The organism is Pseudomonas sp. P39-UII1 (assembly GCF_039672635.1).
GTDB lineage: Bacteria > Pseudomonadota > Gammaproteobacteria > Pseudomonadales > Pseudomonadaceae > Aquipseudomonas.
On the sequence record NZ_JBDFPP010000013.1, the window covers coordinates 1 to 57,671 of the forward strand.

47 protein-coding genes and 1 pseudogene (1 of these 48 running past the window's edge) are annotated in these 57,671 nt (G+C 63.8%); 34 read left to right on the plus strand and 14 right to left on the minus strand.

What is annotated here, in order from left to right; genetic code table 11:
* A pseudogene (locus ABEH27_RS17090) lies at nt 1-213 on the plus strand (hypothetical protein); the annotation flags it as partial.
* A gap of 712 nt (nt 214-925) precedes the next feature.
* Here the strand turns inward: ABEH27_RS17090 and ABEH27_RS17095 are convergent.
* Both ABEH27_RS17095 and ABEH27_RS17100 read right to left on the minus strand, forming a co-directional pair.
* Nucleotides 926-2,419: a CoA-acylating methylmalonate-semialdehyde dehydrogenase gene (locus tag ABEH27_RS17095; RefSeq protein ID WP_346614704.1), complete on the minus strand. Its 1,494-nt coding sequence runs from the start codon at nt 2,417-2,419 to the stop codon at nt 926-928.
* Nucleotides 2,420-2,491: 72 nt separating this feature from the next.
* Nucleotides 2,492-3,838 carry an aspartate aminotransferase family protein gene (locus tag ABEH27_RS17100; protein ID WP_346614705.1) on the minus strand — a complete coding sequence of 449 codons (1,347 nt, stop codon included), beginning with the start codon at nt 3,836-3,838 and terminating at the stop codon, nt 2,492-2,494.
* A 118-nt stretch (nt 3,839-3,956) separates the two neighbouring features.
* Here ABEH27_RS17100 and ABEH27_RS17105 point away from each other — a divergent pair, with 118 nt between their 5' ends.
* The 5 genes from ABEH27_RS17105 (at nt 3,957) to ABEH27_RS17125 (ending at nt 8,329) form a co-directional block, all read left to right on the plus strand.
* Complete coding sequence (locus tag ABEH27_RS17105) at nt 3,957-4,874, plus strand: LysR family transcriptional regulator (protein WP_346614706.1); 918 nt, start codon at nt 3,957-3,959, stop codon at nt 4,872-4,874.
* A 90-nt stretch (nt 4,875-4,964) separates the two neighbouring features.
* Nucleotides 4,965-5,627 carry a TetR/AcrR family transcriptional regulator gene (locus tag ABEH27_RS17110; RefSeq protein WP_346614707.1) on the plus strand — a complete coding sequence of 221 codons (663 nt, stop codon included), beginning with the start codon at nt 4,965-4,967 and terminating at the stop codon, nt 5,625-5,627.
* 9 nt (nt 5,628-5,636) lie between these two features.
* Nucleotides 5,637-6,221, plus strand: coding sequence for a YigZ family protein (locus ABEH27_RS17115; protein ID WP_346614708.1), 585 nt, complete (start codon nt 5,637-5,639; stop codon nt 6,219-6,221).
* Between the two features lie 367 nt (nt 6,222-6,588).
* Nucleotides 6,589-7,275 (plus strand): SDR family oxidoreductase, encoded by a 687-nt coding sequence (locus ABEH27_RS17120; protein ID WP_346614709.1) that lies wholly within the window; start codon nt 6,589-6,591, stop codon nt 7,273-7,275.
* A 106-nt stretch (nt 7,276-7,381) separates the two neighbouring features.
* Entirely contained in the window at nt 7,382-8,329 is a 948-nt protein-coding gene (locus ABEH27_RS17125; protein ID WP_346614710.1) for an adenosine deaminase, read from the plus strand.
* An 18-nt stretch (nt 8,330-8,347) separates the two neighbouring features.
* Here ABEH27_RS17125 and ABEH27_RS17130 read toward each other — a convergent pair whose 3' ends face one another.
* Nucleotides 8,348-9,055 carry a helix-turn-helix transcriptional regulator gene (locus ABEH27_RS17130; protein WP_346614711.1) on the minus strand — a complete coding sequence of 236 codons (708 nt, stop codon included), beginning with the start codon at nt 9,053-9,055 and terminating at the stop codon, nt 8,348-8,350.
* Between the two features lie 494 nt (nt 9,056-9,549).
* Here ABEH27_RS17130 and ABEH27_RS17135 point away from each other — a divergent pair, with 494 nt between their 5' ends.
* Complete coding sequence (locus ABEH27_RS17135) at nt 9,550-9,747, plus strand: hypothetical protein (RefSeq protein ID WP_346614712.1); 198 nt, start codon at nt 9,550-9,552, stop codon at nt 9,745-9,747.
* Here the strand turns inward: ABEH27_RS17135 and ABEH27_RS17140 are convergent.
* On the minus strand, nt 9,698-10,879 hold the full coding sequence (locus ABEH27_RS17140; RefSeq protein WP_346614713.1) for a multidrug effflux MFS transporter: 1,182 nt from the start codon (nt 10,877-10,879) through the stop codon (nt 9,698-9,700). The two genes, ABEH27_RS17135 and ABEH27_RS17140, sit on opposite strands and share 50 nt — an antisense overlap.
* A gap of 108 nt (nt 10,880-10,987) precedes the next feature.
* Nucleotides 10,988-11,185 carry a cation transporter gene (locus tag ABEH27_RS17145; protein ID WP_346614714.1) on the minus strand — a complete coding sequence of 66 codons (198 nt, stop codon included), beginning with the start codon at nt 11,183-11,185 and terminating at the stop codon, nt 10,988-10,990.
* Between the two features lie 145 nt (nt 11,186-11,330).
* Here ABEH27_RS17145 and ABEH27_RS17150 point away from each other — a divergent pair, with 145 nt between their 5' ends.
* From ABEH27_RS17150 to ABEH27_RS17165, 4 genes are all read left to right on the plus strand, one after another.
* Nucleotides 11,331-11,717 (plus strand): hypothetical protein, encoded by a 387-nt coding sequence (locus ABEH27_RS17150; RefSeq protein ID WP_346614715.1) that lies wholly within the window; start codon nt 11,331-11,333, stop codon nt 11,715-11,717.
* 52 nt (nt 11,718-11,769) lie between these two features.
* Nucleotides 11,770-14,169, plus strand: a complete 2,400-nt coding sequence (locus ABEH27_RS17155) for a heavy metal translocating P-type ATPase (protein ID WP_346614716.1) — start codon at nt 11,770-11,772, stop codon at nt 14,167-14,169.
* Nucleotides 14,166-14,570 (plus strand): Cu(I)-responsive transcriptional regulator, encoded by a 405-nt coding sequence (cueR, locus tag ABEH27_RS17160; protein WP_346614718.1) that lies wholly within the window; start codon nt 14,166-14,168, stop codon nt 14,568-14,570. The genes ABEH27_RS17155 and cueR overlap by 4 nt, the downstream gene beginning before the upstream one ends.
* Before the next feature lie 177 nt (nt 14,571-14,747).
* A complete protein-coding gene (locus ABEH27_RS17165; RefSeq protein ID WP_346614719.1) occupies nt 14,748-16,694 on the plus strand; it encodes a methyl-accepting chemotaxis protein in 1,947 nt (648 codons plus the stop codon).
* A 122-nt stretch (nt 16,695-16,816) separates the two neighbouring features.
* On the opposite strand, the gene ABEH27_RS17170 is transcribed toward ABEH27_RS17165, so the two are convergent.
* Nucleotides 16,817-17,596: a helix-turn-helix transcriptional regulator gene (locus ABEH27_RS17170; protein WP_346614720.1), complete on the minus strand. Its 780-nt coding sequence runs from the start codon at nt 17,594-17,596 to the stop codon at nt 16,817-16,819.
* 55 nt (nt 17,597-17,651) lie between these two features.
* Nucleotides 17,652-18,929 carry an acetyl-CoA C-acetyltransferase gene (locus tag ABEH27_RS17175; RefSeq protein WP_346614721.1) on the minus strand — a complete coding sequence of 426 codons (1,278 nt, stop codon included), beginning with the start codon at nt 18,927-18,929 and terminating at the stop codon, nt 17,652-17,654.
* Between the two features lie 118 nt (nt 18,930-19,047).
* Between ABEH27_RS17175 and ABEH27_RS17180 the strand changes: the two genes are divergently transcribed.
* From ABEH27_RS17180 to ABEH27_RS17215, 8 genes are all read left to right on the plus strand, one after another.
* Nucleotides 19,048-20,400, plus strand: a complete 1,353-nt coding sequence (locus tag ABEH27_RS17180) for a 3-oxoacyl-ACP reductase (protein ID WP_346614722.1) — start codon at nt 19,048-19,050, stop codon at nt 20,398-20,400.
* Between the two features lie 2 nt (nt 20,401-20,402).
* The gene (locus ABEH27_RS17185) at nt 20,403-21,254 is read left to right on the plus strand and encodes a MaoC/PaaZ C-terminal domain-containing protein (protein WP_346614723.1); all 852 of its coding nucleotides are present in this window, start codon (nt 20,403-20,405) and stop codon (nt 21,252-21,254) included.
* Nucleotides 21,255-21,337: 83 nt separating this feature from the next.
* The gene (locus ABEH27_RS17190; RefSeq protein WP_346614724.1) at nt 21,338-21,643 is read left to right on the plus strand and encodes a MazG-like family protein; all 306 of its coding nucleotides are present in this window, start codon (nt 21,338-21,340) and stop codon (nt 21,641-21,643) included.
* The gene (locus ABEH27_RS17195) at nt 21,640-22,389 is read left to right on the plus strand and encodes a methyltransferase domain-containing protein (protein WP_346614725.1); all 750 of its coding nucleotides are present in this window, start codon (nt 21,640-21,642) and stop codon (nt 22,387-22,389) included. The genes ABEH27_RS17190 and ABEH27_RS17195 overlap by 4 nt, the downstream gene beginning before the upstream one ends.
* Nucleotides 22,390-22,410: 21 nt before the next feature.
* Nucleotides 22,411-23,046, plus strand: coding sequence for a DUF4136 domain-containing protein (locus tag ABEH27_RS17200; protein ID WP_346614726.1), 636 nt, complete (start codon nt 22,411-22,413; stop codon nt 23,044-23,046).
* A 19-nt stretch (nt 23,047-23,065) separates the two neighbouring features.
* Nucleotides 23,066-23,635, plus strand: coding sequence for a DUF4136 domain-containing protein (locus tag ABEH27_RS17205; RefSeq protein WP_346614727.1), 570 nt, complete (start codon nt 23,066-23,068; stop codon nt 23,633-23,635).
* A gap of 97 nt (nt 23,636-23,732) precedes the next feature.
* Nucleotides 23,733-24,203, plus strand: coding sequence for a prepilin peptidase (locus tag ABEH27_RS17210; protein ID WP_346614728.1), 471 nt, complete (start codon nt 23,733-23,735; stop codon nt 24,201-24,203).
* Nucleotides 24,204-24,322: 119 nt separating this feature from the next.
* Nucleotides 24,323-25,099, plus strand: coding sequence for a response regulator transcription factor (locus ABEH27_RS17215; RefSeq protein WP_346614729.1), 777 nt, complete (start codon nt 24,323-24,325; stop codon nt 25,097-25,099).
* A 61-nt stretch (nt 25,100-25,160) separates the two neighbouring features.
* On the opposite strand, the gene ABEH27_RS17220 is transcribed toward ABEH27_RS17215, so the two are convergent.
* Entirely contained in the window at nt 25,161-26,822 is a 1,662-nt protein-coding gene (locus tag ABEH27_RS17220) for a POTRA domain-containing protein (protein WP_346614730.1), read from the minus strand.
* A gap of 92 nt (nt 26,823-26,914) precedes the next feature.
* The gene (gene pbpC, locus ABEH27_RS17225; protein ID WP_346614731.1) at nt 26,915-29,269 is read right to left on the minus strand and encodes a peptidoglycan glycosyltransferase PbpC; all 2,355 of its coding nucleotides are present in this window, start codon (nt 29,267-29,269) and stop codon (nt 26,915-26,917) included.
* Nucleotides 29,270-29,346: 77 nt separating this feature from the next.
* On the opposite strand from pbpC, the gene ABEH27_RS17230 reads away from it, so the two are divergent.
* Nucleotides 29,347-29,640, plus strand: coding sequence for a hypothetical protein (locus ABEH27_RS17230; RefSeq protein WP_054913171.1), 294 nt, complete (start codon nt 29,347-29,349; stop codon nt 29,638-29,640).
* Between the two features lie 74 nt (nt 29,641-29,714).
* On the opposite strand, the gene ABEH27_RS17235 is transcribed toward ABEH27_RS17230, so the two are convergent.
* Nucleotides 29,715-34,616 carry an alpha-2-macroglobulin gene (locus tag ABEH27_RS17235; RefSeq protein ID WP_346614732.1) on the minus strand — a complete coding sequence of 1,634 codons (4,902 nt, stop codon included), beginning with the start codon at nt 34,614-34,616 and terminating at the stop codon, nt 29,715-29,717.
* A 211-nt stretch (nt 34,617-34,827) separates the two neighbouring features.
* Here ABEH27_RS17235 and ABEH27_RS17240 point away from each other — a divergent pair, with 211 nt between their 5' ends.
* Nucleotides 34,828-36,165, plus strand: a complete 1,338-nt coding sequence (locus ABEH27_RS17240) for an MATE family efflux transporter (protein ID WP_346614733.1) — start codon at nt 34,828-34,830, stop codon at nt 36,163-36,165.
* 76 nt (nt 36,166-36,241) lie between these two features.
* Here ABEH27_RS17240 and speA read toward each other — a convergent pair whose 3' ends face one another.
* From speA to ABEH27_RS17260, 4 genes are all read right to left on the minus strand, one after another.
* The gene (speA, locus tag ABEH27_RS17245) at nt 36,242-38,155 is read right to left on the minus strand and encodes an arginine decarboxylase (RefSeq protein ID WP_346614734.1); all 1,914 of its coding nucleotides are present in this window, start codon (nt 38,153-38,155) and stop codon (nt 36,242-36,244) included.
* Nucleotides 38,156-38,306: 151 nt separating this feature from the next.
* Nucleotides 38,307-38,678: a translation initiation factor Sui1 gene (locus ABEH27_RS17250; RefSeq protein ID WP_346614735.1), complete on the minus strand. Its 372-nt coding sequence runs from the start codon at nt 38,676-38,678 to the stop codon at nt 38,307-38,309.
* Nucleotides 38,679-38,908: 230 nt separating this feature from the next.
* Entirely contained in the window at nt 38,909-39,442 is a 534-nt protein-coding gene (locus ABEH27_RS17255) for an NUDIX hydrolase (RefSeq protein ID WP_346614736.1), read from the minus strand.
* Between the two features lie 2 nt (nt 39,443-39,444).
* Nucleotides 39,445-40,512: a DUF2333 family protein gene (locus ABEH27_RS17260; protein ID WP_346614737.1), complete on the minus strand. Its 1,068-nt coding sequence runs from the start codon at nt 40,510-40,512 to the stop codon at nt 39,445-39,447.
* Between the two features lie 248 nt (nt 40,513-40,760).
* On the opposite strand from ABEH27_RS17260, the gene ABEH27_RS17265 reads away from it, so the two are divergent.
* From ABEH27_RS17265 to ABEH27_RS17325, 13 genes are all read left to right on the plus strand, one after another.
* Nucleotides 40,761-42,140 carry a diguanylate cyclase gene (locus tag ABEH27_RS17265; RefSeq protein ID WP_346614738.1) on the plus strand — a complete coding sequence of 460 codons (1,380 nt, stop codon included), beginning with the start codon at nt 40,761-40,763 and terminating at the stop codon, nt 42,138-42,140.
* A gap of 105 nt (nt 42,141-42,245) precedes the next feature.
* Nucleotides 42,246-44,207 carry a methyl-accepting chemotaxis protein gene (locus tag ABEH27_RS17270; RefSeq protein WP_346614739.1) on the plus strand — a complete coding sequence of 654 codons (1,962 nt, stop codon included), beginning with the start codon at nt 42,246-42,248 and terminating at the stop codon, nt 44,205-44,207.
* A 104-nt stretch (nt 44,208-44,311) separates the two neighbouring features.
* A complete protein-coding gene (locus tag ABEH27_RS17275) occupies nt 44,312-46,093 on the plus strand; it encodes a protein-disulfide reductase DsbD (RefSeq protein WP_346614740.1) in 1,782 nt (593 codons plus the stop codon).
* Nucleotides 46,094-46,271: 178 nt separating this feature from the next.
* Nucleotides 46,272-46,724, plus strand: coding sequence for a type II 3-dehydroquinate dehydratase (gene aroQ, locus ABEH27_RS17280; protein ID WP_346614741.1), 453 nt, complete (start codon nt 46,272-46,274; stop codon nt 46,722-46,724).
* Nucleotides 46,725-46,825: 101 nt separating this feature from the next.
* On the plus strand, nt 46,826-47,290 hold the full coding sequence (gene accB, locus ABEH27_RS17285) for an acetyl-CoA carboxylase biotin carboxyl carrier protein (RefSeq protein ID WP_346614742.1): 465 nt from the start codon (nt 46,826-46,828) through the stop codon (nt 47,288-47,290).
* 17 nt (nt 47,291-47,307) lie between these two features.
* Complete coding sequence (accC, locus tag ABEH27_RS17290) at nt 47,308-48,663, plus strand: acetyl-CoA carboxylase biotin carboxylase subunit (RefSeq protein ID WP_346614743.1); 1,356 nt, start codon at nt 47,308-47,310, stop codon at nt 48,661-48,663.
* Between the two features lie 303 nt (nt 48,664-48,966).
* Nucleotides 48,967-49,845: a 50S ribosomal protein L11 methyltransferase gene (prmA, locus tag ABEH27_RS17295; RefSeq protein ID WP_346614744.1), complete on the plus strand. Its 879-nt coding sequence runs from the start codon at nt 48,967-48,969 to the stop codon at nt 49,843-49,845.
* A 43-nt stretch (nt 49,846-49,888) separates the two neighbouring features.
* Nucleotides 49,889-51,217, plus strand: a complete 1,329-nt coding sequence (locus tag ABEH27_RS17300) for a DUF3426 domain-containing protein (protein WP_346614745.1) — start codon at nt 49,889-49,891, stop codon at nt 51,215-51,217.
* Nucleotides 51,218-51,393: 176 nt separating this feature from the next.
* Nucleotides 51,394-52,407, plus strand: coding sequence for a tRNA dihydrouridine synthase DusB (dusB, locus tag ABEH27_RS17305; protein ID WP_346614746.1), 1,014 nt, complete (start codon nt 51,394-51,396; stop codon nt 52,405-52,407).
* Complete coding sequence (gene fis, locus ABEH27_RS17310; protein WP_011535876.1) at nt 52,404-52,724, plus strand: DNA-binding transcriptional regulator Fis; 321 nt, start codon at nt 52,404-52,406, stop codon at nt 52,722-52,724. The genes dusB and fis overlap by 4 nt, the downstream gene beginning before the upstream one ends.
* Before the next feature lie 81 nt (nt 52,725-52,805).
* A complete protein-coding gene (purH, locus tag ABEH27_RS17315; protein ID WP_346614747.1) occupies nt 52,806-54,413 on the plus strand; it encodes a bifunctional phosphoribosylaminoimidazolecarboxamide formyltransferase/IMP cyclohydrolase in 1,608 nt (535 codons plus the stop codon).
* 81 nt (nt 54,414-54,494) lie between these two features.
* The gene (gene purD, locus ABEH27_RS17320) at nt 54,495-55,790 is read left to right on the plus strand and encodes a phosphoribosylamine--glycine ligase (protein WP_346614748.1); all 1,296 of its coding nucleotides are present in this window, start codon (nt 54,495-54,497) and stop codon (nt 55,788-55,790) included.
* A 135-nt stretch (nt 55,791-55,925) separates the two neighbouring features.
* On the plus strand, nt 55,926-57,671 hold the 5' portion of the coding sequence (locus ABEH27_RS17325; RefSeq protein ID WP_346614749.1) for a response regulator. Its footprint extends 1,026 nt past the window's final position; only the first 1,746 of its 2,772 coding nucleotides appear in the window; the start codon lies at nt 55,926-55,928; the stop codon falls past the right edge of the window.

A 57,671-nucleotide genomic window follows, 5' to 3' on the forward strand; every position in this document is an offset into this window, starting at 1 on the left:
GACTATGTGATTTCTCGCATGGTCACTTGTGATGCTGATAATCTTGTTGACTATCAGTCCGTACTCACAAGCACCCACACGAATTGCTTGATTCAATTTGTTAAAGAGCGTTTGGTTAAGAGCTTTTTCGTCTCAACCGAGGCGCGCATTCTACGCTTTCCTCAGGGCCTGTCAAGCGTTTATTTTGAAGTTCTTACCGAGAAACTCGTTTAGCTTCAAACACTTAACTCACTGCGATCTCTCGTAGCGGGAGGTGAATCATACAGCGTTTAGAAGCGCTGTCAACCACCATTTCAACCGCTTGCGATCATTCGATCGTAGCACCACCAGCACCACCTGGATTAAGCAACCCGTTGAATTTCAAGGAGTTTCTCGTTCCGATGTCGCTGGAAGTGGGGCGCATTATAAGGGGATCTGGAAATGGGTCAAGGGTTAATTTCAGTTATTTGAAATAGTCCAGGTGAAGGCCGTATCAAGGCCACCAAGTGCTCGGCAAAACACGTTCAGCGCCTAGGAGATCGAGCGCCGCCCGCGCGGCGCATCGCGGGCAAGCCCGCTCCTACATTTGTTGCAACGTGCCATGGCCTGATAGGCCATAGTTGTCAGCCTTGTTGGCACGGCGCGATATTGCGGCTGGCGCTAGCGCCGCCCCGCCTGTCTTTAGCCATGCGCCAAGGGCGAACAACCATGGCCTGCCTGGAACGGCACGTTGCAACAAATGTAGGAGCGGCTTCAGCCGCGATGCGCCGTGCGGGCGGCGCTCGATCTCAAGGGCGCTGAAGATTCCAAGGCAAGCGCTTCGCGATGCGCCGCGCGGGCGGCGCTCGATCTCAATGGCGCCGAAGCCCCCAAGCCGAGCACCTGTCATTCACACCACAAAAACAAAACGGGGAGGCCTTTCGGCCTCCCCGTTTCTCCTCATGCCTTAAAGGCTAGGGAACGCAAATTGCGACGCCTCATGGCTGGCCCGCTGCGGCCAACGCTGGGTGATCGCCTTGCGGCGGGTATAGAAGCGCACCCCGTCCGGGCCATAGGCATGCAGGTCGCCAAACAGCGAGCGCTTCCAACCGCCAAAGCTGTGGTACGCCACCGGCACCGGCAGCGGTACGTTGACGCCGACCATGCCCACTTCGATCTCGTCGCAGAACAGGCGCGCGGCTTCGCCATCGCGGGTGAAGATGCAGGTGCCGTTGCCGTACTCGTGATCATTGATCAACTGCATGGCCTGCTCCAGGCTGTTCACCCGCACCACGCACAGCACAGGGCCGAAAATCTCTTCTTTATAGATGCGCATCTCAGGGGTCACCTTGTCGAACAGGGTGCCACCCACGAAATAGCCATCTTCATTGCCTGCCACACGGAAACCACGGCCATCCACCACCAGCTTGGCGCCAGCAGCAACGCCGTCGTCGATGTAGCCGACCACCTTGTCACGGGCAGCGGCAGTTACCAACGGGCCCATGTCCAGGCCACAAGAGGTACCGGCGCCAATTTTCAGCGCTTTGATCTGCGGTTCCAGCTTGGCAATCAGCGCATCGGCTACCTGGTCACCTACGCACACCGCCACGGAAATGGCCATGCAACGCTCGCCGCACGAACCGTACGCGGCCCCCATCAGCGCACTGACGGCGTTGTCCAGGTCGGCATCGGGCATCAGCACTGCATGGTTCTTGGCGCCGCCCAGGGCCTGGACACGCTTGCCGCGCTTGGTGCCTTCGGCATAGATGTACTCGGCGATCGGGGTCGAACCTACGAAACTCAGTGCCTTCACTTCCGGTGCCTCGATCAGCGCGTCCACGGCTTCCTTGTCGCCATGCACCACGTTGAGGATGCCCTTTGGCAGGCCAGCCTCCAGCAGCAGCTGAGCAATGTACAAAGTCGAGCTCGGGTCGCGCTCGGACGGTTTCAGGATAAAAGCGTTACCGCAGGCAATGGCCAGCGGGTACATCCACAGCGGGACCATGGCCGGGAAGTTGAACGGGGTGATGCCAGCGACCACGCCCAGTGGCTGGAAGTCGGACCAGGCGTCGATGTTCGGGCCGACGTTGCGGCTGTACTCACCCTTCAGCACTTCAGGCGCTGCGCAGGCGAACTCGACGTTCTCGATGCCGCGCTTCAGTTCACCCGCAGCGTCTTCGATGGTTTTGCCATGCTCTTCGCTGATCATTTGCGAAATGCGTGCTTCGTTCTGCTCCAGCAACTGCTTGAAGCGGAACATCACCTGGGCGCGTTTGGCCGGTGGGGTGTTGCGCCAGGCCGGGAAGGCAGCCTTGGCCGAATCGATCGCTTCCTGCACGGTTGCACGGCTGGCCAGCTCTACCTTGCGTACCGCCTGGCCAGTGGACGGGTTGAAGACATCGGCGGTGCGCTCACCTTTGGTAACCAGTTCGCCGTGAATCAGGTGCTGAACAATGCTCATGCAAAACTCCAGATAAAGAGGTTGAGGCTGGCGCGTAATCGGCTCACGCGCCTTACGTCAAATTCGGAACGGTCAGTCGACCTTGTTCAGCGCTTCACCGACCGCATCGAACAGGCGGTCGAGTTCCTGCGGCTGGGTATTGAAGGTTGGGCCGAACTGCAGGGTGTCACCACCAAAGCGGACATAGAAGCCGGCTTGCCACAGTTTCATTGCAGCTTCATACGGACGGACGATGGCATCGCCATCGCGGGCAGCGATCTGGATCGCGCCGGCCAGGCCGTAGTTGCGAATGTCGACAACGTTCTTGGTGCCCTTGACGCCGTGCAGCAGCTTCTCGAAGTGCGGTGCCAGCTCGGCAGCCGACTGCACCAGGTTTTCCTTCTGCAGCAGGTCTAGCGCGGCAATACCGGCGGCGCAGGCAACCGGGTGAGCCGAATACGTATAGCCGTGTGGGAATTCCACGGCGTATTCCGGGGTCGGCTGGTTCATGAAGGTGTGGTAGATCTCGCTGCTGGCGATCACGGCGCCCATCGGGATCGCGCCGTTGGTGACCTGCTTGGCGATGCACATCAGGTCCGGGGTGACGCCGAAGGCTTCGGCGCCGGTCATGGCGCCCATGCGGCCGAACCCGGTGATCACTTCGTCGAAGATCAGCAGGATATTATGCTGGGTGCAGATTTCACGCAGGCGCTTCAGGTATCCCTTCGGCGGCGGCAGCACACCCGCCGAACCTGCCAGCGGCTCGACGATCACCGCCGCGATATTCGAAGCATCGTGCAGTTCGATCAGTTTGAGCATCTCATCAGCCAGAGCGATGCCACCCTCTTCCGGCAGGCCCTTGGAGAAGGCGTTCACCGGCAGCACGGTGTGCGGCAGGTGGTCGACATCCAGCAGCTGGCCGAACATCTTGCGGTTGCCGTTGACGCCACCCAGGCTGGTACCGGCGATGTTCACCCCGTGGTAGCCACGGGCGCGGCCAATGATCTTGGTCTTGGTGGCCTGGCCCTTCAGGCGCCAGTAGGCACGGACCATCTTCAGCGCGGTGTCGGCACACTCGGAACCGGAGTTGGTATAGAAGACGTGATTCAGGTCGCCCGGGGTCAGCGCGGTGATCTTTTCCGCTAGCTGGAACGACAACGGATGGCCGAACTGGAAGGCCGGTGAGTAGTCCAGGGTATTCAGCTGACGCGTCACCGCATCGGCAATTTCCTTGCGGGTATGCCCGGCGCCACAGGTCCACAGCCCCGACAGGGCATCGAAGATCTTGCGCCCCTTGTCGTCGACCAAGTAGTTACCTTCGGCCGCCACGATCAGGCGTGGGTCGCGATGGAAATTGCGGTTGGCGGTATAAGGCATCCAGTGCGCGTCCAGCTTGAGCTGGCTGGCGATACCGGTGGGGGCGGTTTCGGGCATGTTCATCGGCGGTTCCTCGGAAGACGAATAGGCAACGATGGATGTTGTTGCAGCTAAATTGGCACGCGGATAAAGTCTGAAAAAGCCTACATTTCTAATCTTCAGGTAGCGCAAGACTAAACTTATGAGCCGACGCCCCGACCCTCTCGCTCAAGTCAGCGATTTCGACATCCGCCTGCTGAAAATCTACCGAAGCGTCGTTGAATGCGGCGGCTTTTCGGCCGCCGAGAACGTGCTTGGCATCGGCCGTTCGGCCATCAGCCAGCAGATGAACGACCTTGAACAACGCTTGGGCCTGCGCCTGTGCCAGCGTGGCCGCGCGGGCTTCTCGCTGACCGAGGAAGGCCGCGAGGTCTACCATTCGGCGCTGCAACTGCTCGGCGCGCTGGAGTCGTTCCGCACCGAAGTCAACGGCCTGCATCAGCACTTGCGTGGCGAGCTGAACATCGGCCTGACCGACAACCTGGTGACCCTGCCGCACATGCGCATCACCCACGCCCTGGCGGAACTCAAGGACCGCGGCCCGGATGTGCGTATCCACATCCGCATGATCGCGCCCAGCCAGGTCGAGCAGGGCGTGCTGGACGGCAGCCTGCATGTTGGGGTGGTCCCGCAGACCAGCCCGCTTTCCGGGCTCGAATACCAACCGTTGTACAGTGAACGCTCGTTGCTCTACTGCGCGGTCGGCCACCCTCTGTTCTATGCCGACGACCAGCAGATCGACGATCAGCGCCTCAACGACCAGGAAGCGATCGCCCCGACATTCCGCCTGCCCGCTGATATTCAGGCGCACTACCAGGCGCTCAACTGCACTGCCAGTGCCTCCGACCGCGAAGGCATGGCGTTTCTGATTCTCACCGGCCGTTACATCGGCTACCTGCCCGACCACTACGCAAGCTTCTGGGTGCAGCAAGGCCGCCTGCGCGCGCTCAAGCCTGCCCAGCGCTTCTATGACCTGAGCCTGAGCTGGGTAACCCGCAAGGGGCGACGACCGAATCTGGTGCTGGAAAGCTTCCTCGAAAGCCTGGCCGCGACACGCTGATGCCTGCTTGTGACGCTAATGCTTGTCACATGAGCGCAGGCAGGTAATCTTGTCCGACATCCGTTGCCACAGACCTGTACGGAATCGTCCATGACCTTAGAAGTCCCTGCGCATCGCCTTTCCGCCTCGGGCAAGCCCGCCGGCCGCATTCGCCAGAAGAACGAACAGGCCATCATCCAGGCCGCCGAAGACGAGTTCGCCCGCCATGGCTTCAAGGGCACCAGCATGAACACCATCGCGCTGAAGGCCGGCTTGCCCAAGGCCAACCTGCATTACTACTTCACCAACAAGCTCGGGCTCTATATCGCCGTGCTGAGCAACATCATCGAACTGTGGGACAGCACTTTCAACGCCTTGAGCGTGGAGGACGACCCTGGTGCGGCGCTGAGCGAATACATCCGCACCAAGATGGAGTTCTCCCGGCGCAACCCCCAGGCCTCACGGATCTTCGCGATGGAGGTGATCAGCGGTGGCACCTGCCTGACCGAGTATTTCAGTGCCGACTACCGCGAGTGGTTCCGAGGCCGGGCCGCAGTGTTCCAGGCCTGGATCGACGCCGGCAAGATGGACCCGGTCGACCCGGTGCACCTGATCTTTCTGCTATGGGGCAGCACCCAGCACTACGCCGACTTCGCCACCCAGATCTGCCAGGTCACCGGCCGCAGCCGCCTGACCAAGCAAGACATGGAAGACGCGAGCAACAACCTTATCCACATCATCCTCAAGGGGTGCGGCATCGCGCCGAGTGCCTGACATCTATATATGCCTTCTACCCTGCTCGACCTCTGCGAATTTCGCGAGGAAATCCGCAAGAGCCGTTTCATTACCCTCGCCGGCCCCATATCCAGTGCAGCCGAGGCGATGAGCTTCATCGAACAGCACAGCGACCTCGCCGCCACGCACAACTGCTGGGCCTGGAAACTGGGCGGGCAATACCGCAGCAACGATGATGGCGAACCTGGCGGCACGGCCGGGCGGCCGATCCTGGCGGCCATCGAAGCCCAGGACTGCGACCAGGTGGTGGTACTGGTGATCCGCTGGTATGGCGGCATCCAGCTGGGCACCGGCGGCCTGGCCCGCGCCTACGGCGGTGGCGCCAACAAATGCTTGCAACAGGCGCCGAAAAGGCTGTTGGTGCAACGCAGCGAATACCGCTGCAGCTGCAGCTTCAGTGAGCTGGCATTGGTCAAACTGCGTTTGGCGGAAATCGATGGGCTGGTGCTGGATGAGCAGTTCACCGCCAATGGGGTTGACCTGCAGATAGCCGTGGGCGACGCCTTCATCAGCGCTTTGCAACAGCAGCTCGCTGACCTCAGCCGCGGCCGCATTCTGCTGCAGGCCTGCTGAAGGTTGCACACAACTGCTGTGGGCCTGGCTGTGGATAAGCTTGGGGCAATCCTCTGCAGGCCACGTATAACATGGCCTGCAATGCATTGAGCATATTTTGATCACTGTTTGATGACAGCCGTAACGCACTGAGCCATCGAAAGTTATCCCCAATCCAGCAATCAACAGCCGCCAGGGCTTCAGCGCAGCTTGCGCACATTAACTGTGGATCAGGCTGTGGATAACCCGTTAGCCAACAAGCGAAGCGCCCGTCTGCGCACGGCCAATCGTAACTGATCGTTTTTTAATCAATCGTGAATGCAGGCGCATTCAGCCCGCCTGAAGTATGCTGAATTCCTTTCTCCTGAACCGATAAAGGAAGGTTCCAATGGCTACCTCAAGAACTGCCCTCATCATCGGCGCCTCCCGCGGGCTTGGCCTGGGCCTGGTGCAACGCCTGAACGAAGATGGCTGGAACATCATTGCCACGGTGCGCGACCCACAGAGCCCCGGCGCACTGAAAGAGGTGCCAGGTGTACGCATCGAACAGCTGGAAATGAATGACACCGCTCAGCTCGACGGCCTGAAGCAGCGCCTGCAAGGTGAAGTATTCGACCTGGTGTTCGTCAATGCCGGGGTCATGGGCCCCCTGCCGCAAGACCTGGAAACCGTACAACGCACGGACATCGGCGACCTGTTCATGACCAACGCCGTAGCGCCGATCCGCGTAGCCCGCCGCCTGGCTGGCCAGGTTCGTGAAGGGTCCGGTGTGCTGGCGTTCATGAGTTCGATCCTGGGCAGCGTGACCATTCCCGATGGCGGCGAGATCTGCCTGTACAAAGCCAGTAAGGCCGCCCTGAACTCCATGATCAACAGCTTCGTGGTCGACCTGCAGCGCCCCGACCTCTGTGTGCTGGCCATGCACCCGGGCTGGGTGCAGACCGACATGGGCGGCGAGCATGCGGAAATCGATGTACTCACCAGTACCCGTGGCATGCTTGAACAGATCAAGGCCCAGAGCGGCAACGGCGGCCTGCGCTTCATCAACTACAAGGGCGAGGCCCTGACCTGGTGACGTGCAACTGATCAGTGGTTGACGCATTCCAGGGCCTGCCCGGGCGCAATGCCTGGCCAGGCCCTGTAGAATGGCGGCAACCGTACCTGATTCGAGAACACCCACTATGTATGAATGGTTGAACGCCCTGCCCAAGGCCGAACTGCACCTGCACCTCGAAGGTTCGCTTGAGCCCGAGCTGCTGTTCGCCCTGGCCGAGCGCAACAAGATCGCCCTGCCCTGGAATGACGTCGAAGCGCTGCGCAGCGCCTATGCCTTCAACAACCTGCAGGAATTCCTCGACCTCTATTACCAAGGCGCGTACGTGTTGCGCACCGAGCAGGACTTCTACGACCTGACCTGGGCCTACCTGCAGCGCTGCAAGGCGCAGAACGTCATCCACACCGAACCGTTCTTCGACCCGCAAACCCACACGGACCGTGGCATCCCGTTCGAAGTGGTACTCAACGGCATCAACCAGGCACTCAAGGATGGCCGTGAGCAATTGGGCATCAGCAGTGGCCTGATCCTCAGCTTCCTGCGCCACCTCAGCGAAGACGAAGCGCACAAGACCCTCGACCAGGCCCTGCCCTTCCGCGACGCCTTCATTGCCGTCGGCCTGGACAGCTCCGAAAAAGGTCACCCGCCCAGCAAGTTCCAGCGCGTCTTCGACCGCGCCCGCAGCGAAGGTTTCGTGGCGGTGGCCCACGCCGGTGAGGAAGGTCCACCCGAGTACATCTGGGAAGCCCTCGACCTGCTCAAGATCAAGCGCATCGACCATGGCGTGCGCGCCATCGAAGACGAGCGCCTGATGCAACGCATCATCGACGAGCAGATCCCGCTCACCGTCTGCCCATTGTCCAACACCAAACTGTGCGTGTTCGATCACATGAGCCAGCACAACATCCTCGACATGCTCGAGCGCGGCGTGAAGGTAACGGTCAACTCGGACGACCCGGCCTACTTTGGCGGCTACGTCACCGAAAACTTCCATGCCCTGCACACCCACCTGGGCATGACCGAAGACCAGGCTCGTCGCCTGGCGCAGAACAGCCTGGACGCACGCCTGGTCTGACCGGGCGCGGCGTTGCGGTCACCCCACCTGCAACGTCGGCACGCGGGCAATGCGATTGATCTGCTGAATACCCAAGGCCGATATCTGCAACGCCCGCGTGTTGTCGGCCTCGCGTATCCAGCCCGACTGCAGGAACAACCTGAGCAACGCCTGCCCCAGGCTTCCGCCTAGATGCGGCCCCTGATCGCTCCACTCATTGCAGTGGCAAATCACGCAGCCCTTTCGCTGACGGGGTGCCAGCGCATCGATGTAAACGCCGATGCTGGCCAACTGCGTCCGCCCCTCGTCACTGACCATCATCTGCTGCACGCCGCCCTCCAGCCAGCCTGCCACCACCAGGCGGTGATACAGTTCACCCGCCAGTTCGCCGCCTAGATGATCACCACAGCGGCGGGCCCGGCGCATCGACATCGGCATCTGCAGCGGCGTCGCCTGCCCCCCTTTTTCGCCTCCAAGCTGTACGCTGGCCAACGCTTCGACTGCAGCCCCCACCTGGGGCGTTGCCAGCCGGAAGTAGCGCTTGCGGCCCCGCGCTTCGAGCCTGAGCAAACCTGCAGAAGACAACAACGACAGATGCGCGCAGGCTGACGATGAGGTCAGCCCCGTTATCATCGCCAGCTCATCGGTTGGTCGCGGCATGCCATCTATGAGCGCCCACAACATCGCGCTGCGCTTGGGGTCGGCCATCAGGCCGGCAATCTGACTGATACTGCTGACTGCACTCATGTCCTTTCAACTCCCTGCAAGATCACATCTGATTTCCAATGGCAAAGACTGGCAACGACGGTAGCCATCCCAGCAGCTGGGAGCCTGGCACCTGGGTCAGTATAAGCCGCACGAATGGGCACTACGGCAGCTGCCCCACCGGCTTGCAGTGTTGAAGTGGAATGGGTATGGCCACCCTCCCGGGGATCGAACCGGCGCAAGGTTTGGCCGCTGGCCTCTAAAACAGGCAGGAACCGAGAGGTGGAAGGGAAGAAATACCGCATCAGGAAGAATGGCCCCACGTGGCCAGCGACTCTGCCGACAGCGTCGTTCCCTAAATAGCGCAAACAAAAGCGAACCTTCTACACGTATCCAGGCATTGCACCTGGATACGGCTGACACAACTTGCGGACAAGCGCCCCGACCGCCAGTCAGGACACTCACGCCGGCCATGGCGCCACGTGGCCACAGCGCTACACTAGGTCCGCTCTCCCCCTATTCGGAGGTATGCCGCGATGAAGATTGTCGTCAGTGCGTCGAACCGTAACCCCAACTGCCCCTGGCAGGTCCGGCTCGACCAGCATGTTGTGAGTTTCCGCAGCGAGGCCGAAGCGCGCGCCTTCGTGCTCACCCTGGAGGCCCGCCTACAGGCCCCCCACACCCTCATGCCAGACGCCTGGCCTGCAAACGGTGGGTCAACAGCGCGACACTGACCACCAGTGCCCCACACAGGCTGACGACCAAGGTCATGGGTACCGCACTGCCGTCGTGCAGCAGGCCGACCAACGCTGCGGCCCCGGCCGCGACGCTGAACTGCAGGCAACCCATGAGTGCAGAGGCACTGCCTGCGCGTGCGCCCTGGCCACTCATGGCGCAGGCCGAAGCGTTGGGGATGATGCAGCCGAGGCTCGAGATGCAGACAAACAGCGGCACCAGCAGTGGCCACAGGTGCGCCGGGCGCAGCGCTGCAACACCCAGCAACACCAACCCTGCCGCCAGGTACAACCAGACTGCGCGCACCAGCAGGAACGCCGGGCCACGCTTGGCCAGCAGGCGCGCATTGATTTGCGCCACCAGAATGAAGCCCGCTGCGTTGGTGCCGAACAACCAGCCGTAATGCTCGGCCGGTACGCCATAGAGCTTGATAAATACGAAAGGCGAACCGGCGATGTAGGCAAACATCCCGGCGATGGCAATTCCCCCGGTCAAGGCATGCCCAACGAACACCCGATCAGCCAGCAGCCGCAGGTACTGGCGCAATGCGCCTGAAAGCGGCTGGCGTGGCATATGCGCAGGCAAACTCTCCGGCAGCCCCAGGCCGACTGCGACCAGGCAGGCGGCGCTGAACAAGCTCAAAGTGAGGAAGATGGACTGCCAGCCGGCCACGTTCACCAGCACACCGCCAAGCATCGGCGCGAGGATCGGCGCCAGCCCCATGACCAGCATCAGCTGCGAGAACACCTTGGCCGAGGCCACCGGGTCGCACTTGTCGCTGACGATCGCCCGCGACAGCACCATCCCGGCACATCCACCCAAGGCCTGGACAAAGCGCGCCACGATCAACGTGTCGAGGTTGGGCGCGTAGGCGCAGGCCAGCGACGCCAGGGTGAACAGCGCTACACCAAACAGCAGCGGTATGCGCCGGCCAAAGCGGTCGGCTACCGGGCCGTAGGCCAACTGCCCGAGCGACAGGCCCAGGAAGTAGGCAGCCAAGGTGGTTTGTACATGTTTTTCATCGGTGGCGAACGCCTGCGCCATCGCCGGGAAGGCAGGCAGGTAGAAGTCGATCGCCAACGGCCCGAACGCACTCAATGCGCCCAGGATCAGCACCATTCGCAGGTTCATCAGGAATCCATAGCAGGCTAAGCAAGCGCACAAGTCTACCTGCAGTGGGCGCCATCAGCATGAAAACATTTGCAACAAACTAGGGGCTGACGTGCGGCCCCTTCACGCTCAAGCCTGTTCGGCCACATAACCTTCATCACGGATTGCCGCCAGCAGCTGCTCGGCCGACAGCGCGCTTTGTACACGCACTTGCTTGCCAGCCAGGTCGACCTCCACCTGAGCATTCACATCCTGTTCCTGCACCGCACGGGTCACCGCTTTCACGCAATGGCCGCAGGTCATGCCTTGAACATTGAACACTTGCATGGGTGTTGCCTCCTTAGGGGTTTTACGCAGTTTCAAGCTTGCCACCGGGGCAAGGTCAAGTTCTGCGTTGAACGGCCGGGCTGGAAATCCGCGCAAACCTCGGCCAAGCTGCGCCATTGACGATTTGGCAAGCAGGAGATTCTTCATGTTCAGGGCAGCAGTGGGCGTTGCCGGGCTAATGACCGCGCTGGCGGTTGTGCCACCGGCCAGTGCCGAGGGCAACTCGGACTACAGCGTGCTGATCATTTCGCGGGAACGTCTGGAAGTGGCCACCAGTTGCGAAATCGGCGTGTACCTCAACGATCAGCTTTCCGGGCGCCTGTTCCAGGAGCAGTCGACCTCGTTCAACCTGCCGCCCGGCCCAATCGACGTGCGCTTGCGCTTGCTGCCCGGGCAGATGCCGGGTTGCGCCCCCGGCATCGAGGACCAGCGCAGCACACGGCTGACGCTGCAGGCGGGCCAGATCAACAAATACCGCATTGCCATGGGCCACAATGGGCTGGAGCTCAGACGCGCCAATCTGGAGTATTGACCTTCCCCACATGGCAAGGTTGATGCTGGTGGCCTGTCCAAGGAGGAGAGCCATGTCCGCATCCACCGTTTTCGACCTGCCGATTTCCGGCATGACCTGCGCCAGCTGTGCTGGCCGCGTCGAGCGCGCTTTGCGCAAAGTCAGCGGCGCTGAACACGTCAGCGTCAACCTCGCCACCGAACAGGCCCGGGTCCAGGCCCCGGCCGACAGCTTGCCCGCCCTGGTCGATGCCGTGCGCAGCGCCGGCTACGGCGTGCCGACCCGGGCCGTCGAGTTGCAGATCGGCGGCATGACCTGCGCCAGCTGCGTCGGCCGGGTCGAGCGCGCCCTCGGCAAGCTGGCGGGGGTTGAGCAGGTCAGTGTCAACCTGGCCAGCGAACGCGCCCACCTTGAGGTGCTAGAGGCCCTGGATGACAACCTGGTGATCGGCGCGGTGGAAAAGGCCGGCTACAGCGCCAGCCTGCCGCAGCCCGAGAAAGACGAACAACAGCAAGTACACCGCCGCCTGCGCAAGGAACGCCTGGCGGTTGGCGCCGCCCTGGTGCTGGCCATGCCACTGGTACTGCCGATGCTGGTGCAGCCATTCGGCCTGCACTGGATGTTGCCCGCCTGGGTACAGTTCCTTCTGGCCACGCCGGTGCAGTTCATCCTTGGCGCACGCTTCTATGTGGCCGCCTACAAGGCGGTGCGCGCCGGTACCGGCAACATGGACCTGCTGGTGGCACTGGGCACCAGTGCCGGGTATGGCCTGAGCCTGTATCAGTGGGCCCAGGCCCCTGCCGGCATGGCACCGCACCTGTACTTCGAGGCGTCGGCAGTGGTCATCGCCCTGGTGCTGCTGGGCAAATACCTGGAAAGCCGGGCCAAGCGCCAGACCGCCAGTGCCATACGCGCCCTCGAAGCACTGCGCCCCGAGCGGGCCGTCAGGCTGATCGATGGCCGCGAGGAAGACGTCGCGATTGCTCGGTTGCAGCTGGGTGACCTGGTGCTGGTCAAGCCCGGTGAGCGCTTCCCGGTCGATGGCAAAGTGGAAGAAGGCAGCAGCCACGCTGACGAAGCCCTGATCAGCGGCGAAAGCCTGCCGGTGCCCAAGCAACCGGGTGACGATGTGACCGGTGGCGCCATCAACGGTGAAGGCCGGTTGTTGGTGCGCACCCAGGCTCTGGGTACCGAGACCGTGCTGGCGCGGATCATCCGCCTGGTCGAAGACGCTCAGGCAGCCAAGGCACCGATCCAGAAACTGGTGGACCGGGTCAGCCAAGTGTTCGTCCCGGCCGTACTGGTGGTCGCATTGCTCACGCTGATTGGCTGGTGGCTGGCGGGTGCAGCGCTGGAGACCGCGCTGATCAATGCCGTCGCCGTGCTGGTCATTGCCTGCCCCTGCGCCCTTGGCCTGGCCACACCTGCAGCGATCATGGCCGGCACCGGGGTGGCCGCGCGCCACGGCATTCTGATCAAGGATGCGCAGGTACTGGAGCGTGCCCATGCGGTGAACCGTGTAGTGTTCGACAAGACCGGCACGCTCACCTCCGGCAGCCCGCGCGTAATTCACAGCCAGGCAGTAGTGGATGACAGCGGCGAGCTGCATCGCCTGGCCGGCGCTTTGCAACGGGGCAGCGAACATCCCTTGGCCAAGGCCGTACTGGATGCCTGCAGCGAGCAGGGCCTGAACGTTCCAACCGTGGCCGACAGCCAGTCCCTTACCGGCCGTGGCATCGCTGGCCGTGTGGAAGGCCGCGAGCTGGCGCTAGGCAACCGCCGCCTGCTAGACGAAAGCGGCCTGCAACCTGGCGACCTGGCCACCCTGGCTCAGGCTTGGGAAGCCGAAGGCCGCACCCTGTCGTGGCTGATCGAACGTGGCGCGCAACCACGCGTGCTCGGCCTGTTCGCCTTCGGTGACAGCCTGAAGCCCGGCGCCGATCAGGCGATTGCCGCCCTGCACGCACAACACATCAGCAGCCACCTCCTGACCGGAGACAACCGCGGCAGCGCCAACGTGGTAGCCGATAGCCTCGGCATCGATGATGTGCACGCCGAAGTATTGCCCGCCGACAAAGCCGCCACCGTGGCCGAACTGAAAAAGGGCGGCGTGGTGGCGATGGTGGGCGATGGTATCAACGACGCCCCGGCCTTGGCCGCCGCCGACATAGGCATCGCCATGGGCGGTGGCACCGATGTGGCCATGCAGGCCGCCGGCATCACCCTGATGCGTGGCGATCCGCGCCTGGTGCCGGCCGCCCTGGAAATCTGCCGCAAAACCTATGCGAAAATCCGCCAGAACCTGTTCTGGGCGTTCATCTATAACCTGATCGGCATCCCTTTGGCCGCGCTGGGTTACCTCAACCCGGTGCTGGCTGGCGCCGCCATGGCGCTGTCCAGTGTCAGCGTGGTGAGCAATGCCCTGTGGTTGAAAACCTGGAAACCGTCCAGCACCCAGCAGGAGGAGCAATGAACATCGGCCAGGCCGCCCGCCGCAGCGGGCTCAGCACCAAGATGATCCGCTATTACGAGTCCATCGGCCTGCTCAAGCCGGCCACCCGCAGCGACAGCGGCTACCGCCTGTACCAGACGCAAGACCTGCACAGCCTGGCGTTCATCAAACGCTCCCGCGACCTGGGGTTTTCGCTGGAAGAGGTCGGCAAGCTACTCACCCTGTGGCAGGACCGGCAACGCGCCAGTGCCGACGTCAAGGCGCTCGCCTTGCAGCACATCGATGAGCTGAATCGGCGTATCGAGGAGCTGGTCAGCCTGCGCGATACGCTGGGTGAACTGGTTGCCCACTGCAAAGGCAATGATCGGCCCGACTGCCCGATTCTCAAAGACCTGGCAAACGGAGGCGAGTGCTGCCATTGACGCGTTGAGCGCGTAATCAGCTTTTTGGTATGCCATATTAGCCTTAAGCCGACCGAATAGTCGCCAAACCCGACTTTGCCCAATAAATACGGGCATTTTCGCTCAAAAAATCCCGGACGCTGCCGATGCAGAAATACCTGCCTCGCGTGTCGAAAAAAATAAATTCCGGGAGCGTCGATGAACATCAAACAGAAACTGACCTGGGCCTTCGCGGTGATCGCCGCGTTGCCCATCGTCCTTGTGGCCACGCTGGTGGTCATCAACTTGCGCGGTGAAGCCCGCGAAGGATTCCTCGACAGCAGCAGCCGGGAAATCCGCCAGGTCAGCAATGCGATGAACCTGTTCTTCCAGGGCATCACGCAAAACGTCGATTACCTGGCCAGCCTGCCGCAGGTTACAGGTGCCGGCGAGACCATCAAGAAGCACATCAGCGCCGACGCCGCGCAGATTGCCCCCGGCGAGCAAGACAAGGCGCTGTTCGAACTGTTCACCCGCCTGGCCACCAGCCACCCCGACTATGCCTATGTGTCCTACGGCCTGAAGGACGGTGGTTACGCGTTCTGGCCCGGCGACCCGAGCATGAGCAACTACGACCCGCGCACTCGCCCGTGGTACCAGGCCGCCATGGCCAACCCCGGCAAGACCCTGCGCACAGCGCCTTACTACTGGGCAGGCGATGATGCCGTGCTGGTCAGCACCGTGCGCTCCGTCGCCAATCAGCTCGGCAACCCCGGTGGCGTGGTCAATATCGACGTGTCGCTCAAGGGCCTGACCGAGATCGTCCAGCAGATCAAGCTGGGCGAAAGCGGCTATCTGATCCTCATGGAAAACAACGGCAACGTGATGGTCGACCCGCGCGATGCCAGCCACAGCTTCAAACAGCTGGCCAGCTTTGGTGACGGTTATGCGGAGCTGGCCAAGGCCGGTAAAGGCCTGGTGGAGGTCGACCTCGGCGGTGTGCGCTACATGGCCAACGTCTACCCCGACGAGAAGCTCGGCTGGACCTTCATCGGCCTGATCCAGCAAGGCGAAGTGATGCAGACCACCACCCGCCTGACCTGGCTGGTCGGCAGCATCGCACTCATCCTCGCTGCCCTGTTTGCCGTGGTCGGCGCGGCGTTCGCCAAGCTCATCGTGCGCCCCATCAACAGTGTCTCCAGCGGCCTCGAGGGCATCGCCCAGGGCGAAGGCGACCTGACCCGCAACCTCGAAGTGCGCGGCCGTGACGAAACCGCGCAACTGGCCAGCTGGTTCAACCAGTTCCTGGGTGCCATCCGCAGCCTGATCCAACACATCGGCTCGGCTGCCAGCAAGATCCTCGCAACCTCCACCAGCTCCACCCGGGTGTCCGGCGATATGGCCGAGGCTGCCGGGCGTCAGCGTGAAGCCGTGGACATGGTATCCACCGCCTTCCACGAAATGGTCGCCACCGCCAACGAAGTCGCCCGCTCCTGCAGCCAGGCCGCGCAGTCGGCAGACAGCGGCCAACAGCAGGCACGTGAAGGGCAGCAGCAGATCGATGCGGCGGTGAACAGCGTTGATCGGCTGAGCCAGGAGATCGAACAGTCAGCGCAGTCGATCCAGCAACTTGAGCGTGACAGCAATGCCATTCAGTCGATCCTCGGCACCATCCGCTCGATTGCCGAACAGACCAACCTGCTGGCGCTGAATGCCGCCATCGAGGCCGCCCGCGCGGGCGAACAGGGGCGTGGTTTTGCCGTGGTCGCCGACGAAGTGCGGGCCCTGGCCAAGCGCACTGCCGACTCCACCGCCGAGATCGATGGCCTGCTGGGCAACCTGGCCAGCCGCACCGCCGAAGTGGCCCAGCAGATGCACGCCAGCCTCGAAGTGTCGCAGCAGTCGGTCAGCCGCATTGGCCTGGCCCGCGACAGCTTTGGCCAGATCCGCGAATCAGTGGACATCATTCGCGACATGAACACGCAGATCGCCACGGCGGCGGAGGAGCAGCACCAGGTGGCCGAGGACATCAACCGCCATATCAGCCAGATCCACGGCGATGCGCAGCTGGTGGCCGAGCTGGCCCAGGCGGCCCGGCAGGATTCGCAGAGCCTGGCCGGGTTGTCGAATGAGCTGGATTCGCTGGTGCGGCGTTTCCGTACCTGATTGGTTGCCGATACTGACCCCATCGCCGGCAAGCCGGCTCCCACAGGTACTGCACACGCCTTCAAGCTCGCACTGTACCTGTAGGAGCCGGCTTGCCGGCGATGAGGCCAGTGCAGCCAACGCTACAATTTCAGCTCGCCCGGGGTTGAGCCAAACATCTGCTTGAAAGCGGCAATGTAAGCCGAAGTCGAATCATACCCACAGCCCAACGCCGCATCGGTCACGCTCTCCCCCGCCTCCAGCAAGGCCAGCGACGACAACAGCCGCATACGCTGGCGCCAGTTACGGAAACTCAGCCCGGTTTCACGCTGGAACAGCCGCATCAGGGTCTTCTCCGAGCACCCCAGTTCCCGTGCCCACTGTTGCAAGGTCTGCACCTGATCGGGCGCAGCGATCAGGCCATTGCACAGCGCCAGCAGCCCAGGATGGCGCGGCAACGGAAGCGAAAAGCCCACCTCAGGCAGCGTCCGCAGTTGGTCGAGCAGCACCGCAACCAGGCGCGCTTGATCACTGTCACCCTCCGGATAATCCGCCGGGAACAGGCAGAACGCCTTGATCAATTCGCGCGCCAGCGGCGTTACCTCCAGCACCCGGCATTGTGCCGGCGCCCACGGGCACGCATCGCGGCGGACATACAGGCTGCGCATTTCAGCCTGCCCGGACGTCACCACTTCATGTTCGGCATCGGCCGGGATCCACACCCCCCACTGCGGCGGTGCGAAGTAACTGCCGTCACGGGTGTACACACCCAGTACGCCACTGATGGCGTAGGAAAACTGCACCCAGTCATGGCTATGGCGCGTGGTCCACGACCCTGCCCCCAAGCTCTCGGCCCGGGCGTAGAGTGCCCTGGGCAGGTGGTCCAGGGCAGGAATAGCGCGCGGCTGTCCGATACTCGACATAGGCAATTCTTGTAGTTGTGAGCAGACAAGCCTACCACTGCAGCTCGTCAGAGGCTCACCGCTCGACGATTACCGTCACCCCTTGGCCGCCCGCCGCGCAGATTGAAATCAGCCCGCGGCCCTTCCCTGCCGTCGCCAACAGCTTGGCCAGGTTGGCCAAAATTCGCCCACCGGTGGCGGCAAACGGGTGCCCGGCGGCCAGCGAACTGCCCTTCACGTTCAGCTTGCTGCGGTCAATCGCGCCAAGCGGGGCATCCAGCCCCAGCCGTTCACGGCAGTAATCGGCGTCTTCCCAAGCCTTGAGCGTGCACAGTACCTGCGCCGCGAAGGCCTCGTGGATCTCGTAGTAATCGAAGTCCTGCAGGCTCAGGCCATTGCGCGCCAGCAGCCGCGGCACGGCGTAGACCGGCGCCATCAGCAGCCCTTCCTGGCCTTTGACGAAGTCCACCGCTGCGGTTTCGCCATCGACCAGGTAGGCCAGCACCGGCAACCCCTGAGCCTGAGCCCATTGTTCGGTGCCCAGCAGCACCAGCGAAGCACCGTCGGTCAGTGGTGTGGAGTTGCCGGCTGTCAATGTGCCCAGCCCGCTGCGCTCGAAAGAAGGCTTGAGCTTGCCCAGTTGCTCGAGCGTCAGGTCCGGCCGCAGGTTGTTGTCGCGGGTAAGGCCCATAAACGGTGTGAGCAGGTCGTCCTGCCAGCCCTCGGCATACGCCGCCGCCAGGTGCTGGTGGCTGAGCAGCGCCAACTCATCCTGTTCGGCACGGCCGATCTGCCAGGTTTGCGCCATGCGCTCGCAATGTTCGCCCATCGACAACCCGGTACGCGGCTCGCCATTGCGGGGTAACTCGGGCTTCAGGTGGCCGGGGCGCAGTTGCAGGAACGGCTTGAGCCGCTCGCCCAAGGCCTTGCCACGGTTGGCCTGCAACAGGATGCGCCGCAGCCCCTCATTAACGGCGATTGGCGCATCTGACGTGGTGTCAACGCCACCGGCGATGCCGCTGTCGATCTGCCCCAGGGCAATCTTGTTGGCCACCAGCAGCGCCGCCTCCAGCCCTGTTCCACAGGCCTGCTGGATGTCGTAGGCCGGCGTCTGCGGCGACAGGCGCGAGCCCAGGACGCATTCGCGGGTCAGGCTCATGTCGCGCGAGTGCTTGAGCACCGCGCCCGCGACCACCTCGCCCAGGCGCAGCCCGTGCAAGCGGTAACGCTCGATCAACCCTTCCAGCGTAACGGTGAGCATCGCCTGGTTGCTGGCAGTGGCGTAAGCGCCGTTGGAACGGGCGAAAGGGATTCGGTTGCCGCCCAGAATCGCGACCCGGCGAAGTGAACGCATGCGTAGATTCCTCCTTAAACGACTCGATCCGAATAGCCTAGGTGTTTTTACTGCATTCGAACGACCCCGCCACAAAGTTGGTCCACACTTCAATGCTTGCCTTCAAGGAGACCCGCACATGAGCGACCGCTATCTCGACTTTGCCAACTCCAACCTCGGCCGCCGCCTCGTCGATGCCCTCGGGCTGCCAAGCCCGGCGCCGCTGGAGCGCTGGCAGGCCGGCCGCCTGCGCCCGGTGGAGGGCGCACTGGTCATCGGCGGAGGCCCTTTGGCAAACCAGGTCGAAGCCATCGCCCCGCGCCTGACCGATGAAATCTACAGCTTCAATGGCGAAAGCCTGCAAGCGCCTGCCTGGGTCGCTGGCCTGGGGCCCAAACTCAAGGCAGTGGTGTTCGATGCCAGTCATTTGTCCGACAGCGACGAGCTGAAGCAGTTGCGCGAATTCTTCCAGCCCTTGGTACGCAGCCTGGCGCCCAGCGCGCATATCGTGATCCTTGGCCGCGCACCCGAAGGCATTGACAACCCGCTGGCCAGTGTCGCCCAACGTGCGCTGGAAGGCTTCAGCCGCTCATTGGCCAAGGAATTGCGTAATGGCGCGACCGCGCAGTTGATGTATGTCGCCGAGGGCACGGATGAACAGCTTGAAGGGGCCTTGCGCTTCTTCCTTTCGCCCAAGAGTGCATTCATTTCTGGCCAGGTATTGCGCCTGCAGGCCTGCGCCAGCCAGGTCGAAGACTGGACCCGTCCGCTCGCGGGCCGACGCGCGCTGGTAACCGGTGCCGCACGTGGTATCGGTGCCGCCATTGCCGAAACCCTGGCGCGGGATGGCGCCGAGGTGATGCTGCTTGACGTGCCACAAGCCCAGCATGACCTCGACGCCCTCGCCGCCCGCCTGGGCGGTAAAGCGCTGGGCCTGGATATCTGCGCCGGCGATGCCGCGGCAAAGTTGCTGGAAGCCTTGCCCGGCGGCATCGACATCGTCGTGCACAACGCCGGCATCACCCGTGACAAGACCCTCGCCAACATGACCCCGGAATACTGGGACGCGGTCATGGCCGTCAACCTCAAGGCCCCGCAGGTGCTGACCCAGGCGCTGTACGACGGCGGCGCGCTGGGCGAGAACGCCCGCATCACTTTACTGGCCTCGGTCAGCGGCATCGCCGGCAACCGCGGCCAGGCCAACTATGCCGCGAGCAAGGCCGGGCTGATCGGTTTTGCGCAAGCCTGGGCGCCAAAACTCGCCGAGCGCGGCGGCAGCATCAATGCCGTGGCACCCGGGTTTATCGAAACCCACATGACCGCCGCTATGCCAATGGGCCTGCGCGAAGCTGGGCGGCGCCTCAGTTCGCTGGGTCAGGGCGGTCGCCCGCAGGATGTCGCCGAAGCCATCGCCTGGCTGAGCCAGCCCGGTTCCGGTGCGGTCAACGGCCAGGTACTGCGAGTTTGTGGCCAGGCATTGATGGGGGCTTGAGCATGAACCGGCAATGGCACGACCTGAACAGCCCCGACTCGCGCGCCAGCCTTTACCTGCGCGCGGCCAGCAAACGCAAGATCAGCGGCAACACGCTGCCAGCAGATGGCCTGCGCTGTTTCATTCGCGTGCAGCCCGACAACCTCGCAGCCTATCGGCGGCTCTGCCACTTTACCGAGGACGGCCGCCTGCCGGGCACCTACCCGCATGTGATGGCCTTCACCCTGCAACTGCAATTGCTGACGGCGCCCGGCTTCCCCTTCCCGTTGCTCGGCCTGGTGCACCTGCACAACCGCATCGAAGTGCTGCGCCCGTTGGGCGGCATCGATGGGCTGCGCTTCGCGGTGTATGCCGACAACCTGCAGGCGCATACCAAGGGCGGGACCTTCGACCTGATTACCGAGGCCGAAGATGGCCTTGGCCTGCTGTGGCGCGAAACCAGCCGCATGCTGGTGCGCGGCCTGAAGCTCGAGGGCTCAGCCGATGAGCACGAAGAACGCGAACCGCCGACATTGCCTGAAGCGACGCGCTGGTACGCCGACAGCGATATCGGCCGGCGCTACGCCAAAGTCTGTGGCGACTACAACCCGATTCACCTGAGCGCCGCCAGCGCTCGGCTGTTCGGCTTCCCCAAGGCGATTGCCCATGGCATGTGGAGCAAGGCCATGGCCTTGGCCGCGCTGGGCGGGCACCTGCCGCACAGCGGGTATGCCTTCGAAGTGGATTTTCGCAAGCCGGTGCGGTTGCCTTCGGAGGTGGTGTTGAGCGCCAGCGCGGCAGGCCCCACGGGTGAGCTGCGCCTGGATGGCCATGGCGAACTGCTGCACATGGTCGGGAGATGGGCCTTGCTCTGACGCCCAGGGCTGCTGCGCAGCCCCGAATCCACTTGCTTTGCAACAGGCCTCCACCGAAGCTATGCGGCACTAGGAGACCCGCAATGAACCTGCAAGAACTCACCAAACGGCTGCACCAGATCCGTGACAACAACGACTGGGGCGGCTTCCACAGCCCGAAGAACCTGGCCATGGCCGCCAGCGTCGAAATGGCCGAGCTGGTGGAAATCTTCCAATGGCTCAGCGAAGACCAATCGCGCCAGCTGCCTGACGACAAACTCGCTCACGCCGGGCAGGAGGTGGGTGACGTCGTCCTCTACCTGCTGCTGCTCTGCAGCGAACTGGGCCTGGACATGGAGCAGGTGGTACGGGCCAAGCTGGCCGACACTGAAAGGCGTTTCGCCCGATGAACGACCGTCACTTCGATGAGCTGGCCACCCGCTTCGCCGAGAAGATCTACGGCGGTGCCAAGGGCGCCATCCGGCTGGCTGTGCTGCAAGCCGACCTGGCCGACGCCCTGCCCGACCGCCCGCTGCGGGTCCTCGACATCGGTGCCGGGCTCGGCCACATGGCCCTGTGGCTGGCCCAGCGCGGCCACCACGTGACCCTCGCAGAACCTGCCGCCCCCATGCTTGAGGGCGCCCGCGCGCGCTTTGCCGAGGCCGGCCAGGCCGCCACGTTCATCCAGGCGCCCTGGCAGGACTTGCTTGGCCAACTTACCGAGCCCTACGACCTGGTGCTGTGCCACGCCGTGCTCGAATGGCTGGCCGAACCGGAAAGCATCCTGCCGGTGCTGCACCAACTGACCGCACCCGGCGGCTGGTTGTCGCTGGCCTTCTACAACCGCGACGCACTGGTTTATCGCAACCTGCTCAAGGGCCATTTCCGCAAGCTGCGCAGCAACCGCCTGGAAGGTGAAAAGCAGAGCCTCACCCCACAAAAACCGCTTGATCCGCGTGAACTCAAGGCGCAACTTGAGCCTATCTGGCAAGTCGAAAGCGAGAGTGGTGTGAGAGTGTTCCACGACTACATGCCCAAGGACTTCCAGGCCAAGGCCGAACTGCTCGACTTGCTGGAAATGGAACTGGCCCACCGCCGTCACCCAAGCTTTGCCGGGCTGGGCCGCTACCTGCACTGGATGTGCCGCCCCCGCTGACCTGCCCGCCGGGAGGAATCCATGCCGTACCGCCTGTTATGCCTGGCCTTGCTGCCGCTCGCCCTCTGCGCTTGCCAGGGCAGCAACCCCTACGTCGCCAGCAGCCGCCCACTGCCACCGGCCCCCGCACAGGCGGCCAGCACCTTCGACGCCAGTGCCTACCCGGCACCGGCGCGCGATTATGGGCGCTACCGCAGCTGGAGCTGGCGTGGCGGCCAGCTGCCAAGTGGCACCGCCGATGCCGACCCAGCGCAGCTGGCCGACGCTGTCAGTGGCGCACTCGACCAGCACGGCCTGCGCCCAGCCCGGGGCGCCGCCGGCGACCTGCTGGTGAGTGCCGACATGCGCCTGGAGCGGCGATTACGCCAGGTACGTGATTACGACTACTACGACCCGTATTACGGCCCGTCCCCCTACGGTGGCGTCGGTTTCGGCGGTTATCGCAACGGCTACGGCGCCTATGGCAGCGTGCCGATCGTGCGCACTTACGAAGTTGAAGTGATGGTGGTGCGCATCGACCTGTTCGATGCCCGCGACGGCCAGCCGGTGTGGAGCGCGAGCGCGGAAAGCGGCAGCGACAAAGGCTCGCCACGCGATCGCGAAAGCGCCTTGCGCGAATCGGTACACAAGGCACTCAGCGGCTATCCTCCCAGTTAACACCTAACGGAGAACCATCATGTTGCGTCGTCTCGTTCTACTGTCATTCGCGTTATTGCTGGCGGCTTGCTCCAGCAACAACGTCCAGCAGGATTTCGACGCCAGCCGCGATTTCGCCGCCTACCGCAGCTGGGCGTGGCAGGAGCCGGGCCTGCAATACCGCCCGGATGATCCACGGATCAAGAGCGACCTCACCGAACAGCGCATCCGCGCCGCCGTTACCGACCAGCTCGACCAGCGCGGCCTGCGCCCGGCCCAGGGCAGTGCCCGGCCTGACCTGAAGGTGCGGGCCTACCTGATCGTCGAGCAGCGCCAGCAACAGATCACCACCAACTATGGCGGCGGCTGGGGTGGCTATTGGGGGGGGTACTGGGGCGGGCCGATGTACAACGAGACCCGCAGCGTCGACTACAAGGTAGCGACCATCCAGGTCGACATGTTCGACGGCCGTGACGGCAAGCTGGTCTGGCGCGGCAGTGCCGAGCAGATCATGAACAACTACCCGCCCAGCCCCGACGAGCGCAACAGCGCCATCCAGAAGACCGTGAGCCAAGTCCTGGGCAATTACCCGCCAGGCAGAGCCAAGTAGCCTGCAAATAGCCCGTTCGTCAGATCGCGTCTACCCTGATAAAGACACCTGAGTGAACGGGTAGACGTGTTCAACGAATAGGGATGGCGACCTGCCAATGCAAAGCATTGTTCTCCTGATGTGGCTTGCCTTGTGCTCTGAACAGGATATTCGCGAACGCCAGATCGCCAACATGCTGACCTTGGGCGTCGCAGCGTGCGCCCTGGTCTGGCTGTTCGTCACTGGCCACAGCTGGATCGGTGCCGACGCCAGTGAGGCCGGCTGGGCACTGGCCATCGTCATGCTGCTGACCTTGCCCGGCTACATGCTCGGCCGCTTCGGCGCCGACGACGTCAAATTGATGGGCGCCCTGGCCTTGGCAACCAGCCCGCAATACGTGCTCGGCACCTTCATCGGTGCTGGCGTCAGCGTGCTGGTGTGGCTGCTCATGCGCCGTCGGCTGTGGACCCTGCTCAACCCCAAAGTGAAGAAGCGCCTGCAGGCACTGACCGAACAAATGGGCGACAAACAAGCCTTCGTGCCCTATGTGCTGGCCGGATTCATGCTCACAGCTGTATGGATCCAATAATCAATCCCGTTGTCCGATAACTTGTACATGCGTTGTACAGGGTCGCCAGCAGCGTCTATGGTTAAGCTGCCAGAGCGTCTGGCCCGGGAGCAGGGCCGCTTACGAACAGGGAGTTGATCGTGAACAAGTCATTTAGTGAGGTGAAGGTTCTGGTGGTCGATGACCAGCCCCTGATCGTCGAACAGTTGTGCGAGTTCCTCGAAAACCAGGGCCACCATTGCGTGGCGGCCCATTCCACCGACGAAGCCATCGAGCGCTATGTAGCGGATGAGGCGATTGGGCTGGTGTTGTGCGACCTGCACATGCCCGAGCGCGATGGCATCGAGCTGGTTCGGGCGCTGAAGGAAGTTGCCGGGCGCCAGCGCATGTTCGAAGCGATCATGCTCACCGGCCGTGCCGAGAAGCAGGATGTGATCCGCGCCCTGCGCGAGGGCTTCGCCGATTACTACCAGAAGCCCATGGACCTCGACGAATTGCTCGAAGGTTTGCGCCGGCAGGAGCAGGTGCTGCGCGAGCGCAAAGCCAACTTCCAGGACTTGGGTAACCTCAACCAGCGCCTGCAAGACCTGGCAGGGTGCATCGACGAGCTTTATCAGGACCTGGAAAAAGCCCGCGGCCAAGGCGTGCACCGCCGCGCCACCGATGGCGAAGAGCCTGAAAGCGAGCTGCCTGCGGCGTTCGAGAAGCTTTCGCCGCGCCAACTGGAGGTTGCCCGGTTGGTGAGCAAGGGCAAGACCAACTACCAGATTGCCTGCGAGCTGGGGATTACCGAGAACACCGTCAAACTGTACGTATCGCAGGTGTTGCGCCTCACCCATATGCACAACCGCACGCAGCTGGCACTGGCGCTGACGCCCAGCTCTTCACCGGTGCATCTGCGTTTTACTACCCACTGAGAAACCTGGGGGCGCCGTGCGCCCCCTTTCGCGACACAGGGCCGCGCCTCCACAGGCAACCTCACTCAAGCTGATAGCTGATGGTCAGCATCAACCGCGCCCCACGGTTCAAGCTGTCCAGCGCCACATCCGCCAACGGCTTGGCCACTTCAACCGCCACACTGCCAAAGCGCCCATCGCCCAGGCGCAGGCCCAGCGCCACCGAGCTCATGTGGGCATCCTCGAATGGCCCACCGTTGTACCAAGCCTGGGCGGCATCGAGCACGGCATAGGGCTGCAGCAACTTCAGCCAGCCGTCAGCCGGTCTAATGCTGTAGTTCAGCTCGTAGGCTACCCCCCACCCCTTGTCGCCAGCAGCTTGATCACGGGGGTAACCACGGCCGAAATGCTGCCCACCGAACACCGCTCGCTCACTGTCGGGCACCCTGTCGTCACTCCAGTAAAACGCCGCCGACGCCACGCCCTGCCCGCTGTCGAATAGCTGGTCGCTCTGCAAGGCAGACACCCGAAAGCGCAAGAAGTCCATGTCGTAGTCGGCATCGCTACGGGCCCCAAGGTAATCCAGGCCCTGATAAACCCCGGCACTGACGATGCGCAGCCGACGCGTATCCGCCTTGCGCCAGTCGCCCTCGAATGACAGTGCGCGCACATACGTGTCGTATTCGAGCTGCCCTGCACGCCGATCTTCGATGTGGTCACTCACCGAATACAAGCGCCCGGACACATTGACCCACTCATACGGCGCAATCACCAGTGACTGTCCAAGGCCGATCGAATAACGCTCGCTTTCACGGCGCTGGGTGACATCGCTGCCATCCTTCAGCCGCACACGCGTGCCCGGCTCAGCGCGATAACGCGCAGCCGACACCAGCAACTGGCTGCCCTGTGCGTCCAGATACTGGCTGTAGTCCAGGCTTTGGTAATGCATCGAATCATCGCCCGGCGGCAGCAGAAAGCGCGCAGTCAGCTGCTCGGCGAAGCGTGTGTGGGCGTTGCTCGACACCTTGAACAGCGCCTGCAGATCGTTGCGGTTACCATCGCTCAGCGTCACATCGGCATCGAACGGCCTGCGCTGCACGCGAAGCGTAAGCCGCGTGTGCCCATCCGGGCCCGGCGCGGCGGCAGCCTGCGCCTCTACCGAAAGGCCCGGGAGACGTTGCGTCAAGCCGATAAAGCGCTCGAATGCTTCTTGAGTCAGCGGGCGCTCGGCCTGCAACCGCGCGATCATCTGTTTGAGGTAAGCCGCAGCCGGGCCGATATCGCCCAGCAACTCATAGTCATCGATGTACCCTTCCACCAGCACCACCTGCACGCGGCCTTCGGCGAGGTCCTGCGCTGGCAGGTAGGCATACGACAACGGGTAGCCGTCACGCCGGTAACGCTGGGTCAGCCGCTCGGTGAACTGCTGCAGCTCGCCCACCGAGATCATGTGGCCGATCAGGGGCTGGTAGTGCTCACGCAACTCGCTCAGCGGATAGACCGTCCCCCCCTCGAAGCGCACCTTGTGCAAGCGCAGGCGCGTGTCCGCCGGCAGCGCGGCGGTGCCCGTGCCAGGCACTGCAAGTCGCAGCTGCGTGGCACCAGGTAGATAGTGTTCAACCGGCAGGTTCGCGGTGGGCAGGCGACGCTCGTACTCGTGGCCGTCTAGAAACCCCGGCAACGGTTCGGCACGGGCCAGGCTGGCCCAGGTCAGCAGCAACAGGGGCACGACCAGAGGACGCATAGGACGCTCCACAATCCCTTGGGCGCCGGGGCGTCGGCCGGTCACACCCGTCACCAGCAAGCGTAGGTGCTGCGCCGGTAAACGTCGAACGGCTAGTCGCTGACCTGAAACGCCACCCGTGCGGTTTCACCGCTCTCGTCCAGCGCGCTCAGCTCGATCTGCCCGGCGTGCTCGAAGCGAACCAGCAGGCTGTCCTGGCCTTCGGTTTCGCCCAACGGTTGGCCATTTACGAACCACCAACGCCGCCCACCTCCACCCAGCGCCGAGACATGCAGTTGCAACGGCTCGGCGCTGGTCGCTGGGCGGCGCAGGTTGTCACCGCTGCGTACGCCCATAATGGCCAACGGCGGCGCACTGGCAGGCGCCTGGGGCGGGCAGCTCGGGTCAACCGCCGGCAACCGAGCGGCTCGCCGCTCCACACGCCCCAGCCACGGCTCCAGCGGCGCCGGCCAGAGGGCGATGTCGCGCGCCTTCGCGCCTGGGCAGCTGCCATCCACACGCAAACCCTGGGCGTTGACCCACACGCTCTCGCGCAAGCCCAACCCGAGCGGTTGGTCGGCCGCCTGCAGGGTGGGTGGCGTGGTGCCGTCGAGTGTCCAGGCAAAACGCTGGCGCCTGCAGTTCGGGTCCTGGCGGTTCATGGGCTGGCCCAGCGGCCAGCAAATCGCGGCGACTCCAACGCTGCCCGGTACCTGCTCGACCGGTATCGGCAGCCCTCGCTGGCTGTCGCGGTTGCTCAGCAGGTCGTGCACCTGCAGCATCAGCGGTGCTGCCGAGGCCAGGCCGAACTGCCCAGGCACCGGGGTGCCATCGGGGCGGCCAATCCATACACCTATCAGGTAGCGCGGCCCGACCCCGATCGACCAGGCATCGCGAAAGCCGTAGCTGGTACCGGTCTTCCAGGCCAGCTGAGGGCGCTGTACCAGTTCGGCATGTGGGTCGCGGTCAGGCCGTGCCTGGCCGCTGAGGATACGCCGAATGATCCATGCCGCCCCCGGCGACAACAGACGCCGCTCCACCAGCGGGTCCTGGGGTTGCAGGCGCACCCGGGCGCTGTTGCCGCCCCGAGCGAGCGCCGCATAGCCACCGACCAGCTCTTCCAGGCGGCTGCCGGCCCCCCCGAGGATCAACGACAGGTTGGGCTCGGCCAGGGGCGGCAGCGCCAGCGGCATGCCGGCCATGCGCAACTCTGCAGCGAAACGCTTTGGCCCGTACGCTTCAAGCAACTGCACCGCCGGCAGGTTGAGCGACAAGGCCAGCGCCGAACTGGCCGAGACCGGGCCGCTGAAACCCATGGAGAAGTTACCGGGGCGGTAGTCGCCATAGCGGCGCGGCACATCCTGCAGCAGGGATTCGGAATGGATCAGGCCATCGTCCAGCGCCATGCCATACAGGAACGGCTTTAGCGTCGAGCCTGGCGAGCGCAGCGAGCGGACCATGTCGACATGCCCAAAGCGGCGCTCATCGGCAAGGTCGACCGAGCCCAGGTAGGCGCGCACGGCCATGCTCTGTGCGTCGACCACCAGCACCGCGGCCGAGGTGCGCTCGGGCAGGCGCGCACGCCAGCCCAGCAGCAGGTCTTCGAGGCGCCGTTGCAACGAGGCATCGAGGGTGGTGCGGATCAGCGGCGGGCTGCCGGGGGTATTCAGGCGGCGCGCCAGCAGCGGCGCCAGGGCAGGCTCCTGGCGCGGGGCCAATAGCAAAGGCTCCTCGGCGGCTTCCTTCAGTTGCTGGGCAGGCCACACCTGGTACTCGCCCAGGCGTTGCAGCACCTTGTCGCGGGCACGCTGGGCACGCGCGGGATGGCGGTCCGGGCGCAAACGGCTGGGTGCCTGCGGCAGCACCGCCAACAGCGCCGCCTCGGCCGGCGTGAGGTGCATCGGCGACTTGCCCAGGTAAGCCCAGCTGGCTGCCGCCACGCCCTGCAACGTGCCGCCAAACGGGGCGCGGTTCAGGTAGATCTGCAAAATTTCACGCTTGGGCAGGTGCCACTCCAGCTGCGCCGTGCGCCACAGTTGCCGCAGCTTGCCAGCCAGCGTGCGATCGTGCGGGTCGAGCAGCCGCGCCACCTGCATCGACAGCGTGCTGCCGCCAGACACCACGCGCCCGCCGCGCAGGTTGAGCCAGGCCGCGCGCACCAGCGCCAGCGGGTTGACCCCCGGGTGGCGGTAGAACCAGCGGTCTTCGTAGGTCAGCAGCGCCTGCAGGTACAACGGCGAAACCTCCTCGGGGCTGACCGGGTAACGCCACACACCCTCGGCATCGGCGAAGCGCCACAACGGTGTGCCGTCTTCCGCCAGCACCACCCGCGCCAGGTCATCAGCCGGCATGGGCAGCGGCCAGATACGGTCAGCCAGCCACAACAGGCCAAGCCACGCGACCACGGTGACCACACCGGCACGCAGGAACCTTCCCGCTCGCGTGCGCGGCCGGGCTAAGCTTGGCATCGGGAACCGACCTGGCCAGGTAATGGCCAAAGGCTTGGGAACGGCAACCTCGCCGATTCGTTCATCAGGAAGCAACTATGCATGTAGAAGGTTTTTTCGAGTGGCTTGGCCAGGCACTGGGTTCGTTGATCCGCTTCATCGTCGACGCATTGAGCGGCTTGTTCAACCTGCTGGCCAACGCCGGGGGCAACTTCATCGATGGCCTGGCACGCACGTTGGGCATGGACACCTCGCTGGTCAGCATCCTCGCCCTTATCGTCGGCTTGATGCTGCTGTACTCGGCGATCCGCGCCTTCATGCGCGCCTCGATCATCCTCGGGATCATCTGGCTGGTGCTGGGGTTGTGGGTGATGAGCTGGGTGATTCATTGAGCTACAAGCTTCAAGCCGATTGGCGATGGAAGACCCACCGCGTTTGGCTTTGTCTTGTAGCTTGCAGCTGCGCGTCAGCGCCCTATGACGGTCATCTCACCCTGCCCATCACCCACCGCCTGCAAGTTTGGCCGGTACATCGACTCGACCTGCGGCGGCGGCACGCGGTAGGTGCCCGGGGTTACCGCCCGGGCCAGGTACAGCAGGTGGGTGGTGCCATAGCCATCTAGCTTGAGCGCCGCCACATAACGGTCATCACGGTACTCCTGATGCACCACGCTGGCGTTCTGCATCGACTCGCGCCACTGCTTCACGGCGCTGCTGGCGTTATCCAGGCTGGCAGCGCTCTGCGCCAGGTTCTGGTTTTCCAGCTCCAGGCCTGCCGGCAGCAGGTCGACCACCAGCGCATCCGGCACCGCGTCGCTGGCCTTGAGTGCCAGGTGCACCAGCACCAGGTCGCCGCTGCGCAGGTTGTGCAGGTCCAGCGGCTGGCCATTCATGCCCAGGTACTCACGGCGAATCTCCATGCCATTACCGCCAGCGGCAGGCGCCTGGCGCGGGTAGCCCGAGAGCGTCAGTTGCTGGTACACGGTTTCGCTGCCTTCGTTCTGCAGGCTCAGCGGCGATGCCAGCAACGGGCCTTCCAGCTTCATGCCCGAATCCCCATTGTTGAACTCACGGACCTCACCGGCACTGTCCAGGCGCGCCTTCCATGGGCTCTCCGGCTTGCCGAGCAAGCCTCGGCCGGCAAGGAACAACGCATTGCGTTCCTGGGTCGACAGCCAGCGGTTGGCTGCCAGCTCGTCGGACAGCGCGAACAGGCGCTGGTCGACCTGGTTGCTGGCCAGGTTGCTCTCTTGCAGCAGCGCCAGGATCAACGCCTGGTCCCGCAGGCTGCTGCCGTAATCGGCCATCCAGCCCTTGCTGCGGCTGATGCCCAGGCCCGCCTGCAGGGCCTCCTGGGCACGCGGCTTGTCGCCCATCTTGTCCAGCGCCAGCGCCAGTTGCACCAGCGGCAGGCCGGAGCGTGCGTCGGCGCGGCGTTCGAACAGGCTGCGCAAGGCACCCAGCGGCGCCTGTTGGCTGCGCGACAACACCAGCGCAGCGTAAGCCTGCACGGCAAAGCGGGTGTGCTCGGCGTTCTGGCTGTAGTCGACCTCGATCAGGTTGCGCTCTTGCAGGTAACGCAGCAGGCGCTCGCTGGCCTTCTTCAGCGCCTCGGCCGGCACGCCGTAACCCTGGTCGCGGGCCCGCAGCAGGAAGTCGGTAACGTAGGCGGTCAGCCAATACTCTTCTTCACTGTCCGAACTCCACAGGCCGAAACTGCCGTTGTAGCGCTGCATGCCCAGCAAATGCTCGATGCCCATCTCTATCTTGCGCTTGCGCACGTCGGCCGGCTCGCCCTTGATGCCCAGGCGCTTGAGGCTCTCGGCGTCGGCGTACAGCGAGGGGTACAGGCCGCTGGTGGTCTGCTCCAGGCAGCCGTAGGGGTAGGCTTCGAGTGCGCGAATCTGCTCGGCCAGGTTCAGCGGTGGGCGGCTCGACAGGGCCAGGCTGGCTTCCAGCCCAGCAGGCTCGAAGGCCGCCAGGTCGGCTTCCGGCAAGGTCCACGGCTGGTCCTTGAGGGCCACCCGGTAGTGCTTGAGCATTGCCGGGTAGGCCGGGCGGATGCCCAGGGTCCATTCGCGCTCGAAGGCATTTACTGCCTCGCCCGGCAGCTTCAGGCCATTGACCCGTACATGCACCTTGCCCTGGCCCAGACCGCCCTGGGCCTGCACCGGAATCATCAGCGTGGTGCGCTGGCCTTCGGCCAAGGCAACAGTCTGCTGCGCGCTCGCCGCCAGGCTCAACTGGCCCTCGGTGGTGATGTCGACGCTCAGTTGCTGGGCGCTGCCAGACAGGTTGGCCAGGTCCAGCGCCAGGCTGGTGCGGTCGCCACCGGCAAGGAAGCGCGGCGCCGAAAGCTCGGCGATCAGCGGCGCGGCCACCACGGTCTTGCCCTCGGCCATACCGAAGTGCTCTTCGGTCCAGGCCTGGGCCATCAGCCGCAGTTCACCGTTAAAGTCCGGGATATCGACCGTCGCCTCGCCTTCGCCCTGTTCATTCAGGGTTACCGGCAGGCTCTGCTGGGCAACGATGGTCACCGTGGTGTTGGGGCGCTTGCCGCCCTTGGCCATGGCCGCGTCACCACCGAACGCCAGGCTGGCCAGGCGGCCCTGGCCGGCTTCGATCAGCTGGCCGTAGATATCCAGCTGGTCGGCGCCGTAGGCCTTGCGGCCGAACAGGCTGGCGAATGGGTCTGGGGTCTTGAAGTCGGTGATGTTGAGGATGCCCACGTCGACTGCGGACAACAGCACATGCACCTGTTTGGGGATGCTGCCGTCGGCATTGGCCGCCTTGAACTTCACTGTCAGCGGCTGCTTGGGCCGCATCTTCTCCGGCGCCTGCAGGCTTACCGCAAGCTTGCGCTCGGCACGGCCCAGCGGCAGGTGCAGCACGCCCACGGCACGCTTGGGGGTGGCATTGGCCTTGCGCTCGCCCGGGCGAATCACCAGGGTGCTGATGTACAGGTCGTGACGTGCCCACTTTTTGTCCAGCTGCACGTCGAAGGTCTTGCCCTCGGCTGGCACGTCGATCTCCTGCCACCACAGCGGGCCATCGCTGGACTCGATCATCAGGTAGCCGGTACCGGCGGCTGGGGGCGTGACGGTGACCTTGGCGGTATCCCCGTCGGCGTAGGCGGGTTTGTCCAGTGCCAGCTTGACCTGGTCGGGGCGCACCGCGCCGCCTTCGGCGTTGTCCTGGGCGCGATAGCCCGCCCAGAAGCGTTCGCTGGAAACCAGGCCGGTCTCGGGGTCTTCCACCTCGACCCGGTACGGGCCCCACTCGACCTGGAAGGTCAGCTTGGCGGTAGAGCCGGCTTTGACCTGAACGTTTTCCTCGCTCTGGGTGAGGAATTTTTCGTTGTAGTTGTAGCTCCAGCCGTCGCTCTGCGAGTAGTTCCAGTAGTAGTCGCGGCGTTCGCGGACCAAGCGAACCTTCAGGTCGTTGGCTGCCAGCTTGTTGCCGTCGCGGTCCGCAACCAGGAACTCGAATTCTACCGGGCCGTCACTGTCGGTCTCTTCGCCATCGAACAGGCCACGCAAGCCAGGCAAGCGCTCGGCAGGCCAGATTGGCTGTTCGAGGCGGCGGGTTATCGGGCGGCCGCCAGACTCCTGCAGGCTGGCCTGAACGGTCAGTTGCAGTGGCGAACGGGCTTCGGCCCACCGGCTTTCAATAGCGACCGTGGCCTTGCCGGCCTGGTCGAGGGTGACTTCGTCCAGCTCCAGGTCCTGGTTCAACTCGCTCTCGGTCACAGCGCCAAACTGGTAGCCAGGCAGCGCCGGCACCGCTTCGCGCAGGGGGCGAACGTAGGCCTGGCCGCTCAGGCGATTGCCGGCTGCCGGTGCACCATAGAGGTAACGACCGTTAACCTGGATCTCGGCAGTCTGGTCCGGCGAAAGCGGCGTGCTGCTGCCTTTGAGTTCCAGCGCCAGCCGCTCGGGGAGGAAGTCCTCGACGAGGAATTCGTAGACCTGTTTGTGCCCACCGCCAAGGTCGAGCAGCAGCTGCCAACGGCCGGTCGGGGCTTCTGTGGCCAGTTGCAACTGGTACTGATACAGGCCATTGGCATCGGCCTCCCAGACGAACTTGCGGCTCACCTGTTCATCCGGCCGGCGCACCTCCACGCTTACCGGCTGGGCCTTGACCGGCTTGCCGTCCTGGTCACGCAACAGGCCGTTGAGCAGCACCGTCTCCCCCGGGCGGTACAGGTCGCGCGGGCCAAAGATGAAGAACTGCAAGGGGTTGGCCTGGGGGCCGGTGATGTCGAATTCGGCCAGGTCCAGGGCTGCCGTGTTCAGGCGCAGCAGCGTGGTATGCACGCCCTGGGTAGCGATCAGGGTGTCGGCCTTGGCCGTTATCGGCAACTGGGCATGGCCTTCGCCATCGGTCTTGGCCTGGGCCAGCAGCTTGCCCTTCTCGTCATGCAGCTCGAGGTTCACATCCTTCAGTGCCTTGCCACCCTCCAGCGCCTGGGCAAATACGTCGAGGCGGTCGCGATAGCGGTGGGCAGACACGCCAATGTCGCTGAGGGTGAACAGCGTTGCCGGCTGCGAGTAGTCGTAGGTGCCCGAGGCACGCATCACGGCCAGGTACACGCCCGGCTCTTGCAGCGGCTTGATCCCGGCGATCGGCAGCAGCACCGTTTCGCGCGTGTTGCGGGCCGGGTTGAGGTCGAAGCGGCCGCTGTAGACCAGGTCTGCCAAGGCCAGGGTTTCCTTGGACTGGTAGTAGTACAGGCTGCTGTTGCGCCCCCAGTTGACCAGGAAGGTCGACAGCATCTCCGGTTTTACCCGGAAGAACTCGACATCGACCTTGTCGACGTTCAGGGCAATCACCGGCAGGCCCTCGGCCAGGCGGGTGGGCAACAGCGAGCCGCGGCTGGCGAAGCCGATGGTCGGCTGCATGTCGCGGGTTTCCAGGCGGGTGACCGATTCGCTGTCGAGCTGCTTGCCGTTCACCGCCAGCAGGCCTTTGTCGACGGTCAGCACCAGTTTGCGCTGCGGCTCCAGGTGGCGCAGGCGCAGTTCCATCTGGTTGTCGGAGAGTTCCCAGGCACCGTCCACCTTGCCTTTGACGGTGTCCACCAGGTGCAGTTTGGTGGCGAAGTCCTGCTTGGCGTCCAGCGGTGCGGAAAAACTGACGGACAGGGTGCTGGCACCATCGAGCTGCACTTCCGAGACATCCAGCACGGACAGTTCGCGGCCCTCGTAACGCTTGGCGAGCACCGCGGGGTCCTCGCGCTTGGGCGCCGGGGCCTCGACTGCAGCAGTCGCGGCCGGCTTTTCGGTAGCGGCGGGTTTGTCCGGCGTCGAGGAATCACAGGCACTGAGCAGGGCCAGCGCGCAGGCCAGCAACAATCCTTTGTTGAACATGGAGTGGGGACTCTTTGGCAGCATGTACGTGAGGGCGCAACTATAGCGCAACGGCAGGTGGCTGGCCGGTACAATGCGGCCATTCGATCCAAAAGGGGGCGCTGCGCGCCTCAATCGCCGGCAAGCCGGCTCCCACAGCGTCCTCAGCGCCGGCAACGGCGGTGCATGCCCCTTGGGAGCTGGCTTGGGCCCCGCTCACCCAGGACTTCAAATGTCGCAAATTGCCACCGACTGGCAGCACCGTCTCACCCATCGCAAGGTCTGGGCCCTGGCCGCGCCGATGATCCTTTCCAACATCTCGGTGCCCCTGGTGGCACTGGTAGACAGCACGGTAATCGGCCACCTGCCCCACGCCCACCAGCTTGGCGCAGTGGCGGTGGGCGCCACGCTGTTCACCTTCATGGTCGGCCTGATGGGCTTCTTGCGCATGGGCTCCACCGGGTTCGCCGCCCAGGCAGCGGGCCGCGCGGACGGCGCCGCGCTACGCCAGGTTCTGGTGCAAGGCCTGCTGCTGGCGCTTGCTTTCGCCTTGCTCATCGGCCTGCTCGCCCTGCCCTTCAGCCAGTTGGCGCTGCACGCGATGCAACCGAGCGAGGCCTTGCAACAATCCACCGAAGCCTTCTTCCACACGCGCTTGCTCGGCCTTCCTGCAGCACTGGCCAGCTACGCGTTAGTCGGCTGGTTCCTCGGCACCCAGAATGCCCGTGCGCCGCTCGCCATTCTGCTGACCACCAACCTGCTGAACATCGCGCTCAACCTCTGGTTTGTACTGGGTCTGGACTGGGGGGTGCTGGGCTCGGCGCGGGCATCGGTGATCGCCGAGTGGGCTGCGGCGCTGCTTGGCCTGGCCCTCACCCGCCCTGCCCTGCGCGCCTACCCCGGCCATATCGCCTGGGCGGCACTCAAGCGCTGGCAAGCCTGGCGGCCGTTGCTGGCGGTGAACCGCGACATCTTCCTGCGCAGCCTGGCGCTGCAGTTGGTGTTTTTGTTGATCACCGTGCAGGGCGCGCGCCTGGGTGAAGCCACGGTGGCGGCCAATGCGCTGCTGCTCAATGGCCTGCTGCTGACTGCCTACGCCCTCGACGGCCTGGCGCATGCGGTGGAGGCCCTGTGCGGCCATGCCATCGGCGCCCGCGACCGCGACACATTGCGCCGCTCACTGGTGGTGGCCTGTGGCTGGTCGTTGATCACCAGCTTGGGCTTTGCCGGGTTGTTCCTGCTGGCTGGGCACTTGTTCATCGACCTGCAGACTGATATCGACAGCGTACGCACGGCTGCCTACCCGTACTTGCCGTATCTGGCGGTACTGCCGTTGGTGGCGGTGTGGAGTTATTTGCTCGATGGGCTGTTCATCGGCGCAACGCGGGCGCGGGAGATGCGCAACGCGATGCTGGTTTCAGTGCTGATTGCACTGCCGTTGGCGTGGGCCATGAGTGGCTTTGGCAACCATGGGTTGTGGTTGGCGTTTCTTGGGTTCATGGCGTTGCGGGCGGTGACGCTGGGGTGGGTGGGGTGGCGGTTGCAGCAAAAAGGGTTGTGGGTTCACTGAAGCTGGGGGCTGCTTTGCAGCCCTTTCGCGACGCGAGGCCGCTCCCACACATCAAAAGTGGAAGCGGCCCCGGCGGTTACGACGACAGGTAAGAAGACCGGGTCAGCCCCAGGCGCAGTGCATCGAGGAACTGGGTGCGCTCGCGGGCGGTGATCTTCGCGCTGGCCACCTTGTCGCGGTAGTGGGTCATCAACTCCTCCGGCGACAGGTGCACGTAGCGCAGCATGTCTTCGATGGTGTCGTGGGTCTCGATGCCGGCGTGGTACACGCTGCCATCGGCATTCTGGTAGATGTTCACCGAATCGGTGTCACCGAACAGGTTGTGCATGTCGCCGAGGATTTCCTGGTAGGCGCCGACCAGGAATACGCCCAGCAGGTAGTCCTCGCCCTCGTTGAGCGCATGGACCGGCATGCTGGTCTCGATGCTCTGCTCGTCGACGTACTGGTTGATCTTGCCGTCGGAGTCGCAGGTAAGGTCCTGCAGCACAGCGCGGCGTAGCGGCTCCTCGTCCAGGCGGTGCAGCGGGATGATCGGCAGCACCTGGCCGATGGCCCAGGTGTCCGGCAAGCTCTGGAACACCGAGAAATTGCAGATGTACTTGTCGGCCAGCTTGTCATTGAGCTCGTCCAGCACCTGGCGGTGGGAGCGCTGGCGGGCCTTGAGCGAATTGTGCAGGCGCCGGCACACGGCGAAGTAGCACTGCTCGGCCAGGGCTTTCTCGGCCAGGCTGATCTTGCCATCGGCATACTGCGCTGCCACGTCACCCATGTAGTGGGTGGCGCGCCAGTAGGTTTCGGTGACCATCTCGATGTCAGTCGGGCCGAGCAGGTCGGCGAGCCACTGAACGGTCTCGGGCAGGCTTTGCTTGTTTTCGATGGTCGGCACGTCGTCGTTATGCTTCTCGACGTCGGTCACCTGGATCACCAGCATGGCGTGGTGCGCGGTCAGCGAACGGCCGCTCTCCGAGAAGATATGCGGGTGCGGCAGGCCCTGCGCGTCGCAGAACTCCTTGAGCATGCCCACCACCACGCCGGCGTAGTCGTCCATGTCGTAGTTGATCGAGCTGGCGTTGCGCGAGTGGGTACCGTCGTAGTCCACGCCCAGGCCACCGCCCACGTCGATGTGGTCGACCGGCAAACCCAGCGCGCGCAGCTCGCCGTAGTAACGGATGGCTTCCTTGAAGCCGTGCTGGTAGTCGGCCAGGTTGGCGATCTGCGAGCCCATGTGGAAGTGCAGCAGGCGGATGCCTTGGTCCAGGCCGGCATCGCGGAAGCGCTGCACCACCGAAATCAGCTGGGCAGCAGACAACCCGAACTTGGATTTCTCACCACCGGTATCAGCCCACTTGCTCGAAGCCAGCGACGACAGGCGCACACGCAAACCGACCTGCGGCTTGACCTTCAGGTCGGCAGCCTCTTCGATCACCAACGCCACCTCGGACTCTTTCTCGATGACGATGAATACGTTGTGGCCGAGCTTCTGGCCCATCAGCGCCAGGCGGATGAACTCACGGTCCTTGTAGCCGTTGCAGACGATGGTGCCGCCCTTCGGCGCCAGCGCCAGCACAGCCAGCAGCTCGGGCTTGGAGCCGGCTTCAAGGCCGATCGAGACGTTCTGCGTGGCGATGATGTTTTCCACCACCGCTTCCTGCTGGTTGACCTTGATCGGGTACAGCGCGGTGTACTGGCTCTGGTATTCCAGGCGCGCGATGTTAGCGTCGAAGGCACCGGTCAGCTGGCGCACGCGGTCCTGCAGAATATCCGGGAAACGCACCAGCAGCGGCAGCGACAAACCGCTCTGGCGCAGCTCGTCGACCTGCTCGAACAGGTCGATCGGCGCGCTCTCGGGGCCGTTGGGGCGCACTTCGACGCGCCCGGCTTCATTGATGGCGAAATAACCAGCGCCCCAATGGCGGATGCCGTAAACACTGCGGCTGTCGGCCACGGTCCATTGGCTACCATCGTCTTTGCGTGTGCGTCGTACGGACATTCAAGTCCCCTATAGATAAGTCGAAGACACTGCCCCGCAGGCAGCGGGGCGAGTGTAAAAGCTGAAAATGACGATTCATCCGTGCTCAGGCATAGACCCTGGCCACGGGAACGAGTTTAGAAAGCACTGGGCAAAAAATCGCGCGATGGCCTCAGCCGCCGGACTTTTTCGCCTTGAAACCCTGTTTGGTCAGCTCGCCGATCAACAGCTCGACATGGTCGCCCTGGATCTCGATAACCCCGTCCTTCAGGGCACCGCCGGTGCCGCAGCGGCGTTTGAGCGTGGTGGCCAGCTCCTTGAGCTGGTCAGGCGGCAGCGGCACGCCGGTGACGGTCGTCACAGTCTTGCCGCCACGGCCTTTGCTCTCGCGGCGCACCCGGGCAATGCCGTCGCCTTCGGGAAGGGTTTGCTGCTTGCAGATGCAGGCATCCACCGGCTGGCTACAGTCGGGGCAGTGCCGACCAGCGTCGGTGGAGAACACGAGACCGCCAAGGGCGGAAAAGGAAGAAGCTTTCTTGGCCACTTTTGTTCCTCTGTGCTGAGGACAAAAACTGGTCGGCGGGAGCCGACCGCGAAGCCCCACTCTGGCAGGGGCGGCGCTACTGCCGCAAGTACCTGCGACAGCCCGAAAAGGGCGCGCAGTGTAACGATAAATCAGGCGGTTGTGTAGGCGCGGATTTATCCGCGAACAGGGCGTAGTCCTTGCCATGAAATGCAGGTGTCTGGACCGGCGCCTCGCGGATGAATCCGCGCCTATTGGCTGGCTTTATATCGCTGCAAAGCCGCCAGCGAGTCAGGGCAATAGGGCAGTACTTTGCTTTCAGCCTCCGCCTGGGCCACGCTGACAAACCTGGCCTCGATCACCTCTTCCGGCTGCAACCGCAGGGGCGCATCGGACACCGCCGAATACACCGCACACCACAGGTGGTTGCCTGGCTGGTCGAAATAGAAGCGCTCATGAAAGCGCAGTTCGGCACCTTCCACCCCCAGCTCCTCGGCCAGTTCGCGTGCCGCTGAATCGGCATAAGCCTCGCCCGCCGCCACCATGCCGCCGGCCGCCACATCCCAGTAACCGGGGTACAGCGCCTTGCTCAAGGTACGCCGGTGCACGCACAACTCACCGGCGCCATTGAACAATAGAATGAACGTGCAGCGGCCGATCAGGCCGCGCTCACGCAGTTCAGCTCTGGGCAGCGCGCCGAGCACCTGGTCGGCTTCGTCCACCCAGGCGACCAACTCACGGTCGGAGGCCGCCCGGTGGGCGGCCTCGTTTGGGCTGATGGCCATGTTCAACCTTGCGACAGCAGCTGGCGCAGGTCGATCACCGCAGCGTTTGCCCGCGAGATGTAGTTGGCCATGACCAGCGAGTGGTTGGCCCACATGCCGAAGCCGCTGCCGTTGAGCACCATCGGGCTCCACAGCGGTTCCTGCGAGGCTTCCAGCTCACGGATGATCTGGCGCACGCTGACGGTGGCGTTCTTCTTCGCCAGCACGTCGGCGAAGTCCACCTCGATGGCACGCAGCAGGTGCGACAGCGCCCAGGCCTGGCCGCGGGCTTCGTAGAACACGTTGTCGATCTGCAGCCACGGGGTTTCGACCACTTCCTCATCCACCTGCGGCGCCTGGCCGGCAACCACCGACTCGGTTTTCAGGTTGGTGTTGAGCTTGACCCGGCCAACGCTGGCCGACAGGCGCTGCGACAGCGAGCCAAGACGCGTGGCGACATCACCCAGCCAGTTGTTCAGGTTGTCGGCGCGGGTGTAGAAGATCGCACCCTTGTCACCGGCAGCCAGACGGGTCTGGTAGCGGCTAAGCGACTTGATGCCCTCTTCGAACTCCGACTCGCTCGACGGCAGGATCCAGCTCTTGTTGTCGAAGTTGAAGCGCGGCTCGGCCTTGGCCAGGTCGGCGTCTTCGGTGGACTGCGACTGCGAGCGGGCGAAGTCCTTGCGCAGGGCACGGGACAGGTCACGCACCTGCACCAGCACCCCATATTCCCAGCTCGACATGTTGTCCATCCACAGGCCCGGCGGGAAGCGGTCGTTGGAGATATAGCCACCCGGTTTGTTCAGCAAGGTACCGGCTACGGTCTTGAGGGTTTCGATGGTGGTGTAGCCGATCACCATCTGCTGGCCGTTGCGCTCGGCCGCCGCCTGGGCATTCTGCTGCACCGGGAACAGTTCCGGCTCCTGGCTCCAGTACCAGCCCAGGCCAATGCAGACCAGCAGGTACAACCCGATCAGGGTCCCCAGGGCACGGCTCCAGAGCCCACCCAAGTAGCTACGGGCGGCAGCGCCGCGGCCGTCGACACGCTCACGGGGCTCGGCTTTGGCCTCGCGGTTTTTCCAGTCCAGCATGGCTTTTGTCCTTAATCAGTCACGACGGTTCAGGGGCTTTGACCACAGGCGTTCGCCAGGGTGCCACGGCAAGCCCGTGTAGCTGCACTATAAAGCAGACACTGCCGTACGCATAAGCGACCAGTGGGTCAGTAACTGAATATTCGTTATCAACGCTTTGTTGATGCTGCGCACGCGCACGCCTTAAAAGAGCTGCTAGCATAGAGCCATCATCGCACCTGCACCTCCCACCTATAAGTAGTCAGGACATGACCCAAGCCGCGGAGCCGAGCCAAGAGCGCCTCAAGCAGGAGCTCGATCACCTGCTGCAACGCCTTTCGCGCACCCGCTTGCGCAAAGGCGACCCTCCCGATCAGGCGCTGCTGCGACCGGCACGTAAGCCCGTGTACCTGTTGTTGCGGGACCACGAGCGTGCCGAGCGCCTGGCTCAGCAGCTGGAGTTTTTCGGCCTGAGCGCGCAGCCGCTGTTCGACGCTGGCGCATTCATGGCGTCGGTGGCCGAACAACCGCCCGCAGCCATTGTGATGGATGTCGACTTCGACGGGCCTGGAGGCGGTGTGCCCTTGGCCGCACGCGTACAGCATGGCCAGGAACAAGCGGTTCCACTGTTGTTTTTCAGCCACCACGAAACCGACACGCCCACCCGCCTGGCGGCCGTGCGCGCAGGTGGGCAGGCGTTTCTGACCGGCACGCTGGAGGCCTCCAGCCTGCTGGAAAAACTCGAGATGATCACCAGCACAGCCCCGCATGATCCGCTGCGGGTGCTGATCATCGACGACTCGCGCACCCAGGCGCTGCATACCGAGCGCGTGCTGGCCAATGCCGGCATGATCACCCGCAGCCTGACCGACCCGATCCGCACCATGGCCGAGCTGGCCGAGTTCCAACCCGACCTGATCATCCTCGACTTGTACATGCCAGGCTGCTCCGGCCCGGAACTGGCCAAGGTGATCCGCCACAACGACCGCTATGTCAGCGTGCCGATCATCTACCTGTCGGCCGAGGACGACCTGGACAAACAGCTCGACGCAATGAGCGAAGGCGGCGACGACTTCCTGACCAAGCCAATCCGCTCGCGCCACCTGATCACCACGGTGCGCAACCGTGCCGCCCGCGCCCGCCACCTCAAAGCGCGCATGGTCCGTGACAGCCTGACCGGCTTGTACAACCACACGCATATTTTGCAACTGCTCGAAGACTGCAGCTTCCGCGCCCGCCGCGAGCGCCAGCCGCTGAGCTTCGCCATGCTCGATATCGACCACTTCAAGAAGATCAACGACCACCATGGCCACCCCATGGGTGACCGGGTGATCAAGAGCCTGGCGTTGTTCCTCAAGCAACGCCTGCGCAAGAGCGACTTCATCGGCCGCTACGGCGGCGAAGAATTCGCCATCGTCATGCCCAACACCGCGCTGGACGCTGCGCACAAGGTGCTCGACGAGATTCGCCGGCGCTTTGCCGAGATTCTCTACCCGGCGCAGCCCAGCGACCTGCAGTGCACGTTCAGTGCCGGGGTGGTGCAGATGGATGAAGAACTCGATGCATTGACCATGGCCAGTGCAGCCGACGAGGCGCTGTATCGGGCCAAGCATGCGGGGCGCAACTGCGTGGTGCGGGTAGAGCCTTAGCGTTCAATCACAACATAGCAATAAGCCACCACCGTCATCACCACGTCACAAAATAGCAATAACTTCAGGCACCTATCTTCACTCCCCCGCAGGAAGTTCGCGGCTATGCGCCTGAAGTGGCTGACCAATTTCAACACCCTGTTGCTGGTGACTGTGTGTATCGCCTTGGGCGCCACCCTGTGGTGGTCGCAGCGCGCCCTGGAACGGCCCTATCAATTGATGGAACGCTACCTGGGCCTGTCGCAACAGTTCCAGAACCAGGCTGCCCGCAACATCCAGGCCTACCTGGGCAGTGGCGACGCGCTGCGCCATGCGGCCGCAATAGACGCCAACCAGCAATTGCAGGCCGCACTGACCGATTGGCCCGACGCACTTGCCAGCAAATTGCGCCCGAGCCTGGACACCCTGCAGGCGTATGCCGCCAACGAACTGCTTGCCGCCGGCAAGTTGGCCGGCGACCCGCAGGCTTTGCTGTTGCAGGCCGAACGTGAGCTGGGTGGCAACTTCGAGCAGCTGGCCGGCTATGCGCGTGACAGCGGCAACAGCGAAGCCGGCCGCTATCTGCTGCCGTTGCTCGACGCCAGCGTGCACCTGGGCCGCCTGTCGCTGGCGCGGGAAAAACTGGTCAGCAGTGGCCGCGCCGAACTGGCTGACGAGGTGGAGCGCGAGCTTCAACTGATCCGCGCGCAGGCCCAGGTCATAGAAGGCCTGCCGCTACTGGGGGTGACGCGCGCGGCCGAATCCAATGCCGATGACTTCGCCGCCCTGCTGGGCCTGGAAACCCAGGCCAGCGAGCAGCAGGAAGACGTCGCCGTCGGCCTCAAGCGCGAACTGCAAAGCCTGCTCAACCGCTACCCCGGCGAACTGCAGCGCACCCGCGCGCAGATCGAGCAGCGCACCGCTTTGGCCACTAGCACCAACGAACGGCTCGACGCCGTGCAACAGGCCATCGCCGGCCTGGAGCCGGAAGTGCGAGCACAGCACGCGAAGATCGCCAGCGAAGTGCGCATCATGCAGGGGCTGATGATTGGCCTGATCCTGCTGATCGCGCTGCTCATCGACACCTTGCAGCGACGCCTGACACGTACCCTGACCAGTCTGGCCCCCGGGTTGTCCGCTTGGGCCGAGGGCGATTTCGCCGCCCCCATAGCCTTGGGCAAGACCAACCGCGAACTGCACGACATCGAGGAATCGCTCAACCGCCTGCGCCAGTACCTGGTGGAGCTGGTTGGCACCATCCGCCACAACGCCGAACAGGTCGCCGGCAGCAGCCACGCCCTGGCAGGCATGAGCGCCGCCCTGCACGACGGCGCCGAGCGCCAGGCGGGCGACACCGGGCAGATCCGCGATGCCTTGGGCGAACTGGAAGCGACCATCCAGCAAGTGGCTGGTGATGCCAGCGCTGCCGCCGATGCCAGCCGCGATGCCGGCCGTGCCGTGGAACAAGGCCAGACGGTGATCGGCCAGAGCCTTTCCGGCCTGCGGGCACTGGTCGACGAAGTGCAGGGCAACGCCCGCATGATCGAACAGCTGGCGGAGGAATCAGCCACCATTGGCGGTGTGCTGACCGTGATCAGGTCGATTGCCGAACAGACCAACCTGCTGGCACTCAACGCTGCCATCGAAGCCGCCCGTGCGGGCGAGATGGGCCGGGGTTTTGCGGTGGTGGCCGACGAAGTACGCTCGCTGGCGCAACGCACCACAGGCGCCACCGGCGAGATCCAGGCATTGATCGACCGGCTGCAGTTGGCCGCGCGCGAATCGGTGGCGGGCATGCGGGCGCAGCTCGAACACGCCGAAGCCACGGCTGACAAAGCCCAGGCAGCCGATGGCGCGCTCGATGAGATCGTCAACGCAATCCGCACCATTGCCGATACTGCGGTGCGCATCGCCGATGTCACCGCGCAGCAGAGCGGCGCGGTCAGCGAGATCCGTGGGCACAGCGAGCGAATTCATGAATTGGGTGAAGACAACCTGCAGCGCATCGGCGAGGGGCGCGAGCACGGCGAGCAGCTGTTGACCCTCGGCGGTGAGCTGAACCGAGCGGTGGGCGCGTTCAGGGTCTGAGAAATGCTGCGCCGCCCCATGTGGGAACGGCCTTGTGGGAGCATGGCCCCAACGCGCCCCAACTCCGCTATCATGCCCGCCATGTTCCACCTCGCGAGTCCGCCATGCGCCGCCTGTTTTTCCTGCTGTTCCTGCTGCTGGCCAGCCCTGCCTTCGCCTCGGGCCTGCTCGACAACCGCCCCAGCGCTACCCTCGGCGCCGCCTCTCTGAGCAACAGCGCAGACTTCCTGCCGGTACACGAAGCGTTCAAGCTCAGCCTGGTCAAGGCCGATGCGCAAACCGTCAAACTGCGCTTCGTCGCCACCGATGGCTATTACCTTTACCGCCATCGGTTCCAGTTCCGCACCGAGCCTGCGGACGTCGCGCTGGGCGCGCCCGTCATCCCTGCGGGCGAGGCCAAGCATGATGAATTCTTCGGCGACGTCGAGGTGTATCACGGTGTAGTCGACATCGAACTGCCGCGCACCGACCCCCGCGCGTTCACCCTGCTGGTGGGCTACCAGGGCTGCGCCGACAAGGGCCTGTGTTACCCACCGGAAACCGAACGCCTGAATATCGATGGCGAAGGTGGCGTTGCGGCCGGTGCAGCGGCGACGGTCAGCGAGCACAGCTGGAGCTGGAAGTCGCTACTACTGTTCTTCCTCGCCGGCGTTGGCCTGACCTTCACCCCGTGCGTGCTGCCGATGCTGCCGATCCTCTCAGGCGTGGTCATGCGTGGCCAGGCAGGAGGCCTGCGCGGGTTCGCCCTGTCGTTGGCTTACGTGGTTCCGATGGCCGCCAGCTTCGCTGTGCTGGGCGCGCTGATGGGCCTTTTCGGCGCGGGCTTGAACCTGCAGGCGCGGCTGCAATCGGCTTGGGTACTGGTGCCGTTCGCGCTGTTCTTCGTGCTGTTCGCCCTCGCCATGTTCGGCCTGTTCGAGCTGAAGCTACCGCAAGCCTTGAGCAAGCGCCTGGACACACTCGCCCACCGCACCAAGGGCGGCTCGTTGCTGGGTGCGGCGGTGCTGGGTGTGCTGTCGAGCCTGCTGGTTTCGCCATGTGTTTCGGCGCCACTGGCCGGCGCCTTGCTGTACATCAGCGCCAGCGGCGACGCCTTGGGCGGTGCGCTGAAGCTGTTCGCTCTCGGCTTGGGCATGGGCGCGCCGTTGTTGCTGATCGCCACCGGTGGCGCGGCCTGGCTGCCCAAGAGTGGCCCTTGGCTGAACACCGTGAAAAACGCCATTGGCGTGCTGCTGCTGGGCCTGGCCATCGGTTTGCTCAGCCGTGTACTGCCGGGCCCCGTCACCTTGCTGCTGGTCGGCTTCCTGAGTGCCGGCGTAGCGCTGTTCCTGGGTGCCCTGGAGTTCGTGATCAAGCCCCCGCGCCAACGCCTGGCGCAACTGCTCGGCCTGGCCCTGCTAGTGTATGCCCTGGCCTGTTGGTACGGCGCCCTCAATGGCCAGGGCGACCCGCTGCGCCCGCTGCCCGCGCCCACCCACGCAGCGGCAGGCAACAGCCCGGCAGCTGCAACGGACGCCTGGCAGACCCTCACCACACCTGCAGCACTCGACGCCGCCCTGGCCCAGGCCAAGGCGGCCGGCCAGCCGGTACTGCTGGACTGGTACGCGGACTGGTGCATCAGTTGCAAGGTCATCGAGCATGAAGTGCTCAATGCGCCACAGGTTCAACCGCAGCTGGGCGCATTCAAGCTGTTGCGTTTCGACATCACCGAAAGCAACGCCGAACAACGCGCGCTGCTGGATCGTTACCAGCTGTTCGGCCCGCCAGCGCTATTGTTCTTTGCAGCTAACGGTAGCGAAATCACCGACGATCGGGTGGTTGGCGAGATAAACGCCGGCGAATTTGCCAGCACTCTGACGCGCGTGCGCAGCAAACTCGGTCTATAACTTCCCGCGTGCCGGGAAAATCTGCGCATGAGTGACCGGATTTAATTATTCGGTCACATACTTCGCGCGAACCTCGGACATCGTGCTGGCTATTGCCGGGAACTGGACACTTGCCGTCGCTTTGCGGCACACTCGCCGCGCTGTGTCGAATTGCCCTACAAATCCAAGGAATCCGCAGATGGCAACGCTACTGGTGCTCCACGGCCCCAACCTGAACCTGCTCGGTACCCGCGAGCCGGGCCACTACGGCGCCGTGACCCTGGCCCAGATCAACCAGGACCTGGAGCAACGCGCCCGCGCCGCAGGCCACCATCTGCAGTACCTGCAGAGCAATGCCGAGTACGAACTGATCGACCGTATTCATGCCGCACGCAACGAGGGTGTGGACTTCATCCTGATCAATCCGGCTGCTTTCACCCACACAAGTGTCGCATTACGTGACGCATTGCTTGCGGTGAGCATCCCATTCATCGAAGTGCACCTGTCCAACGTGCACAAACGCGAACCGTTCCGTCATCACTCCTACTTCTCCGATGCAGCCGTAGGTGTGATCTGCGGTCTGGGCGCCAGCGGTTACCGCCTGGCCCTGGAAGCCGCGCTGGAACAACTGGCTGCCAACGCACAGCCCTGATGATTGAAACCCTGGCCTGAGTGGGCCGGGGTTCGAGAGAAACGTTCAGATACGTTTTTTAACTTACGCCCCCTGACCGAACCTTTGGGAGTTGATGATTAATGGATATCCGTAAAGTCAAGAAACTGATCGAGCTGCTGGAAGAGTCTGGCATCGACGAGCTGGAGATCAAGGAAGGCGAAGAGTCGGTCCGTATCAGCCGTCACAGCAAGACCCCGGCTGCTCAACAGTTCTACGCACCAGCACCAATGGCTGCCGCACCTGTAGCTGCTCCGGCCGCCGCCGCCGCTGCCCCAGCTGCTGAAGCTGCCGCTGCTGCACCTGCCCTGAAAGGCACCGTGATCCGTTCGCCAATGGTCGGTACCTTCTACCGCAAGCCGTCGCCGACCTCGCCTAACTTCGCTGAAGTTGGCCAGTCGGTGAAAAAAGGCGACACCCTGTGCATCGTTGAAGCGATGAAGATGATGAACCACATCGAAGCCGAAATCGGCGGTGTCATCGACGCCATCCTGGTGGAAGACGGTCAGCCGGTTGAGTTCGACCAGCCGCTGTTCACCGTCGTTTGATTCGCGGAGAGCCAACGATGTCTGGGAAGCTGGAAAAAGTCCTGATCGCCAACCGTGGGGAAATTGCCCTGCGGATCCTGCGTGCCTGCAAAGAGCTGGGCATCAAGACCGTGGCCGTACACTCCACGGCTGACCGCGAACTGATGCACCTGGGCCTGGCAGACGAGTCGGTCTGCATCGGTCCTGCTTCGTCCAAGGATTCGTACCTGCACATCCCGGCGATCATCGCCGCGGCTGAAGTGACCGGCGCCACCGCCATTCACCCGGGTTACGGCTTCCTGGCGGAAAACGCCGACTTCGCCGAGCAGGTCGAGAAGTCCGGTTTCGCCTTCATCGGCCCGAAAGCCGACACCATTCGCCTGATGGGCGACAAGGTTTCGGCCAAGGACGCGATGATCAAGTCGGGCGTACCGACCGTACCGGGCTCCGATGGCCCGCTGCCGGAAGACGAGGAAGTCGCCCTGGCAATCGCCCGTGACGTCGGCTACCCGGTGATCATCAAGGCCGCCGGTGGCGGTGGTGGTCGCGGCATGCGCGTGGTGCACAAGGAAGAGGACCTGATTTCCTCGGCCAAGCTCACCCGTACCGAAGCCGGTGCAGCCTTCGGCAACCCGATGGTTTACCTCGAGAAGTTCCTGACCAACCCACGCCACGTGGAAGTTCAGGTGCTGTCCGACGGCCAGGGCAATGCCATCCACCTGGGCGACCGTGACTGCTCGCTGCAGCGCCGTCACCAGAAGGTACTGGAGGAAGCGCCGGCTCCGGGTATCGACGAGAAGGCCCGTCAGGAAGTCTTCAAGCGCTGCGTTGATGCGTGCATCGAAATCGGCTACCGCGGTGCCGGTACGTTCGAGTTCCTGTACGAGAACGGCAGCTTCTACTTCATCGAGATGAACACCCGCGTACAGGTTGAGCATCCGGTGTCGGAGATGGTCACTGGCATCGACATCGTCAAGGAGATGCTGAGCATCGCCGCTGGCAACAAGCTGTCGTTCCGCCAGGAAGACGTAGTGATTCGTGGCCACTCGCTGGAGTGCCGGATCAACGCCGAAGACCCGCGCAAGTTCATCCCGAGCCCAGGCAAGGTCAAGCACTTCCACGCCCCGGGCGGCAACGGCGTTCGCGTCGATTCGCACCTGTACAGCGGTTACTCGGTTCCGCCGAACTACGACTCGCTGATCGGCAAGCTGATCACCTACGGCAAAGACCGCGACGAAGCCATGGCGCGCATGCGCAATGCCCTGGACGAGATCGTCGTCGACGGCATCAAGACCAACATCCCGCTGCACCGCGACCTGGTGCGCGATGAAGGTTTCTGCAAAGGCGGCGTCAACATCCACTACCTCGAGCACAAACTGGCCAACCAGGAGTGATCGCGTTAGCGTGATGCATGAAAACCCCGGCCCTGTGCCGGGGTTTTTTATGCATGTGCCGAAAAATTGCGCCGTGCTATCCAGGCTGACAACTATGGCCTATCCGGCCATGGCGCATTGCAACTCATGTAGGAGCGGATTTATCCGCGATGCGTCGCGCGGGCGGCGCTCGATTTCATGAACACGGGAAACCCCACGGCAAGCACCTCCCCTCCCTCCTCTACAAACCCCCCGCACTCGCGTAAACTGCCAGCCTTCGCGCAGCCTAGGGCTGCCCCTGTCGAATTACCAAAGGTGCCCGCCATGCCCTGGCTGCAAGTACGCCTGGCCATCAGCCCGGAACAAGCCGAAACCTACGAAGACGCCCTGCTCGAAGTCGGCGCCGTCTCGGTCACGTTCATGGATGCCGAAGATCAGCCGATCTTCGAACCCGACCTCAACACCACCCCGCTGTGGTCGCACACTCACCTGCTGGCACTGTTCGAAGCCGACGCCGTGCCTGAGGCAGTATTCGCCCACCTGCGACTGCTGACCGGTGCCGAACTGCCCGAGCACCAGGCCGAGGTGATCGAGGACCAGGACTGGGAGCGCAGCTGGATGGACGGCTTCAAGCCGATGCGCTTCGGCCGCCGCCTGTGGATCGTACCAAGCTGGCACGATGCGCCGGAGAAAGACGCGGTCAACTTGCTGCTCGACCCAGGCCTGGCCTTCGGCACCGGCACTCACCCGACCACCGCCCTGTGCCTGGAATGGCTCGACGGCCAACAGCTCGAAGGCACCCAGGTGCTGGACTTCGGCTGTGGCTCGGGCATCCTCGCCATTGCCGCCCTGCTGTTGGGCGCCCGTGAAGCGGTCGGTACCGACATCGACGTGCAGGCTATCGAAGCCTCGCGCGACAATGCCCAGCGCAATGGCATCGCCGACCAGAAGCTGGCGCTGTACCTTCCCGAAAACATGCCGGCCATGCAGGCCGACGTGCTGGTCGCCAACATCCTCGCAGGCCCGCTGGTCTCGCTGGCAGCGCAATTGTCCGGCCTGGTTCGCCCCGGTGGTCTGCTGGCCCTCTCGGGCATTCTTGCCGAACAGGGTGAGGAGGTGGCCGCAGCCTACGCCGCCGACTTCGAGCTGGACCCGATCGTCGTACGCGACGGCTGGGTGCGCATCAGTGGTCGCCGCCGCTAAGCGGGCCTAGAATACTTCTCTGCACAGCCCTCCGGATCGCCGCATGACCGACAGTTTCGTCACCCAGTGCCCGCATTGCCAGACCAGCTTTCGCGTCACCCATCACCAATTGAGCGTGGCGCGTGGCGTGGTCCGCTGCGGCCAGTGCCTGCAGGTGTTCAATGCGGCGAAGCAGTTGCTGGAGCAGAGCCGCGCTGGCACTGCGCCCGTGATCCCGCCCATCCCGGTGGTCGAGCCCGTCGCCGTGCCCGAACCGCCGCTGAGCGAACGCCCGGGCGCCCAGCCACAAGACTGGGCAGCCACTGCCCAAGCCCTGGACGAACTCGACCTTGACCAGGAGCTGGCCCGCCTTGAACGGCGCGGCAAACCTGACGAGCCACGCATTGCCCCACCTGTCGATGCGCTGCAGGCACGGCGTGACGAGCCCGCCACCGACACCCATGGCGACGCGCTGTTTGGCAATGCAACTGACGATCACCATGAGCCGCTGGAAGCCGTCGAGCCCGCGCCGGTGCTGCTGGAGCAGGAGCCGCTGGACCTTGAGCCAGCCCCTGGGGACCGCACCGAGCCCACGCTGGGCGGCAACCTGGACCTTGAGTTCGAAAACGAGCCTGCTGCGCCTCGGGCTAACCAACCCGATGACGTGGACGATTTCCACGAGCCGCTGCCAGCGGAAGAGGAAATCATCCACGAAAAAGGCCTGAGTGCCCGTGATGACGACGAAACGGATATCCGCCTGTCGGCGCGGGATGACGACCCTGACGAACCGCTGCCCGGCGAGCGCCTGGAGCCTGGTTTTAGCGCCAAGGGCGAGCGCCCGTCGCGCAAGGAGCCGTTGGTCGATGTTGTCGACGACCCGCTGCAGCTGGGCTGGGAAAAACCCAAGCCCAACTGGGGCAAGCGCCTGTTGTGGGGCTTCCTCACGCTACTGGCCGCGGGCCTGCTGGCCTTCCAGTATGTGTGGTTCCATTTCGACGAAATGGCCCGCCAGGACCAGTACCGGCCGCTGTTCCAGCAGCTGTGCCCCCTGCTCGGTTGCGAAGTGCCTACCCGGGTCGACATCGGCCGCATCAAGAGCAGCAACCTGGTGGTACGCAGCCACCCGGACTTCAAGGGCGCACTGATCGTCGACGCGATCATCTACAACCGTGCACCGTTCGCCCAGCCGTTCCCGCTGCTGGAGCTGCGTTTCGCCGACCTCAATGGCCAGCTGATCGCCAGCCGTCGGTTCAAGCCCAGCGAATACCTTTCGGGTGAACTGGCTGGCCGTGGCGAAATGCCCAGCCAGACACCGATCCACATCGCCCTGGATATCCTCGACCCAGGGCCGAAGGCCGTGAACTACAGCCTCAGCTTCCGCTCACCGGAGTGACCGGCCGCAGCTGGCCGCCGTGTTTTCGGCGCCAGCCTGCTGTCGCTAACCATCGGGCATAAGCCCAAAGTTGTTCAGATTTTATCCAGATCCATCTTTATCCGGTCACCGAGAGCGGGTATTATGCCAACCCTTTTTCGAACTCCAATGATTCGGCCCCACAACAGGGAACACCTATGTCGGCGGTACGCATCGGCCCATACACACTACGCAACAACCTGATCCTCGCGCCCATGGCCGGGGTCACGGACCAGCCTTTCCGTACACTTTGTCAGCGCCTGGGCGCGGGCATGGTGGTGTCGGAGATGGTCAGCAGCGACATGAGCCTGTGGAACAGCCGCAAGTCGAGCCTGCGCCGCATCCACGAAGGTGATCCCGAGCCGCGCTCGGTACAGATCGCCGGTGGTGATGCGCAGATGATGGCAGCGGCGGCCCGGGCCAACGTCGAAGCGGGTGCTCAGATCATCGACATCAACATGGGCTGCCCGGCAAAAAAAGTCTGCAACAAAGCTGCAGGCTCTGCTTTATTGAGAGATGAAGCTCTGGTTCACGAGATCCTCCACGCCGTCGTCGGCGCGGTGGACGTCCCGGTGACCCTGAAGATCCGCACCGGCTGGGACCGGGCGAACAAAAACGGCCTGAACGTGGCGAAGATCGCCGAGCAGGCCGGCATCCAGGCGCTGGCGGTGCATGGCCGCACACGCGCCGACCTGTACACCGGCGATGCCGAATACGACACCATTGCTGCGATCAAGCAGGCGGTGTCCATCCCGGTCTTTGCCAATGGCGATATCACATCGCCTGAAAAGGCCCGGGCGGTGCTGGACGCCACCGGCGTCGACGGCCTGCTGATTGGCCGGGCTGCCCAGGGGCGGCCATGGATCTTTCGCGAGATCGAGCATTTTTTAGGGACTGGCCAGCATTTGCCAGCCCCGCAGCTGGACGAAGTGGAACGTATCCTGCTGGAGCACCTGGCCGCGCTGCACGCCTTCTATGGCGATGTGATGGGCGTTCGTATCGCCCGCAAGCACGTTGGCTGGTACCTGGCAACACGACCCGGCGGCAAGGAGTTTCGCTCCCGGTTCAACGCTTTGGAAGACACACAAGCGCAGTGCGCCAACGTTCGCGGTTATTTCAACGAACGTCGACAGAGCCTTGAGACAGAGGACGGACAAGGGGTGGCCGCATGACGATGATGACCGAGACATTAGTGAGTGGAACAACGCCCGTGAGCGACAACGCCAACCTCAAACAGCACCTCAACACGCCGAGCGAAGAGGGCCAGACCCTTCGCGACAGCGTCGAGAAGGCGCTGCACAACTACTTCGCACACCTGGAAGGCGCTACCGTCACTGACGTGTACAACCTGGTGCTCTCCGAAGTCGAGGCGCCCCTGCTCGAATGCGTGATGAATTACGTCAAGGGCAACCAGACCAAGGCCAGTGAGATGCTCGGGCTCAACCGAGGCACCCTGCGCAAGAAGCTCAAGCAGTACGACTTGCTGTAAGCCAGAATCCCAATCAGAAAAGGCGGCTCCCTGAACAGAGGCGCCTTTTTTGCTGACTCCACCGCGTTATTGGAATCCGAAATGACCGACCAGACTACCCGCCTGCCAGTCCGCCGCGCCCTGATCAGCGTCTCCGACAAGACCGGTATCCTCGAATTCGCTCGTGAGCTGCAACAGCTCGGTGTCGAGATCCTGTCCACCGGCGGCACCTACAAGCTGCTCAAGGACAACGGCGTGAACGCGGTGGAAGTGGCCGACTACACGGGCTTCGCCGAAATGATGGATGGCCGGGTCAAGACCCTGCATCCGAAGATCCACGGCGGCATCCTCGGCCGTCGCGGTACCGACGACGCCATCATGAACGAGCACGGCATCAAGCCGATCGACCTGGTCGCCGTCAACCTGTACCCGTTCGAAGCCACCATCGCCAAGCCTGGCTGTGACCTGCCGACCGCCATCGAGAACATCGACATCGGCGGGCCGACCATGGTCCGTTCGGCCGCCAAGAACCACAAGGATGTTGCCATCGTGGTCAACGCCAGCGACTACGCCAGCGTCCTCGAAGGCCTCAAGGCCGGTGGCCTGACCTATGCACAGCGCTTCGACCTGATGCTCAAGGCTTTCGAGCACACCGCTGCCTACGACGGCATGATCGCCAACTACATGGGCACCATCGACCAGGCCCAGGAGACCCTGAGCACTGAACAGCGCAGCGAATTCCCGCGCACCTTCAACAGCCAGTTCGTCAAGGCTCAGGAAATGCGCTACGGCGAGAACCCGCACCAGAGCGCGGCGTTCTACGTGGAGGCCAACAAAGGCGAAGCCAGCATCTCCACCGCCGTGCAGCTGCAAGGCAAGGAACTGTCGTTCAACAACGTGGCCGACACCGACGCTGCGCTGGAGTGCGTGAAGAGCTTCGTCAAGCCGGCCTGTGTCATCGTCAAGCATGCCAACCCATGCGGCGTGGCCGTTGTGCCTGAAGACGAAGGCGGTATCCGCCAGGCCTACGAGCTGGCCTACGCCACCGACACCGAGTCGGCCTTCGGCGGCATCATCGCCTTCAACCGCGAGCTGGATGGCGAAACTGCCAAGGCCATCGTCGAGCGCCAGTTCGTCGAAGTGATCATCGCACCGAAAATCTCCCAGGCTGCCCGCGACGTGGTGGCGGCCAAGCAGAACGTACGCCTGCTGGAGTGCGGCGAGTGGCCAGCCGAGCGCGCTGCCGGTTGGGACTTCAAGCGTGTCAACGGTGGCCTGCTGGTGCAGAGCCGCGACATCGGCATGATCACCGCCGATGACCTGAAGATCGTGACCAAGCGTGCACCGACCGAGCAAGAGATCCACGACCTGGTGTTTGCCTGGAAAGTGGCCAAGTTCGTCAAGTCCAACGCTATCGTCTACGCCAAACAGCGCCAGACCATCGGCGTCGGCGCCGGCCAGATGAGCCGCGTCAACTCCGCACGTATTGCGGCCATCAAGGCCGAGCATGCTGGCCTGCAGGTTCAAGGTGCGGTCATGGCATCGGACGCGTTCTTCCCGTTCCGTGACGGCATCGACAATGCGGCTAAAGTGGGTATCAGCGCTGTGATCCAGCCGGGTGGCTCGATGCGTGATGCCGAAGTCATCGCTGCTGCCGACGAAGCCGGCATTGCGATGGTGTTCACCGGCATGCGCCACTTCCGCCACTGATTTACGGCAATCGGCCGCACTGAAGCAGTCATCTGCTGCGTGGGGCTTTACCTTGCGCCCGAAAGAATTCGAGGTTTTGACATGAAAGTTTTGATCATCGGCAGCGGCGGCCGTGAGCACGCCCTGGCCTGGAAAGTCGCCCAAGACCCTCGCGTCGAGAAAGTCTTCGTCGCCCCGGGCAACGCCGGCACCGCCATTGAAGCCAAGTGCGAGAACGTCGCCATCGACGTAACCGCCCTGGAGCAACTGGCCGACTTCGCCGAGAACAACGTCGACCTGACCATCGTCGGCCCCGAGGCGCCGCTGGTCATCGGTGTGGTCGACCTGTTCCGCAGCCGCGGCCTGGACTGCTTCGGCCCGACCAAGGGCGCGGCCCAGCTGGAAGGTTCCAAGGCATTCACCAAGGACTTCCTGGCACGTCACAAGATCCCGACCGCCGACTACCAGAACTTCACCGAGATCGAGCCGGCCCTGGCCTACCTGCAGGAAAAAGGCGCGCCAATCGTCATCAAGGCCGATGGCCTGGCCGCAGGCAAAGGCGTGATCGTCGCCATGACCCTGCAGGAAGCCGAAGACGCCGTGCGTGACATGCTCGCAGGCAATGCCTTCGGCGAAGCCGGTTCGCGCGTGGTGATCGAGGAGTTCCTCGACGGCGAAGAAGCCAGCTTCATTGTGATGGTCGATGGCCACAACGTGCTGCCAATGGCCACCAGCCAGGACCACAAACGCGTCGGCGACCAGGACACCGGCCCGAACACAGGCGGCATGGGTGCTTACTCCCCTGCCCCGGTGGTTACCGCCGACGTGCACCAGCGCGTGATGGACCAGGTGATCTGGCCGACCGTGCGCGGCATGGCCGAGGAAGGCAACGTCTACACCGGTTTCCTGTATGCCGGCCTGATGATCGACAAGGCAGGTAACCCCAAGGTCATCGAGTTCAACTGCCGCTTTGGCGATCCGGAAACCCAGCCCGTCATGCTGCGCCTGGAATCGAGCCTGGTGCTGCTGATCGAAGCAGCGTTCGCCAAGGCCCTGGACAAGGTCGAAGCACAGTGGGACCCGCGCCCAAGCCTGGGCGTGGTGCTGGCAGCCGGCGGTTACCCGGGCGATTACGCCAAGGGTGAGGCGATCAGCGGCCTGGACGCCGCAGCCAAGATCGAAGGCAAGGTGTTCCATGCCGGCACTTCGCTCAAGGACGGCCAAGTGGTCACCAACGGCGGCCGCGTCCTGTGCGCCACTGCCATGGGCAGCACCGTTGCCGACGCGCAGCAGCAGGCTTACCGCCTGGCCAAGGAAGTCAGCTGGAACGGCAGCTTCTACCGGACCGACATCGGCTACCGGGCGATTGCCCGCGAACGCGGTGAGCACCAGCAGTAAGTATTACCGGATGGCCGCAGCGCTTGGCGCCTGCGGCATCCGGCTCGTCGACAGGGCCCCAGTGGGGCCTTGCCTTCGACTTGGCGCGCCGCGCATAGTTAATACACGGCACATCGGCTAGGAAGGGATCTCGTAGTGCGTCGGCTTCGGATTGCCACAGCTCTGATCGTCAGCTTGCTGACTTTGCTCTGCCTGCTCCCGGTTTCGGCCGATCAAGGCGGAGGGTGGTCGGTTTTGCTCGATGAACAGGCCAGCCTGCAACTAAGCGATGTCCGCTCCGATCGCTATCGCAGCCAGTTCAGCCCGACAGCGCTCGATGACCTCGATGCCGCCCCAGCGGAACAGGCCCTTTGGCTGCACTATCGCCTCGAACCAGGCGATCAGGAGCAACTGCTGCGGGTCTTCGCCCCCGACCTGTCCCAGCTGGACCTCTACGCCCTCAACGGCGACAGGCTGTTACGCCAGCTGCACCATGGGCGCAAGGCTGGCAACGCCAGCCCGACCCTGCGCGGCAGCGACCATGTATTGCCCTTGCCCAACAGCCCGCAGGCACTGGATATCTACCTGCGCCTGGTGTCCGAGCACCAGCTGCGCCCGGCTATCAGCCTTGAGCCCGCAGCCGTAGCCGCGTCGAACCACAACCAACCGTTGCTGTTCGGCATGCTGTTCGGCGGCCTGGTGATGCTCATCCTGCACAACCTGATCCGCTTCCTGTACACCCGCTCCACCACTACCCTGATTCTTGCCCTGTACCACGGCCTGATGCTGCTCAGCGGCCTGATCCTGCTCAACCTCAGCGGCCCTTGGTGGCACCTGTGGCACAGCGCACAAACCCCGGCCGCCTACCTGACCCTGGTTCTGGCAGGTATGGCGGGGCTGTACTTCACCCAGCATTTTTTTGCCCCCCGCAACTCACCGCAGTTAAACCGCCTGCTGCAGGGCGAAATGCTGGTGGCGGCGGTCAGCGGCCTGGTCCTGCTGTTCGTCGACACCCTGCCGCTCAACCTGATGACCTATGCCCTGCTGGCGTTGGGCAGCGTGAGCATGCTGCTGGTCAGCAGCTACCACTGGTACAAGGGCTATGCGCCCGCGCGGTTGTTCTGCCTGGCCATGGTGGTGTTCAACCTCGGTGGCCTGGTGCTGCTGCCGGCCCTGCTTGGCCTGACGCGCACCTCCACGCCCTGGTTGCTGTGCATTCTGCTGGGCCTGGCGGTTGCCAGCGGCCTGCTGCTCAACCTCGCCGTCAGCGAACGCCTGCGGCGGATGAATGAAGAGCGCTTCAGCGCCAGCCGCGCACTGGCCGCCAGCGACGCGGAAATCAACGCCAAGGCCGAGTTCCTGGCCAAGATCAGCCACGAAATCCGCACGCCCATGAACGGTGTGCTGGGCATGACCGAACTGCTGTTGGGCACACCGCTGTCGGTCAAGCAGCGTGACTACGTGCAGACCATCCACAGCGCGGGCAATGAACTGCTCACGCTGATCAACGAAATTCTCGACATCTCCAAGCTCGAATCGCGGCAGATCGAACTGGACGATGTGCAGTTCGACCTCAACGCCCTGATCGAAGACTGCCTGAACATCTTCCGGGCGAAGGCCGAGCAGCAGAACATCGAGCTGATCAGCTTCACCCAGCCACAAGTACCGCGGGTTATCAGCGGCGACCCGACGCGCCTGCGTCAGGCACTGTCCAGCCTGCTGGAAAACGCCCTGAAAAACACCGACCAGGGCGAGATCCTGCTGGTGGTGGCGCTTGACCAGCGTGGCGAAACACCGCGCCTGCGCATCGCCGTGCAGGACAGTGGCGAGCCGCTGCCCGCCGCCGAGCGCGAAGCCCTGCTGCAGGCAGAGCTGCACAGCCACCAGTTTCTTTCCAGCAAC

Bases quoted from the DNA above. Each gene is read 5' to 3' on its own strand.
- accB (WP_346614742.1), top strand. From the start codon at position 46,826: ATGGATATCCGTAAAGTCAAGAAACTGATCGAGCTGCTGGAAGAGTCT.
- purD (WP_346614748.1), top strand. From the start codon at position 54,495: ATGAAAGTTTTGATCATCGGCAGCGGCGGCCGTGAGCACGCCCTGGCC.
- ABEH27_RS17175 (WP_346614721.1), bottom strand. From the start codon at position 18,929: ATGCGTTCACTTCGCCGGGTCGCGATTCTGGGCGGCAACCGAATCCCT.
- ABEH27_RS17260 (WP_346614737.1), bottom strand. From the start codon at position 40,512: ATGCTGGACTGGAAAAACCGCGAGGCCAAAGCCGAGCCCCGTGAGCGT.
- ABEH27_RS17100 (WP_346614705.1), bottom strand. From the start codon at position 3,838: ATGAACATGCCCGAAACCGCCCCCACCGGTATCGCCAGCCAGCTCAAG.
- ABEH27_RS17220 (WP_346614730.1), bottom strand. From the start codon at position 26,822: ATGCGTCCTCTGGTCGTGCCCCTGTTGCTGCTGACCTGGGCCAGCCTG.
- ABEH27_RS17115 (WP_346614708.1), top strand. From the start codon at position 5,637: ATGCCTTCTACCCTGCTCGACCTCTGCGAATTTCGCGAGGAAATCCGC.
- ABEH27_RS17125 (WP_346614710.1), top strand. From the start codon at position 7,382: ATGTATGAATGGTTGAACGCCCTGCCCAAGGCCGAACTGCACCTGCAC.
- ABEH27_RS17195 (WP_346614725.1), top strand. From the start codon at position 21,640: ATGAACGACCGTCACTTCGATGAGCTGGCCACCCGCTTCGCCGAGAAG.
- ABEH27_RS17155 (WP_346614716.1), top strand. From the start codon at position 11,770: ATGTCCGCATCCACCGTTTTCGACCTGCCGATTTCCGGCATGACCTGC.
- dusB (WP_346614746.1), top strand. From the start codon at position 51,394: ATGTCGGCGGTACGCATCGGCCCATACACACTACGCAACAACCTGATC.
- ABEH27_RS17180 (WP_346614722.1), top strand. From the start codon at position 19,048: ATGAGCGACCGCTATCTCGACTTTGCCAACTCCAACCTCGGCCGCCGC.
- ABEH27_RS17185 (WP_346614723.1), top strand. From the start codon at position 20,403: ATGAACCGGCAATGGCACGACCTGAACAGCCCCGACTCGCGCGCCAGC.
- ABEH27_RS17300 (WP_346614745.1), top strand. From the start codon at position 49,889: ATGACCGACAGTTTCGTCACCCAGTGCCCGCATTGCCAGACCAGCTTT.
- accC (WP_346614743.1), top strand. From the start codon at position 47,308: ATGTCTGGGAAGCTGGAAAAAGTCCTGATCGCCAACCGTGGGGAAATT.
- ABEH27_RS17270 (WP_346614739.1), top strand. From the start codon at position 42,246: ATGCGCCTGAAGTGGCTGACCAATTTCAACACCCTGTTGCTGGTGACT.
- ABEH27_RS17265 (WP_346614738.1), top strand. From the start codon at position 40,761: ATGACCCAAGCCGCGGAGCCGAGCCAAGAGCGCCTCAAGCAGGAGCTC.
- speA (WP_346614734.1), bottom strand. From the start codon at position 38,155: ATGTCCGTACGACGCACACGCAAAGACGATGGTAGCCAATGGACCGTG.
- ABEH27_RS17130 (WP_346614711.1), bottom strand. From the start codon at position 9,055: ATGAGTGCAGTCAGCAGTATCAGTCAGATTGCCGGCCTGATGGCCGAC.
- ABEH27_RS17200 (WP_346614726.1), top strand. From the start codon at position 22,411: ATGCCGTACCGCCTGTTATGCCTGGCCTTGCTGCCGCTCGCCCTCTGC.
- ABEH27_RS17150 (WP_346614715.1), top strand. From the start codon at position 11,331: ATGTTCAGGGCAGCAGTGGGCGTTGCCGGGCTAATGACCGCGCTGGCG.
- ABEH27_RS17095 (WP_346614704.1), bottom strand. From the start codon at position 2,419: ATGAGCATTGTTCAGCACCTGATTCACGGCGAACTGGTTACCAAAGGT.
- aroQ (WP_346614741.1), top strand. From the start codon at position 46,272: ATGGCAACGCTACTGGTGCTCCACGGCCCCAACCTGAACCTGCTCGGT.
- ABEH27_RS17240 (WP_346614733.1), top strand. From the start codon at position 34,828: ATGTCGCAAATTGCCACCGACTGGCAGCACCGTCTCACCCATCGCAAG.
- ABEH27_RS17105 (WP_346614706.1), top strand. From the start codon at position 3,957: ATGAGCCGACGCCCCGACCCTCTCGCTCAAGTCAGCGATTTCGACATC.
- ABEH27_RS17255 (WP_346614736.1), bottom strand. From the start codon at position 39,442: ATGGCCATCAGCCCAAACGAGGCCGCCCACCGGGCGGCCTCCGACCGT.
- ABEH27_RS17190 (WP_346614724.1), top strand. From the start codon at position 21,338: ATGAACCTGCAAGAACTCACCAAACGGCTGCACCAGATCCGTGACAAC.
- ABEH27_RS17205 (WP_346614727.1), top strand. From the start codon at position 23,066: ATGTTGCGTCGTCTCGTTCTACTGTCATTCGCGTTATTGCTGGCGGCT.
- ABEH27_RS17110 (WP_346614707.1), top strand. From the start codon at position 4,965: ATGACCTTAGAAGTCCCTGCGCATCGCCTTTCCGCCTCGGGCAAGCCC.
- ABEH27_RS17275 (WP_346614740.1), top strand. From the start codon at position 44,312: ATGCGCCGCCTGTTTTTCCTGCTGTTCCTGCTGCTGGCCAGCCCTGCC.
- ABEH27_RS17170 (WP_346614720.1), bottom strand. From the start codon at position 17,596: ATGTCGAGTATCGGACAGCCGCGCGCTATTCCTGCCCTGGACCACCTG.
- ABEH27_RS17135 (WP_346614712.1), top strand. From the start codon at position 9,550: ATGAAGATTGTCGTCAGTGCGTCGAACCGTAACCCCAACTGCCCCTGG.
- prmA (WP_346614744.1), top strand. From the start codon at position 48,967: ATGCCCTGGCTGCAAGTACGCCTGGCCATCAGCCCGGAACAAGCCGAA.
- ABEH27_RS17145 (WP_346614714.1), bottom strand. From the start codon at position 11,185: ATGCAAGTGTTCAATGTTCAAGGCATGACCTGCGGCCATTGCGTGAAA.
- ABEH27_RS17210 (WP_346614728.1), top strand. From the start codon at position 23,733: ATGCAAAGCATTGTTCTCCTGATGTGGCTTGCCTTGTGCTCTGAACAG.
- ABEH27_RS17235 (WP_346614732.1), bottom strand. From the start codon at position 34,616: ATGTTCAACAAAGGATTGTTGCTGGCCTGCGCGCTGGCCCTGCTCAGT.
- fis (WP_011535876.1), top strand. From the start codon at position 52,404: ATGACGATGATGACCGAGACATTAGTGAGTGGAACAACGCCCGTGAGC.
- cueR (WP_346614718.1), top strand. From the start codon at position 14,166: ATGAACATCGGCCAGGCCGCCCGCCGCAGCGGGCTCAGCACCAAGATG.
- ABEH27_RS17165 (WP_346614719.1), top strand. From the start codon at position 14,748: ATGAACATCAAACAGAAACTGACCTGGGCCTTCGCGGTGATCGCCGCG.
- ABEH27_RS17120 (WP_346614709.1), top strand. From the start codon at position 6,589: ATGGCTACCTCAAGAACTGCCCTCATCATCGGCGCCTCCCGCGGGCTT.
- purH (WP_346614747.1), top strand. From the start codon at position 52,806: ATGACCGACCAGACTACCCGCCTGCCAGTCCGCCGCGCCCTGATCAGC.
- pbpC (WP_346614731.1), bottom strand. From the start codon at position 29,269: ATGCCAAGCTTAGCCCGGCCGCGCACGCGAGCGGGAAGGTTCCTGCGT.
- ABEH27_RS17230 (WP_054913171.1), top strand. From the start codon at position 29,347: ATGCATGTAGAAGGTTTTTTCGAGTGGCTTGGCCAGGCACTGGGTTCG.
- ABEH27_RS17140 (WP_346614713.1), bottom strand. From the start codon at position 10,879: ATGAACCTGCGAATGGTGCTGATCCTGGGCGCATTGAGTGCGTTCGGG.